This window comes from Streptomyces sp. NPDC029466 (assembly GCF_055574515.1).
In genome coordinates, this window is record NZ_JBVHZH010000036.1 from 56,019 (window position 1) to 99,142 (window position 43,124).

General features: G+C 69.1%; 42 protein-coding genes and 1 pseudogene (1 of these 43 only partly in view). 20 read left to right on the forward strand and 23 right to left on the reverse strand.

Annotated features, from left to right (window positions below; all coding sequences use genetic code 11):
* The 6 genes from ACZ4XD_RS25540 to ACZ4XD_RS25565 all read right to left on the reverse strand — a co-directional run.
* Positions 1-1,214, reverse strand: the 5' portion of a protein-coding gene (locus tag ACZ4XD_RS25540) for a PP2C family protein-serine/threonine phosphatase (protein WP_468045712.1). It extends 106 nt beyond the left edge of the window; 1,214 of the gene's 1,320 nt are visible here — the first part of the coding sequence; the start codon lies at positions 1,212-1,214; the stop codon falls past the left edge of the window.
* Positions 1,211-2,224, reverse strand: coding sequence for a SpoIIE family protein phosphatase (locus tag ACZ4XD_RS25545; protein WP_468045714.1), 1,014 nt, complete (start codon positions 2,222-2,224; stop codon positions 1,211-1,213). The genes ACZ4XD_RS25540 and ACZ4XD_RS25545 overlap by 4 nt, the downstream gene beginning before the upstream one ends.
* Positions 2,221-2,670, reverse strand: coding sequence for an anti-sigma regulatory factor (locus ACZ4XD_RS25550; protein ID WP_468045716.1), 450 nt, complete (start codon positions 2,668-2,670; stop codon positions 2,221-2,223). Before ACZ4XD_RS25550 ends, ACZ4XD_RS25545 begins: the two co-directional genes overlap by 4 nt.
* A gap of 7 nt (positions 2,671-2,677) precedes the next feature.
* On the reverse strand, positions 2,678-3,094 hold the full coding sequence (locus ACZ4XD_RS25555) for an STAS domain-containing protein (RefSeq protein ID WP_468045718.1): 417 nt from the start codon (positions 3,092-3,094) through the stop codon (positions 2,678-2,680).
* Positions 3,091-3,969, reverse strand: coding sequence for an STAS domain-containing protein (locus ACZ4XD_RS25560; protein ID WP_468045720.1), 879 nt, complete (start codon positions 3,967-3,969; stop codon positions 3,091-3,093). Before ACZ4XD_RS25560 ends, ACZ4XD_RS25555 begins: the two co-directional genes overlap by 4 nt.
* 451 nt (positions 3,970-4,420) lie before the next feature.
* A complete protein-coding gene (locus tag ACZ4XD_RS25565; protein WP_468045722.1) occupies positions 4,421-5,590 on the reverse strand; it encodes a PP2C family protein-serine/threonine phosphatase in 1,170 nt (389 codons plus the stop codon).
* Positions 5,591-5,670: 80 nt separating this feature from the next.
* Here ACZ4XD_RS25565 and ACZ4XD_RS25570 point away from each other — a divergent pair, with 80 nt between their 5' ends.
* Positions 5,671-6,180 (forward strand): MarR family winged helix-turn-helix transcriptional regulator, encoded by a 510-nt coding sequence (locus ACZ4XD_RS25570; protein WP_468045724.1) that lies wholly within the window; start codon positions 5,671-5,673, stop codon positions 6,178-6,180.
* A gap of 453 nt (positions 6,181-6,633) precedes the next feature.
* Here ACZ4XD_RS25570 and ACZ4XD_RS25575 read toward each other — a convergent pair whose 3' ends face one another.
* Complete coding sequence (locus tag ACZ4XD_RS25575) at positions 6,634-7,587, reverse strand: hypothetical protein (protein ID WP_468045725.1); 954 nt, start codon at positions 7,585-7,587, stop codon at positions 6,634-6,636.
* Positions 7,588-8,082: 495 nt separating this feature from the next.
* Here ACZ4XD_RS25575 and ACZ4XD_RS25580 point away from each other — a divergent pair, with 495 nt between their 5' ends.
* From ACZ4XD_RS25580 to ACZ4XD_RS25595, 4 genes and pseudogenes are all read left to right on the forward strand, one after another.
* Complete coding sequence (locus tag ACZ4XD_RS25580) at positions 8,083-8,832, forward strand: YqjF family protein (RefSeq protein ID WP_468045727.1); 750 nt, start codon at positions 8,083-8,085, stop codon at positions 8,830-8,832.
* Positions 8,833-8,896: 64 nt separating this feature from the next.
* Positions 8,897-9,817: a hypothetical protein gene (locus tag ACZ4XD_RS25585; protein ID WP_468045729.1), complete on the forward strand. Its 921-nt coding sequence runs from the start codon at positions 8,897-8,899 to the stop codon at positions 9,815-9,817.
* A 209-nt stretch (positions 9,818-10,026) separates the two neighbouring features.
* A pseudogene (locus ACZ4XD_RS25590) lies at positions 10,027-10,705 on the forward strand (glutamate synthase-related protein); the annotation flags it as partial.
* Positions 10,706-10,813: 108 nt separating this feature from the next.
* On the forward strand, positions 10,814-11,518 hold the full coding sequence (locus tag ACZ4XD_RS25595) for a Clp protease N-terminal domain-containing protein (protein WP_468045731.1): 705 nt from the start codon (positions 10,814-10,816) through the stop codon (positions 11,516-11,518).
* 164 nt (positions 11,519-11,682) lie between these two features.
* Here ACZ4XD_RS25595 and ACZ4XD_RS25600 read toward each other — a convergent pair whose 3' ends face one another.
* Entirely contained in the window at positions 11,683-13,533 is a 1,851-nt protein-coding gene (locus ACZ4XD_RS25600; RefSeq protein ID WP_468045733.1) for a glycoside hydrolase family 35 protein, read from the reverse strand.
* Positions 13,534-13,833: 300 nt separating this feature from the next.
* On the opposite strand from ACZ4XD_RS25600, the gene ACZ4XD_RS25605 reads away from it, so the two are divergent.
* A complete protein-coding gene (locus tag ACZ4XD_RS25605; RefSeq protein WP_468045735.1) occupies positions 13,834-15,276 on the forward strand; it encodes a hypothetical protein in 1,443 nt (480 codons plus the stop codon).
* Between the two features lie 72 nt (positions 15,277-15,348).
* Here ACZ4XD_RS25605 and ACZ4XD_RS25610 read toward each other — a convergent pair whose 3' ends face one another.
* The 10 genes from ACZ4XD_RS25610 to ACZ4XD_RS25655 all read right to left on the reverse strand — a co-directional run bounded on the left by ACZ4XD_RS25610 (position 15,349) and on the right by ACZ4XD_RS25655 (position 26,042).
* Positions 15,349-17,433: a protein kinase domain-containing protein gene (locus ACZ4XD_RS25610; protein WP_468045737.1), complete on the reverse strand. Its 2,085-nt coding sequence runs from the start codon at positions 17,431-17,433 to the stop codon at positions 15,349-15,351.
* A 75-nt stretch (positions 17,434-17,508) separates the two neighbouring features.
* Positions 17,509-19,689, reverse strand: coding sequence for a protein kinase domain-containing protein (locus ACZ4XD_RS25615; RefSeq protein WP_468045739.1), 2,181 nt, complete (start codon positions 19,687-19,689; stop codon positions 17,509-17,511).
* Between the two features lie 4 nt (positions 19,690-19,693).
* A complete protein-coding gene (locus ACZ4XD_RS25620; RefSeq protein WP_468045797.1) occupies positions 19,694-20,521 on the reverse strand; it encodes a protein kinase family protein in 828 nt (275 codons plus the stop codon).
* A 200-nt stretch (positions 20,522-20,721) separates the two neighbouring features.
* Positions 20,722-21,540 (reverse strand): ABC transporter permease, encoded by an 819-nt coding sequence (locus ACZ4XD_RS25625; RefSeq protein ID WP_468045741.1) that lies wholly within the window; start codon positions 21,538-21,540, stop codon positions 20,722-20,724.
* Positions 21,537-22,550 carry an ATP-binding cassette domain-containing protein gene (locus ACZ4XD_RS25630; RefSeq protein ID WP_468045743.1) on the reverse strand — a complete coding sequence of 338 codons (1,014 nt, stop codon included), beginning with the start codon at positions 22,548-22,550 and terminating at the stop codon, positions 21,537-21,539. Before ACZ4XD_RS25630 ends, ACZ4XD_RS25625 begins: the two co-directional genes overlap by 4 nt.
* A gap of 291 nt (positions 22,551-22,841) precedes the next feature.
* On the reverse strand, positions 22,842-23,234 hold the full coding sequence (locus ACZ4XD_RS25635; protein ID WP_158894376.1) for a hypothetical protein: 393 nt from the start codon (positions 23,232-23,234) through the stop codon (positions 22,842-22,844).
* A gap of 43 nt (positions 23,235-23,277) precedes the next feature.
* Entirely contained in the window at positions 23,278-23,640 is a 363-nt protein-coding gene (locus tag ACZ4XD_RS25640) for a hypothetical protein (RefSeq protein WP_468045745.1), read from the reverse strand.
* 49 nt (positions 23,641-23,689) lie between these two features.
* On the reverse strand, positions 23,690-24,382 hold the full coding sequence (locus tag ACZ4XD_RS25645; protein ID WP_468045747.1) for a hypothetical protein: 693 nt from the start codon (positions 24,380-24,382) through the stop codon (positions 23,690-23,692).
* 74 nt (positions 24,383-24,456) lie between these two features.
* Positions 24,457-24,831 carry a hypothetical protein gene (locus ACZ4XD_RS25650; RefSeq protein WP_468045749.1) on the reverse strand — a complete coding sequence of 125 codons (375 nt, stop codon included), beginning with the start codon at positions 24,829-24,831 and terminating at the stop codon, positions 24,457-24,459.
* A gap of 320 nt (positions 24,832-25,151) precedes the next feature.
* The gene (locus ACZ4XD_RS25655; protein ID WP_468045751.1) at positions 25,152-26,042 is read right to left on the reverse strand and encodes a LysR family transcriptional regulator; all 891 of its coding nucleotides are present in this window, start codon (positions 26,040-26,042) and stop codon (positions 25,152-25,154) included.
* Positions 26,043-26,987: 945 nt separating this feature from the next.
* On the opposite strand from ACZ4XD_RS25655, the gene ACZ4XD_RS25660 reads away from it, so the two are divergent.
* The 4 genes from ACZ4XD_RS25660 (at position 26,988) to ACZ4XD_RS25675 (ending at position 30,278) form a co-directional block, all read left to right on the forward strand.
* Complete coding sequence (locus tag ACZ4XD_RS25660) at positions 26,988-28,895, forward strand: ABC transporter ATP-binding protein (RefSeq protein ID WP_468045753.1); 1,908 nt, start codon at positions 26,988-26,990, stop codon at positions 28,893-28,895.
* A gap of 205 nt (positions 28,896-29,100) precedes the next feature.
* Entirely contained in the window at positions 29,101-29,469 is a 369-nt protein-coding gene (locus ACZ4XD_RS25665) for a MazG-like family protein (protein WP_468045755.1), read from the forward strand.
* An 87-nt stretch (positions 29,470-29,556) separates the two neighbouring features.
* Entirely contained in the window at positions 29,557-30,054 is a 498-nt protein-coding gene (locus ACZ4XD_RS25670; protein ID WP_468045757.1) for a DUF2975 domain-containing protein, read from the forward strand.
* Positions 30,054-30,278, forward strand: coding sequence for a helix-turn-helix domain-containing protein (locus ACZ4XD_RS25675; RefSeq protein WP_468045759.1), 225 nt, complete (start codon positions 30,054-30,056; stop codon positions 30,276-30,278). Before ACZ4XD_RS25670 ends, ACZ4XD_RS25675 begins: the two co-directional genes overlap by 1 nt.
* Positions 30,279-30,398: 120 nt before the next feature.
* Here ACZ4XD_RS25675 and ACZ4XD_RS25680 read toward each other — a convergent pair whose 3' ends face one another.
* A complete protein-coding gene (locus ACZ4XD_RS25680; RefSeq protein ID WP_468045761.1) occupies positions 30,399-30,884 on the reverse strand; it encodes a DUF1877 family protein in 486 nt (161 codons plus the stop codon).
* Positions 30,885-31,116: 232 nt separating this feature from the next.
* On the opposite strand from ACZ4XD_RS25680, the gene ACZ4XD_RS25685 reads away from it, so the two are divergent.
* The 3 genes from ACZ4XD_RS25685 to ACZ4XD_RS25695 all read left to right on the forward strand — a co-directional run bounded on the left by ACZ4XD_RS25685 (position 31,117) and on the right by ACZ4XD_RS25695 (position 33,047).
* Positions 31,117-31,965, forward strand: coding sequence for a YwqG family protein (locus ACZ4XD_RS25685; protein WP_468045763.1), 849 nt, complete (start codon positions 31,117-31,119; stop codon positions 31,963-31,965).
* 273 nt (positions 31,966-32,238) lie between these two features.
* Positions 32,239-32,631: an erythromycin esterase family protein gene (locus ACZ4XD_RS25690; RefSeq protein WP_468045765.1), complete on the forward strand. Its 393-nt coding sequence runs from the start codon at positions 32,239-32,241 to the stop codon at positions 32,629-32,631.
* A 35-nt stretch (positions 32,632-32,666) separates the two neighbouring features.
* Positions 32,667-33,047 (forward strand): erythromycin esterase family protein, encoded by a 381-nt coding sequence (locus tag ACZ4XD_RS25695; RefSeq protein WP_468045767.1) that lies wholly within the window; start codon positions 32,667-32,669, stop codon positions 33,045-33,047.
* A gap of 130 nt (positions 33,048-33,177) precedes the next feature.
* On the opposite strand, the gene ACZ4XD_RS25700 is transcribed toward ACZ4XD_RS25695, so the two are convergent.
* Complete coding sequence (locus ACZ4XD_RS25700) at positions 33,178-33,852, reverse strand: hypothetical protein (protein WP_468045769.1); 675 nt, start codon at positions 33,850-33,852, stop codon at positions 33,178-33,180.
* 169 nt (positions 33,853-34,021) lie between these two features.
* Here ACZ4XD_RS25700 and ACZ4XD_RS25705 point away from each other — a divergent pair, with 169 nt between their 5' ends.
* Together ACZ4XD_RS25705 and ACZ4XD_RS25710 are read left to right on the forward strand one after the other, a co-directional pair.
* Positions 34,022-35,368, forward strand: coding sequence for a diacylglycerol/lipid kinase family protein (locus ACZ4XD_RS25705; RefSeq protein ID WP_468045771.1), 1,347 nt, complete (start codon positions 34,022-34,024; stop codon positions 35,366-35,368).
* Between the two features lie 202 nt (positions 35,369-35,570).
* Positions 35,571-36,776 carry a polysaccharide deacetylase family protein gene (locus tag ACZ4XD_RS25710; protein ID WP_468045773.1) on the forward strand — a complete coding sequence of 402 codons (1,206 nt, stop codon included), beginning with the start codon at positions 35,571-35,573 and terminating at the stop codon, positions 36,774-36,776.
* A gap of 63 nt (positions 36,777-36,839) precedes the next feature.
* Here ACZ4XD_RS25710 and ACZ4XD_RS25715 read toward each other — a convergent pair whose 3' ends face one another.
* Entirely contained in the window at positions 36,840-37,133 is a 294-nt protein-coding gene (locus tag ACZ4XD_RS25715; RefSeq protein WP_468045775.1) for a hypothetical protein, read from the reverse strand.
* 577 nt (positions 37,134-37,710) lie between these two features.
* Here ACZ4XD_RS25715 and ACZ4XD_RS25720 point away from each other — a divergent pair.
* Both ACZ4XD_RS25720 and ACZ4XD_RS25725 read left to right on the forward strand, forming a co-directional pair.
* Positions 37,711-37,953: a hypothetical protein gene (locus tag ACZ4XD_RS25720; protein ID WP_468045777.1), complete on the forward strand. Its 243-nt coding sequence runs from the start codon at positions 37,711-37,713 to the stop codon at positions 37,951-37,953.
* Positions 37,954-38,674: 721 nt separating this feature from the next.
* Positions 38,675-38,968 (forward strand): hypothetical protein, encoded by a 294-nt coding sequence (locus ACZ4XD_RS25725; RefSeq protein WP_468045779.1) that lies wholly within the window; start codon positions 38,675-38,677, stop codon positions 38,966-38,968.
* A gap of 130 nt (positions 38,969-39,098) precedes the next feature.
* Here ACZ4XD_RS25725 and ACZ4XD_RS25730 read toward each other — a convergent pair whose 3' ends face one another.
* Positions 39,099-39,716: a TetR/AcrR family transcriptional regulator gene (locus tag ACZ4XD_RS25730; protein WP_468045781.1), complete on the reverse strand. Its 618-nt coding sequence runs from the start codon at positions 39,714-39,716 to the stop codon at positions 39,099-39,101.
* Positions 39,717-39,788: 72 nt separating this feature from the next.
* Here ACZ4XD_RS25730 and ACZ4XD_RS25735 point away from each other — a divergent pair, with 72 nt between their 5' ends.
* The 3 genes from ACZ4XD_RS25735 (at position 39,789) to ACZ4XD_RS25745 (ending at position 41,817) form a co-directional block, all read left to right on the forward strand.
* The gene (locus tag ACZ4XD_RS25735) at positions 39,789-40,265 is read left to right on the forward strand and encodes a DUF1453 domain-containing protein (RefSeq protein ID WP_468045783.1); all 477 of its coding nucleotides are present in this window, start codon (positions 39,789-39,791) and stop codon (positions 40,263-40,265) included.
* A 724-nt stretch (positions 40,266-40,989) separates the two neighbouring features.
* Complete coding sequence (locus ACZ4XD_RS25740) at positions 40,990-41,157, forward strand: hypothetical protein (protein WP_468045785.1); 168 nt, start codon at positions 40,990-40,992, stop codon at positions 41,155-41,157.
* Positions 41,158-41,433: 276 nt separating this feature from the next.
* Positions 41,434-41,817, forward strand: a complete 384-nt coding sequence (locus ACZ4XD_RS25745; RefSeq protein ID WP_468045787.1) for a hypothetical protein — start codon at positions 41,434-41,436, stop codon at positions 41,815-41,817.
* Positions 41,818-41,974: 157 nt separating this feature from the next.
* Here ACZ4XD_RS25745 and ACZ4XD_RS25750 read toward each other — a convergent pair whose 3' ends face one another.
* Positions 41,975-42,943: an alpha/beta hydrolase gene (locus ACZ4XD_RS25750; protein WP_468045789.1), complete on the reverse strand. Its 969-nt coding sequence runs from the start codon at positions 42,941-42,943 to the stop codon at positions 41,975-41,977.
* Positions 42,944-43,124 lie beyond the last annotated feature (181 nt).

The window sequence follows — 43,124 nt, forward strand, 5'->3', positions numbered from 1 at the left end:
GCGACGGCGCCGGGGATCTCCGGAACCGGGCGTCGGGCATGGGCCTGAGCGGCCTTGACGAGGCGCGCCTCACCCTCGATGGGGTCCCGCCGGCTCTCGGTCAGGCCGTCGGTGTAGAGCATGAGGACGTCGCCCTCGTGCAGGGTGTCCTCCAGTACGGACTCACTGCCGGGAAGCGGGAATCCGATGCCCCGGCCGCGGACCTCCAGGTAGTCGGCGCTCCCGTCGGCACGGACGACCAGGGCCGGCGGGTGGCTGCCGTTGGCCAGACTCAGCGCTCCGGTCTCCGGGTTGATCCGGGCAAGCAGGACAGTGGCCATGATTTCGGGGTCGAACGGCACGAGGATGTCGTGGGTGCGGGCGACGATGGATTCCAGCGGATGGCCTTCGAGGGCCAGGGTGCGCACGGCGTGCGTGACATTGAGCGCGCTGCGGGTACTGCGCACGCCGTGGCCCAGCGCGTCCACGACCGTGATGTGCACCGTGCCGTCGGGTAGCAGGAGCCAGTCGTAGAAGTCGCCTCCCGTGGGTGCGTCCGTATCGGCCGGCGCGTAGTGAACGGCGAGCTCCAGCCCGCTGACGGTGATCGGCGGGGGCCGTAGCGCGTCCTCCAGCTCGCGCAGGATCTGGCCATGCGCCCGGCGCAACTGCTCGTCCCGTTCCTCCAGTTGGACATAGAGGGCGAGCACGCCGCTGTTGGTTTCGGCGAGTTCGTCCTTGAGCCGGTGCAGTTCCGTGCTGAGGGCGTCGACGCGGGAGAGTGCGACAGCGAGATCGCTTTCGAGCGCCGCGATCTCCGCCTCGTACGCCTCGGTGGCCGCCCCCTCGCGGGTACGGGCCGGGGCCGCGGCGGTTCCCTGGGGCGCGGGCAGCACGGCGGAGAGCGGCGGGGGCTCCCCTTCACTGAGAGGGAGGTGCCAGGCCACGGTGCCCTCGGGCATGGACCGGCCGGGCAGCGGCAAGTCGGCCGGGCTCGGTGCCGCCGCTGCCGGTCCGGCGTGCAGTGTCACGGCCAGCAGGGTTTTTCCGCCGGGCGCGGTGCGCTCAACGGCCTCCAGGCGAACCGGGCCGCCGGCGTCGAGGGCGGCCGTGGCCATCCGGGAAACGGAGAGCAGCAGCCGCGCTCCGTTCTGGGAGGGCAGGCCGTGCGCCTCGCAGATTCCCCGGACGGCGCGGCGCAGGCTCGGCAGGGTGTGGAAGGTGTGGGGGCTCACGGAAGTCTCTGGCTGGGTCGGGCGGCGATCACGGTCGCATCGTCGCGGCTGAGGCGATGGCTGTGGGCGAGGGACGCGGCGAGCAGGAGCGGCGGCAGCCGGTGCACGAAGGCCGAGGGCGACCGGGCCCATCGCTGGTCGATGCCGTCGGAGTGGAGCACCGCGGTGGCACCGGGCGGTACGGGAAAGGAGCGCACCTGAGGCGTCGCCATGTTCAGACCGGCTATACCGGGCTGACCGGTCAGACGGTGGCCCACGTCGAGCGGAGTCAGCGTCATGACCCGTACGTTGCCGATACCGCTGTACTCCGCCCGGCCGGGGTGCAGGCGCAGCAGCCCGACCGCCGCGCCCCGGGTGCGGCGCAGCGCTCGATGCAGGGCCGTGAGGAGTTCGGGCAGCGGCAGGTCCGGGGACCGGTGAAAGGAACGTATGGCCGTCTGCGCGGCCTCGGCCGCTTGCGGGCCGTGCCCGAGGCCGTCGACCACGATCGCGGTGCGGGCGGTGCCCTGGTCGACGACGGCGCAGGCGTCGCCGCTGAGCTGCTCGCGGTCCGCGGGCAGGCAGATGGCGCCCACCTCCTGGTCGGCCGGGTGGGTGGCGTCGGGCGCGGTGAGGCGGGCGCAGACGAGGGTGCCGGCGCCGGGCTGCGTACGGATGGTGAGGGCGGTTGCTATCCGCTTCACGGCGCCCAGCCCGGCCCCGAGGGTGTTGCTGGTGGTGTAGCCGTCGGCGAGGCACTGCTGGAGTGCGCCGATGCCGGGGCCACGGTCCGCGGCGATGATCTCCATCCCGCCGCCCAGCGGCAGGGGCTGGATGAACAGCGAGCCGCTGCTCGCGTGTTTGGCCAGGTTGCTGGCCAGTTCCGAGGCGATGACGGCGGCCTGGTCGGGCAGGGCGCCCGGCAAGTGGCAGCGCCCGGCCACCGTACGGGCGGTCTCGGCGGCAAGATGGACGGCGCTGTAGTGGTCGACGGCGATATGTGCCGTCGGCGAGGTCTCGGGGGAAGTCACCGCCCCGCCCATCGCGTGGCGATCACGGTCGTGCCCTGTCCTGGCACGGTGTGCAGTTCGAAGTCGTTCATCAGGCGTCGGGCACCCCCCAGTCCGTGGCCCAGTCCCGCGCCGGTGGTGAAACCGTCGGACAGCGCCGCGTCGGTGTCCACGATGCCGGGGCCCTCGTCCTTGACCGTCAGACGCAGCCCGGCGTTTCCCCCCAGTGTCAGCTGGTCGATCGTCACTATTCCCCCTCCGCCGTGGATGTAGGCGTTGCGGGCCAGCTCGCTGGCGGCGGTGACCACCCGGGTCTGGTCGACGATGCTGAATCCGGCCCGCAGGGTGGCCGCCCGCACGGCGTGGCGGACGGTCAACAGGTCCTCTTCGGTGCGCACGTGGTGGACCGTCCGCTCCGTGTGCGCCGCAGGCCCGGCGGCGTCGGACGCCGTGGGGGCGAATGTCACCGTGTGGTCAGTGTTCCGGGCGGAACTCACCCAGGCCCCCTCCGGACGGTTGCAGGCTCTGATGCCAGCCCATCGCCGCCATCGCCTGCTCGGCGTTGAGTGCTGTCTCCACCCCGGTGAGCTGGATGCCCAGCTCGACGAGGGTGATGGCGACCGGCGGCCGCATGCCGGCGACGATGACCCGGGCGCCCAGCAGCCGCGCCATGGTGGTCAGCTCCATCAACGTACGGGCCACGAAGGAATCGACGAGCTCCAGCCGGGAGATGTCGATGAGCACACCACGGGCTCCGTCGCTGCTGATCCGGCTGGTGAGCTCCTCGGTGAACGCCACGGCGGTCTTGTCGTCGAGTTCGTTGAGGAGACCGGTGACCAGCACGTCCCCCAGCCGCAGGATCGGGACTCCGCCCGAGGCCGGCGTGCTCATCGCTTGTCCAGCGGCGCGTGGTCCGATCCAGCGGCGTCGGTCAGCTTCACGGCCTCTCCGAGGGCGTCGGCGAGAGTGGCGCGCGTCAGGATCGTCGACAAATCGATCCCGAGCTGCGCGATGGTCTGGGCGATGGGCGGCCGGATGCCACTGATGACGCAGTCCGCGCCCATCAGGCGCACGGCGTTGACGGTGTGCATCAGATGCTGGGCGACAGCGGTGTCGACGGTGGGCACACCGGTGATGTCGATGATGGCGACCAGCGCCTCGTGCTCCTGGATGGCCTGGAGGAGGTTCTCCATCACCACCTGAGTGCGTGCGGTGTCGAGGGTGCCGATCAGCGGGACGGCCAGGACCTGGCGCCACAGCCTGACGACCGGCGTGGACACCTCCAGCAGCTGCTGGCTCTGCCGGCGGATGATCTCCTCGCGGCCCTCGACGAAGGTCTCGAACGAGAGCGCACCGGCGCTGTCCAGCAGGCGGTTGATCAGCACCGCGCTGGGGAAGAGGTCGTCCCCCTCGCGGGTCCGCCGCTGGACGGCCTCCAGCAGGGCTTCCTTGAGCGACAGCACCGCCAGGGAGGTCGCGGTGGGCGAGACGCCCCTGCGGGCACGGCGCATGGAGATCTCGGACACCGTCCGGTGCATCTCCTCGTGCGAGGTGACCACGCGCTCGACCGGGAGCCCGAGATCCAGACCGGACAGCAGGGCGCCGACCAGGGCGTCGGCCTCCTCGCCGAGCTCGGCCTCGCTCACCTCCCCGTCCAGCGACGGCTGCGCCAGCTGCAACTGCACCCAACGGTCCGAGATCTCATCGGCCTCTTCGCGCAGCACGCTCGTGACACGCTCGCGTGCGGCAGCTTCAGCGGAAACCAACTCTTCGTCCTTTCGGTCCGGCCGACCCGTGGTGACCGTCGGACTGTTCGCCCGACGGGGCGGCCGGGCCGAGCCGCGCTCGTCAATAGTTGCCTTCCGGCAAATGTTATCGAGCGCGATCAAGCCCGGTAACCCACGGGCCCCCTCTTCACCCGCCGAGGCGGGGAATGGCCGGACGGCCGAATCAGTGCGGTGGTTTTGCGGCCGGAGAGCGGATATGAGACCCCTGCGCTTTCCGGGATCCGGCGCTACGGCGCCCCTGTGGGCGAGCAGCGGGCCGCACCTCGTGGGTGATCTCACAGCGGCGACCGGCGACAAGAGCCGTAGCAGGTCGGCGGCTACGGACCCGGGACACGGCGCGGAGTCCGCCGCCCGCGCAGGGTCCCGGCGGCGGACCTCAAAGGGACGGTGAACTCAAGGACGCCGACCAGTGCCGCACAACGATCCGCGCTCAGTCCAGACCGTCGCCGAACCAGTCAAAACACAGCACCAAGGCGTCATCCAGCGTCTCCGCCGCACGGTATTCGGCCACATCGCGCAGCAGCGCACCCGGCACCAGCGCGGCCGGCAGCAGCCGCGTGGCGTGCAGCCCCCGCGCGAGCGCCGCCTCGACGTAGTTTCCGCCGCGTGGCGAGGGCGCCTGGTACACCCCGTCGCTCACGAAAACCAGCCGGTCCCCCGGCTCGACCGCGAAACTCTCGGCCGTGTAGTGGGACTCCTCGAACATGCCCAGGGGCAGTTGTCTGTCCAGCTCGATGCGCTCGACGGTCCTGCCCCGCAGCCGCCACATCTGCGGCGACCCCGCGTCGATGACCTCCATCCGCCCCGTCGCGAGTTCCACCCGCACGAGCAGCGTCGAGACATGGGACGCGCCCCGGTAGTGGTCGTACACCGCCTGGTCGGCCAACGCCGCCTGGTCCGCGAGGCCGACGCCGGCCCGCCGGGCGTTGCGCAGCGCGCTGACGGCGAGGTGGGTGAGGAGCGAGGCGTCGATGCCCTGCCCCATGCCGTTGGTGACGGCGAGGGTCAGTTCCTCGCCGTCCGAGGCCCAGTCGAAATTGTCGCCGTGCACGGCGTAGGCGGGCTCCAGCTGGGCACCGAGGGCGTACTGCGCGGCGGTGCACGCCCGGGCCGGCAGCAGCTGCCACTGCATCTCCGCCGCCAGGGTGAGGCGACTGATACGGCGTACCCGCTGATAGACGTCGGTGTCCCGCTCGGCGACCAGGATCTCGTGCCCCAGCTGGTCGACGACTTGCCTCAGCTCATCCAGGACCGCGGGGGTGGAACGGTCCCCGGGAAGCCGGACCGTCAGAATGCCGATCCGGTCGCCACGCACCGTCACCGGGAGATGGTGGTCGACGGCGTCACCGTGCGGCACCTGCTGCGCGCGGCGCTCCTGGCTCCCCAGCGCACGCCCTTCCGGACTGCTGGCGATGCGCAGCGGTCCGTCCCCGTCCCCCGCGGAGTCGCACGGGCTGAGAACCGTGCCGCCGTAGTCCGTCAGATACAGGCGCACCGAAGTGGCCCCGTAGGCCGTGGCGAGGTGATCACGCACGGTGTCGAGCAGGGCGTGGGGGGCCGATGCACGCAGTGCCCGGCCCACATCAATGCCTTCCGTCATGCCTTCGCTGACCCCCTTCGTGCCGCGCCAAGGGCAGGGTCGGTCTGACAACAGGACGCACAGGGTGACAGAGTGTTCGTGTGTCCCGTTTCACCAGTCGGTCCCCTTCCCGCGAGCAGGCGAGCGCGGCGGCCCTTGCCGCCTCCGAGCTGCTCGAGGTTCTGTGGGGACGTGGACAGGAGGCGGCGCGCTCGGCGGAGGTCTCCCCTTCCCAGCTCCGCGCACTCCTCGTGCTCGAAAAGCGGGAAGGCACGAACCTGCGCACCCTCGCCGAAGCGCTCGCCTCGCGGCCGCCGGCGGTCAGCAGACTCTGCGACCGCCTGGAGGCGATGGGCCTGGCCGAACGGAGCCCCAGCGCGACGAGCCGACGCGAGGTCGAGCTGCGGCTGAGCCTGCGCGGCAGAGTGCTGCTGGAGGAGTACCGCGCGGCACGGAGCCGCGACGTCACCGCCACCCTGGAGCAGATGAAACCCGCCGATGTCGCCAAGCTCGCGGCCGGCCTGGAGGCCTTTCACGCGGCATTCGCCCGGCGCGCGGCCGACGAGGGCGGCGCTTCCGTCCGGGACGACAGCGTCGCGGACAGTGCCTAGCCTCACCTGAACTCCGCCTCCCGAGCCGACATCCCACCGGAAACGCTCTGCGCGGACGGAGCAAACGGATCTTCGCCGCACGAGGGACGCTATCAAACCGGCCTTGCGCCACCGGCCGTTCGGACGAACGGGGCGTGGATGCACTGGAAGACCTGGTGAGGTGGTGGTGGACCTCGTCACGGCTCCACGAAATCCCCGCCGCGGTGAGCCGGGCTCATGACTCCGTCACGAGCTGGATCTTGGGCCACTCGCCGCCTGTGACGCGGCCGTAGCCCCCGCGGGGTCCGTTCTCGCCGTGGCCAACCCGGGCGCCGAGCCGGCGCAGATGTGGGTCACCACCTGCACCGGCCTCAGCGCCAAGCTGGCCCACGGCAGCACCCTGACGCCGCCGTGGGCCACTTGAGGCGGGGAGGGTGAAGGGACCGGGCCTCGCCCGACGCCTTGCCCAGCGCCCTACATCACGCGCTTGAACCAGGTGATCGGACTGGTCGTGTCGCGGGCCTGGACATAGACGCGGGCCGGCACGGCCACCATCCTCTGCTCGGTGTCATTGTTCTGCCGATAGACGATGTAGCCGGTGTAGTACGCCCCGTTCCCCCGGGGTTCCAGCCAGCCCTTCTTCTTGCCGTCGGGCACATTGATCTCGACGTCGGTTTCCAGGGTGCTCTGGAGCTTCTTGGTGGAGGTGGCCGCGTAGCTGTAGGCGAAACTTGCCTCTACCGGAATCTCACTCTTTCCGTCGCCGATCTTTGGCGTGATCTTTCCACCTATTGACCAGCCCTCCGTCTCGCTCTTTTCGTCAGCCACAGAGCTGGAGATCTTGTAGGTCAGCTTCCCGCCGCCGGCCAGACCATCACCGGCCGACCCCCTGACCGGATATTTCTCGGTGACCTTGCCGACGAACGCGCACGGCGGCTTCTGCCCCACACGCGCCGAGTCGTGGTTCTGCCGATTGCAGAGCTGATCGAGGTTTTCCTGGGTCCACTCGTCCTTGTAGGCGCCCTTGCCGGTGAAAACGGGTGCCGTGTAGTTCGCCGACTCCTTGAGCCCCGAGATGGGCTCGTAGAGCCGCTTGGCGCTCTCGCGGGCAGGTTCCTTGGTGTTGGGGTCCTCGGCGAATGTCTTGGCCGCCGCCTGGGCGTCCTGGATGGCCTGACCAGGGTCGTAGTTGACCTGTCCGCCCTGCACGTCCGAGAGGTTGACCTGCTTGTCGTCGAGCCCGGTGGGCAGGCCCATCACGCTTTCGGAGTCCTTGACCGGAGTCCACTTGGCCAGGTCCGCCATGACCTGGTCATCCGTGTCATACATGTGGTCGGGCACTGCGGGCTTTTCGTCCGCGAAGGCCGGCGACTGCGAACCGAGTACGGACGCCCCGGCGAGAAGTGCGGTCGTGGCAGCGATTGCCATTCTTCTGCTTCTGCTTCTGCGCTGACGCCGGGCGGCAGCGGAGCTGGGTATGGACATGCGACTCTCTCTTTCACCTGGAACCGACCCCCTCGGTCGCGCACGTGCGCATGACGGAGGCGCGACGGAAAAGGAGGAAGAAGAGGAAGAAGACGGCGCTGTGTACGCCTGGAGCTTTCACCAAGGGCACGGACTTCGAGCGTGTGAAATCCTGGTGCCCTGGCCGGCTTCAGAGCCCTGTAGGTCTCTGTCGATGAAAGAGACGGAAGTCCTTTGCACACGGTTGCGTTGAACCGACCGGTAGCTTCTGAACGTTTACCGGCACGCATTGCAGGCGCACAATCAATGGCGATGAGCTCGGGAGCCACTGCCGCCTTCGCCGCGGCCGGCGATCAGACCCGGCAGGGCGCCCCGCGCCGACTCGGAGCGATGGGCCGGTCGGACCTCGGTGCGTAGTCCGAGGGCGGTCCGCGCCGGACGGTCTGCCAGGATGACGCGGTGCTGTCCGAACTCGCTGCGCCGGAGCCCGTCACCGTCGAGCCGCCCCACGCCCTCGCGCCGGTCGTGCTCACGCAGAGCTGGCTCGATCTGGCGTTCCTCCACTGGGCCGTTGATCCGGCGGAGGTGGCTCCCCTGCTGCCGGCCGGGACGGTCCCGGACACCTTCGACGGAGCCACCTACGTCGGGCTGGTGGCGTTCCGGATGCATCGGGTCGGATGGTTCAGGCTTCCGGGCATCCCCTACCTCGGCACCTTTCCGGAGACGAATGTACGTCTCTACTCGGTGGACGGCAGCGGACGACGCGGGGTGGTCTTCCGGTCCCTGGACGCCTCCCGGCTGATACCGGTGGCCTTCGCGCGAGCCGTGGTCCGGCTGCCGTACTTGTGGTCCCGGATGTCCGTCCGGCACGACGGCGACACCGTCAGCTACGCCAGCACCCGGCGCTGGCCAGGTCCGCGCGGGGCACACTGCCGGATCACCCTGCGCAAGGGGGCTCCCGTGACCGCGCCCACCGCACTCGAACACTTCCTGACCGCGCGCTGGGGCCTGCACCACACGTTTCACGGGCGGCCGTCCTATCTGCACAACGCCCATCCGCGCTGGCCACTGCACCGGGCGGAACTACTGCACCTCGACGAGAACCTGATCGCGGCGGCGGGCCTGTCCACGCCGATGGGGCAGCCGCTCAGTGTGCTGTACTCCCCCGGTGTTCCGGTGACGTTCGGCCGCCCCACCCAGGGCGGCTGAGCCCGCCCGCCCGATGCAGGGCGGGCCTGCCCTGCTGTCAGTGATGCCTGCAACGATGATCGGCATGACCAGCACAAGTAGCCCTGCGACTCAGGCCGCGGACGTAGCCGAAGCCCTGTTCATCTCTGCTGGGGGCGTCGGCTCAGCGCCTGTCCCCGTTCTGGCCTACGCCGCGGGAGCGGACCGTCTTGCCCGACGCGAGGCGCTGCGTCCGGTGTACGAGGCGATCGTGGCGCGTATCGGTGCCCCTACCCTGCTCGGCGGTGCCGCCGGCGGGCCGAGCGTGCGCTGGTGCACCCGGGAGAAGATCCTGCTGCTGTCCGGCGATCACACGCGCGCCCAGCTTTCGGTGCACGCGGCCGATGAGTTCGAGCGGGACGAGTGGTGGACCTTTGACCGGACTCACCTCGGGTCGGCCGGGGAGCCGCCTCGCTTTGATGCGCTGCCGTACATATGGCAGCTCGACCGCAAAGGCCCTGGAGCCGCTCCGTCGTGGACGTACAACGGGGTGTTCGTCGCAGGCAGTTGGGACCATGCGACCACTGGTCTGGAGCTGATGCTTGCCGCGTGGGTGGAGCAGTATCCCGTCCAGGCCCCCGGGGACTGGATCGGCTTCACGCTGTGGACCGCCCGCGACTGGCGCCGGGACATGATCGTGTCGTACACCCCCGCCGACCACGGGCGCGAACTGGCGGTTTGCATCGACGACCGGGGCGTCGAACAGACCGAGGAGCGTCGGGTGCGGATGCACGAGCGCGGCTGGCAGACCCTGGACGAACACCAGTGGTGGCGTACGAAGTTGCCGGAGACCGATCCTGCCGCGCCCCGGCTGATCGCTGAGCTGGTCATCGCCGAGTGCCGGGCCCGCAAAGCCACCTGTCCGAACGAGCTGCGGGCTCACGACATCAGCGCGGGTGATGACGGCGCTCTGTGGCTCACCGGGCTGGGTCTTCCGACGCATCCCTCGCGTGGCGAGCACTACTGAGTCCCTCGCCCCCGCGTGCCGGTGGGCGAGCGTGCAGCGATGCCGGGGTGCAACCGTGCGCGGTCAGGATGTGCGGTGGGGCGCAGGGTAGGCGAGGAGCGAGTCGGCGGGGCGGCGAGCACCAGGAGCGCCATGGCGACGCCGGCAGCGACGGAGCACACGCGGGGCCCAGCCGGTCGGCGCGGAAGAAGCATGCACGGGACGGTTAGGAGTACCACCTGCGCCATGGCGGGGACCTGATCTGGGAGATCGGGACCGGGTACTTCGGCTGCCGGACCGCCGACGGCGCTTTCGACGAGCGGGAGTTTGCCGCCAAGGCAGCTCACGAGCAGGTGAAGTGTGTGTCCCTGAAGCTTTCGCAAGGGGCCAAACCCGGCATCGGAGGAGTGCTGCCGGGAGGCAAGGTCAATGCCGAGATAGCCCGTGTGCGGGAGGTACCGGAGGGCCAGACCGTCATCTCGCCGCCCTACCATCGGCAATTCAGCACTCCGCGCGAGCTGGTCGGTTTCATCGCCGGAATGAGGGACCTGGCCGGTGGTAAGCCGACGGGATTCAAGCTGTGCGTCGGCTCGCGGCAGCAATTCCTCTCGGTGTGCAAGGCGATGCTGGAAGAGGGCACCACGCCGGCCTTCATCGTCGTCGACGGCGCCGAGGGTGGCACCGGTGCCGCCCCGCTGGAATTCGCGGACAACCTGGGCGCCCCGCTCACGCATCCAGGACGCCGGCGAACTGACTCCGCACCAGCTGCGTCGACGGCTGGACCCACGCACCGTCTGCTCGTACGCGGAACTGTACGACTGACTCGCTCCCGGTCAGCTCCTGGCAGACCCGCCGCGGGACTGGAGGCAGGACTGGGAGGCAGCCGACCCCGAGCGCTTCACGGTCTGACGAGGGCGGGCGAGGACGGGCGAGGACGGAGGAGCACTCGGAGTGGGGGTTCGAAACGAGCGTCAATTACAGGTTGACGGCCCTCGATCGTCAACTTAAAGTTGACGCATGAGTCCACTCGACATCAGCCTCGCCGACCTGATCGCCCGTCTCGACGAGGAACTCCCCGGCGCCAGCGAACTGGCCCGGATCAGCGAGGCGCGACTGCGCGCCCAGACCCTGTCCGACCTCGGTGACCAGCTCATCGACCACTACGTCAGCAAGGCCAAGCAGACCGGCGCGTCGTGGACCGAGATCGGCGACGCCATCGGGGTGTCCAAGCAGGCCGCCCAGCAACGCCACGCACCCGGTCCCTTCGAGCGGTACACCAACCTGAACCGGCACAGCATCGTGCTGGCGCAGGAGGCCGCCCGAACGCACAAGCACGACTCCATCGGCACCGAACACCTCCTGCTCGGCCTGCTCGGTGAACCGCGGGGCCTGGCATACGAGGTGCTGATGGCGAAAGCCGAGTCGGAGCAGCGCATCCGCGACGCGATCGAGGAAGCGTTGCCGCCGGCCGGGGAGAAGGCACTGCGGGGTCACATCGCGTTCCGGCCGGAGAGCAAGGAGGCCATCGAGCAGGCCCGCCGCGCGGCGGCCGACCTCGGCCACGACTGGGTCGGCACGGAGCACACCCTGCTGGGCCTGATCCGCGCCGAGGAGAGCCCGGCCGCGCAGATCCTGCGCAGCCTCGGCTTCACGCCGGACGAGCTGCGCGAGACGGTCAAGACCGAGATCACCAAGCGGTCCGCCGCGCGCGATCAGCAGTAACGAAACGGTCAGTCACCTCGGTGGACCGGGCCGGCACAGCCGTCCCGGTCCATACGGGATGGCGGCGCGCTCGGGCCGCCGCCCGCCCCACCCGACGTCGTCAAAAACCTTGTAGTGCACGGCGGTTGAGAGTCGCCGTGCACGACGACTCATGCGGGCAGCACCTAACCGATATCGGGCTCGGACCGTACCTCGATCCGGTCCCCGGTCCGCTCCATCTCCAGCACGACGAGCTCGTTCCGTCCCCGCCGCCACAGATGGCTCGGCGCGTACAGGGTGACCTGCGGCCCGAGGGACCAGTACCGGCCGAGCGCGAAGCCGTTGAGCCACACCATGCCCTTGTCCCAGCCCGGGAAGGCGAGGAAGCCGTCCGCGGGGGTGTCGACATGGATCCGGGCCCGGTGGAACGCGGGGCCGGTCGGCACGTCTCCGCTACCGAACCTCACCGACGAGAGGTCGTCGAGAGGCAGCCGCCGGATCTCCCAGTTGCTCAGTTCGTCCTCGCCGAGGAGGACCTTGCCGCTGATTCCCTTCGGGTCATTCAGTCCCTCCCCGAAGTTGATCCGCCCGGTGGGATCGACCAGGAGGTCGAGGGTGCCGGACGCGCCGACCACGGTGAAGTCGACGGTGTGGTCCGGCTGGTTACGGTCGAAGGTGCCGATCCGCTGACCGTCGCCGAACACCAGCGCACGGTCGCCCAGGCCCGTGAGCCTCAGAGCCTTGGTCCCTTGCGGCCCCCGCACCCGAGTGCGGTAGTGGATCAGTCCGTAAGACTGCCCGACCCCCTCCATATGAGCGGGAGCGGTACGCCGCACCGGAGTGCTCAGCGCGTCCAGGGTGTCCATCAACGGCACCGACCCGCGCACGGCGACCCGCTGGGCCGGCATACGGCGCGGCGTGGCCGGCAGGGGCGTGCTGGGCAGGGTGGTGTACTTGGCCAGTACCTCACGCACCTGGTGGAATTTCTCGGTGAGTTCGCCGGATTCGCTGATCGGGGAGTCGTAGTCGTAGCTGGTGACGGTGGGCTGATAGTGGCTGCCGCTCAGGTTGGCACCCGCGTACCAGCCGAAGTTCGTTCCGCCCACCGCCATATAGAAGTTGATCGACGCTCCCGCTTCGAGGAGCTTCGCCACGTCGGCAGCGGTCCGCCCGGGATCCGTGGTGTGGTGCGGTTCTCCCCAGTGGTCGAACCAGCCATCCCAGAACTCCGTACAGAACAGGGGCTTGTCCGGCTGGAACTTGCGCAGCTCGGCGAAGGGTCCGGTCGGATCCCCGGCGAAGTTGACGGTGGAGAGGAGGTCGGGGAGGCTGCCGTTCTTGAGCATTTCCTGACTGGCCCCGTTGGAGCAGAACAGCAGGCTGTCCACGCCCTGCGCCCGCATGGTGTCCCGCAGATGTGCCAGGTGCGCATGGTCGTCGCCATAACTGCCGTACTCGTTCTCGACCTGCATGGCGATGACGGGCCCGCCACGCGTGGCCTGCAGATCGACGAACCGGGGCAGCAGTTCCGCGAACCAGGCGTCCACCGCCCGTTCGTAGGCGGGGTCGGAGCGGCGCAGCGGCGCGTCCTTGTCCTTGAGGAGCCAGGCCGGCAGGCCGCCGAAGTCCCATTCCGCGCAGATATACGGTCCCGGTCGCACGATCACCTTGAGCCCGACCTCGTCCGCGATCCGTACGAAGGACACCACATCGCGCCAGCCGGTGAAGTCGGCCTTTCCCTCGTGCGGTTGGTGGAAGTTCCAGGCCACGTAGGTCTCCACCGTGTTGAGGCCCATGGCCCGCATCCGCAGCAACCGGTCACGCCAGTCCTTGGGATGCGTCCGGAAGTAGTGGAAGGCCCCCGAGAGGATCCGGAACGGCTCACCGTCCAGCAGAAATTCGTTCCCGCGCACGGTCAGCCCCCGCGGACTGTCGGCCTGCGCCAGGGTCGTACGGCCACCGCCCAGGGCCACGCCCACGGACGCGGCCCCCACCGCGGCCGCACTCACAAATCTCCGCCGGCTGAACTGCGTCATCTCTGCTCTCCTCGACTCGACCGACCGTCATTCAAGGTGTGAACATGTTCAGTGGTGCGCGGTTCTGTGCCTTGAGAGTGTCATGTGGAACAGAATCGAGCACAAGGGTTCGTGACGGGGTACGCCGGTATGGCCAGACCGGCCGGGACAGCGGCCCAAGCCGGTATGACCGTGGCGGCCCTTCTCATGCCATCGACCTCACCGGCCGAGCACCAGCCGAGCGCCAGATGAACACCAGCTGAGAGGAGCGTCACAGGGCAACGGGTCATTGCCCACGGGCAGTTCGAGGAGACTTCCTGAATGCTCGAAACGTTGTGGACCGTCATCGTGCTCGCTGTGGTGCTGACGGGAGGCGCCTTGGTGCTGACGGGACTCGTCTGGATGCTCATTACGCTGCGGAGGATGGATCCCGAGGACCGATGGCGGGACCCAGCCCCCGTGCGCTCCCGGGTACGCGCCCTCGCGGACCGGACGTTCCACTTGGTGTTGTGGGTGCATGCCCACACGGTGCGCCCGGCAGCGCGCTGGTATGTGCGGTGGGGTGCCCGGGTGACCACGCGTCATCTGCGGTGGGCCCGGCATGGGTTCGGTCAGGACGCGGAGCGGCTGGTCCCTCGTTCCCATGCGGTGCGCAGTGCGGTGTTCGACTGGTACTGCACCATGCCGCTGGCGGGCATCGCCTACGTCATCAAGGCCTGCGTACTTCTTCTGGTAACGGTCAACACAGGCGTCATCGTGACCAAAGTGGTGACCGGCGTGACACACCTGTGGGAGAAGAGCAAGCAGGCGAACGCGCCGTGGTGGGCCCCCGGTGGCTCGCCTTCGGACCATGTCGTCGAGGGTGGTGGGAGCGACCGGCCGGACCCGCTCCTCGCGCTGATGGCGGCAGTGCGCAGGGCGGGCGCGGTGATCGCGGAGAAGGTGGGCGCCTCGCTCTCGGCCCTCACCGATCCAATGAGCAGGCCCATGGAGGCGCTCATCGCGGCCGCTTCGCTCGTTCTGGTCGCGATGATGCTGCTGGCGTTGCGCGTCGCCTGGCTCGCGCTCCGGCAGGTGGCGAGACCTTCCTACCAGGAGCACGGTCCGCATTACGCCGAGCCCCGCACCCGGTTCACGTGGGCCCGGCGGCTGCTGAGTCTGCGGGTGGGGCCGAACAGGGAGAACCGGCCGGTAGTGGTGTGGGTGAACTGTCTGGCCAGGGTGGGAGCCGCCCAGTCGCGGCACCGCTGGTCACTCCGCATCCGTAGCCCGCTGACGGCACCACGGGTACATCTGGCGGACGCGGAACGGGTGGTGTGGTCGGCGTGGCGGACCCGGCACACGACGGTCCGCGGTGTGCTGCGGGCCCAGCACAAAGAGCACGCGGCAGAGGTGGTGGGGGCGTTGCGCATGATGGAGACCCGGCAGGACACGGATGCCGATAGAGGGCGCGTATTCGAGGACATGGCGCGGATGCTGGCGAAGATCGCCGAGCGTTACGCACAGGGCCGCACCCTTGCGCTGTTGGACCCCGACGACCTCGCCGGCGCCTCCCGGGCGGTCAATCGCGAATGGGTGCGCATGGTCATCCTCGGCGTCGTCGTCATCGGGTCGGCGGTGGGAGCCGCCGCACTCGGCGTGTCGGATGCCGCGATCGCCCAGGTCGTGGGCATCGTCAGCCTCGTCATGGTCGGTCTGCTGTACGGCGCCCGGCTCACACCGACGGACCTCCTCGACGTGGTCCGTGGGCAGAGCCGTAAGTGAGCGGGAGATCGGGCTACGGGCCGGGCTACGGGTCCGGTCCACGGCGCGGCCCACGCCAGTGGCGGACACCCTCTAATACACCGGCAGCGCCAGCAGTGTCGCGCGGTTGAGGACGAAGAGGCGGTTGGCGGCGGCGGCGAGGGAGCGGGCCTGGCCGCCGGTGAGGGCGTAGGTCTGGGGCCGTCCCTCGCCGGCCCGGGGCAGGCCGCTCACACCCGTGTCGCCGCTCTCCACGATCCAGACGCTGTTCCCCTGGACGACCGGTGGCCGCCAGGGCGGGGCGACGCCGGCAACCATCATCGGGTCGGCGGCCTGGCTGCCGTCGGCATGCAGGGAACGCAGTGCCTCGCAGTCCAGCGCATGGATCACTCCCCCGGCCACGGTGGGCGGGCCCCACCCACCGGTGCCCCGTCTGGGCGGTCGCATCGGGTTCTGGGCCCACAGCTCACGGCCGTCGGTGGCCTTCACCGCTGCCAGGCTGTTGCCGCCGAGGTAGACGGTTCCGCCGTCGATGGCGGGCCGCAGCGCTGCCGCGGCCTGCCCCTTGCGGACCCATGCGCGGGAACCGTCGCGGGCCCGGACCGCGGCCACGTCCCCCGTATCCGTGCAGAGCACCAGGTGGCCGGCGCCGAGGGCCGCGGCGGGGTGGCCACCCGACAGCGTCAGCGGTGGCCGCCGTGTCCAGCGCACCTTCCCTTCGGTCCCCACACAGCGCAGCCGGCCGTCGGATGTCAGCAGGTAGACCGCGTCGGCGTCCGCGGCCAGCAGGGCGCCGACCCGCGCGTCCACCGTCCACCGGGGGGATCCGGTGGCGGCCACCCAGGTGCGCAGCGTCCCCTCGCTGTCGGCGGTGGCCACCAGCCGGTCGCCGATCGACAGGTAGCCGGCCTCCGCTTTCGCCTCGTCGATCCGCCACCGCTCCCGGCCGTCGGTGACCCGGCGGGCCGCGATGCCGCCACCGGAAGCCGCGAACACCACCACGTCGCGCACCGGCAGCGGAGCCGGCGACGCGGCGTCGGCCACGTCCTGGACCGGGCCCCACAGCGGTTCCGGGGAGCCTTCGGCGGAGCCGAGCGGTGCGGCCCGCACCTTTGCGGCGGGTGGAATGTCGAAAGGGTCGGACGGGGTGTCGCCCCGGCCGAGCCACCAGGCGGTGCCGCCGCCCGCCGCGGCCAGGAGCGCCCCACCACCGGCCGCCACCAGCAGCCGCCGCCGGGTGAGGTGGAGTGCCCCACCGGCCGCGCTGTCGGGGGCGGTCGAGGGACCGGCCGGGCGGGCCGTCAGGCGGCGGGCGGTCGCTTCCCGTTGCCGGATCTCCTGCCCCAACGGGCCGGACTTCCATAGCCGTTCGGGCTGCCGTGGGGCCGCTGCGGCATCGGCGACCTGGGTGGGCAGCGGGCGGGCCGCCGGGTCCTTGGCGAAGCACGGTGTGACGAGGTACCGCAGGGCCTCCGGAACGGCCGACAGGTCGGGGCTGCCGTGCACGACCTCGTACAGGACGGCCGTGACCTCGGCGCCGGTGTATGCCGGCCGGCCGCCCGCGGCGAAGGCGAGGACCGCGCCGAGGGAGAAGACATCGGCGGCCGGTCCGACGCGCTGCCCGAGGACCTGTTCCGGCGCACCGTAGCCCGGTGTGACCGGGATCTGTCCGGTACGGGTGAGGGTCAGGCCGTGCTCCGGGCGGGCGATACCGAAGTCGATCAGGCGGGGGCCGCGCGAGGTGAGGACGACGTTGGGCGGCTTCACATCGCGGTGGACCAGCCCGGTGGCGTGCACATCCTGGAGCGTGCGGGCCAGGGACCGCGCCAGGTCCCGTACGGCGGCGTCGTCGAGCGGCCCGAAGCGCGCGACGGCGTCGTCCAGCGTCGGGCCGGCCAGGAACTCCGTGGCGATCCACGGCCTGCCGCCCTCCAGTTCGGCGGCCAGGACGCGCGCCACGCCCTCGCTGGTGACCGCCTGCGCGGTCCGCGCCTCCCGGAGGAAACGCTCGGCCAGGTGCCCGTCATGGGCGAGTTCCGGCAGCAGGACCTTCACCGCGGCGGGGCTTCCGGAGGCGTCCGCGCCGAAGTACACCTTGCCCATGCCGCCCTCTCCGAGGACGCCGTGGAGGCGGTAGGGGCCCAGGCGCAGCGGATCTCCCTGGCCGAGGGGTTTCACAGTGGGTCGTCTCCTGGATCGTGGAAAGGGGGAAATGGCCGGGCCGGGCTCGGCCGGGTTGGGCCGGGCCGGGCGTCAGGCGAGCGGGAGGGCGATGCTCCGCTGTTCCTGGCGGACGTACAGCCGGCCGCCCTCGGGGTCGGCGGTCAGGACGAGCGGGTCGGTCTCGTACGTCCAGACGGCCTTGTGGGCGCGCAGGTCGATGGCGCGCAGGCCCCTGTCGTCGGCACAGTAGGCGTACCGCTTGCCGACCGCCGGGGCCACGTCCCGCTTGTTCTTCCGGCCGGACAGCCCCTTCTCCTGCCAGTTGAGCGTGCCGGAGGTGGCGTCGACGGCGATCAGCCCGCGGTCGGCCTCGGTGCAGTAGACGACTCCGTCGTGGACGAGGGGCGCGCCGTAGCGCCGTTCCTCGCCCGCGCTGTCACCGACATCGCGCCCGGTCCCGAAGAGCCACTCCAGCTCGCCGTCGGACAGCCGGCGGGCGGTGAGGTGCTCGGCGCCCATGTAGAGGTTCCGGTCGTCGAGGACCAACCGGGACGGCGCGGTGCCCGCGAACGTCTCGGAGAGCCTCCACAGTTCGCGGCCGTGGCGCTTGTCGTGCACGGAGAGGCGGATGAACTTCGAGTCGACCCCCGGGCTCCCGCACAGCACCACCCGGGAGCCCGCCACGGCGCCACTCAGCGCGGGCGGAGCGCCCTCGGCCCGCGGTGCTTCCACCGGGCTGCGCCAGCGCTCCTTGCCCGACTTCAGGTCGGCCGCGACCAGGAACCAGCGGGCGCCGGAAGCGAGCCGGGCCACCAGGTACGCGATCCCGTCGGCCACGCACAGCAGCTGGTTGTACTGCTCCTTGCCGGTGAACGCGGAGAGTTGCACCAGGGGCTTGCCCAGTTGGCCGTCGCTCTGCCCGACCTCGCACACCGCCAGCGCCGCGCCCGCCTCCTGGTATCCCCGCAGGGCGTAGATACGGCTGCCTTCGGTGGCCGAGCGCCAGGGCTCGGCGACGTTCGCCTGCCAGGTCGACGCGCCCGACTCGGCGTTGATGCCGCACAGCACGATCCCCGCACGCATGGCCAGGTTGCGGCCCACCCGCATCACCTCGCCCCCGGAGTCCGGGCAGCGCAGACCGGCGCTCCACAGCGGTGCCGGCGGTTTCGGCCGGTCGACGGCGTCCTTCTTCGTGGTGCCGCCGCCCCCGCCGGAGCCCGCGAGCAGGGCCCAGCCCCCGCCACCGAGAAGGCCGCCCCCCAGGAGGGCGCCCCCGGCCACGGACAGCAGCCGCCGCCGCGAGAGGCCCGGTACGGGGGCGGCCGCGGCCGGCGGTGCCTCGGCGGGCACCGGTGGCGGCAAGCGGTGCGGCGGCTCACGCCACACCTCGTCGCTACGCCGGGCGATCTCCCGCAGCACCGCGTCGGGCAGCAGCTCCGCGAAGCCGCCGCGGTCGGCGGGGAGGACCCCGGTGCCGCCCAGCGCGGTTCCCAGCTCGGTGGTGGACGGGCGGTGCGCGGGGTCCTTGGCCAAGCAGCGCATGAGCAGGGGGCGCAGCGGCTCGGGCACCCCGCCGAGGTCCGGCTCACCGAACCGGACGCGGTACAGCAGGTCGGTGGGGGCTCCGCCGCCGAACGGTCCGCGGCCGGTGGCGGCGAAGACCAGCACCCCGGCCAGGGCGAACACATCGCCCGCCACCGCGTGTTCCTGGCCCGCCGCCTGCTCCGGCGACATGAACGCCGGCGTCCCCACGGCACCGCCCACGCTCGTCAGATGCTCGTCGCCGAAGGCCCGGGCGATACCGAAGTCGATGATCCGCGGGCCCTGCGCGGTCACCAGGACATTGGACGGCTTCAGGTCGCGGTGGACCACCTCCGACCGGTGAAGCTGCTCCAGCCCGGCGGCGAGTGACGCGCCGAGGGCACGTACGGCCGCCTCCGGCAGCGGCCCGCCCGCTTCGACGGCCGTGTCCAGCGGCGGCCCGAGGACGTACTCCGTCGCCAGCCACGGGGTCGGGGCCTGGGCGTCGGCATCGACGACCGCCGCGCCATACGCGGAGCCGATGACGCGGGCCGCGTCCGCCTCCAGCCGGAAGCGGGTCCGCAGGGTGGTGTCCGCGGCGAGACGGGTGTGCAGCGTCTTCACCGCGACCGTGTGCCCACCCGCCGAACGGGCCAGGTAAACGGTGCCCATACCGCCTCCACCCAGGCGGGCGAGAATCCGGAACGGCCCGACGGTGTGCGGGTCGTCGTGCAGAAGTGGGGAGATCATGGCCTCAGCGCCCTTGGGTGGGGAGTGCCGCGGCCAGGACCTCCGCCGACTGACGGGACAACGCCTCGACGACGCGGCCGGGAAGCGACACCGGCTCCGTGGCGCCGGCCAGCGCGCCGTATGCCGCGCCCGGCAGCAACTCCCCCAATACTCCTGCCGGTTCGGGCCGGTCCTCCGGGGCACGCGAGCGGCACGCCGTGACGAGGTCCCGCAGTCCGGCCGGGATCTCCTGCCGCTCGGGCACGGTGTGCCCGGTCGCCGCGTACGCCAGCACGGCGCCCAGGGCGTACACGTCCGCGGCCCGGTCCGGCGCACCGCCCGCCGCGGTTTCGGGAGCGAGGCAGCCGGTCTCCAGCCCGGTCGCGTGCGCGGGGGAAGCCGCTGCCACCGGGTTCGCGCGGGTCGCACCGAAGCAGCCCAGCAGCGGCCCGCAGGCGGTCAGCAACACGCCCGCCGGGCAGACGCCACCGTGCACGATGCCCAGGACATGGGCCGAGGCCAGGGCCTCGGCGAGCGTGCCGCCGAGCGTACGGACCAACGGTTCGGGCAGCGGGCCGCCGTACGCGGCCAGGGCGGCGGGCAGCGGCAGCACAGGCCGGTAGGGCGAGGCGTACCAGGGGAAGGCCGGCGTCCCCCCGGTCTGCCCCACCGGCCAGAACCCCGGTTGGGTCAGTCGGGCCGCCTGCTGCACCTCGCCCGCCCACCGCGCCGGGTCACCGCCGGGCGGCGGCAGGCACGCCAGAACGGTGTGCCCGCCGTCGGCACCGCGGGCCAGATAACGGCGCTCGGGAACGCCTCGACTGCCCTCGGCGTCAAGACGCGCCAACGCCACGAAATCCCCGATCCGCGCAGGATCGTCCTGCCGCAGCCTCTCCACTCGGCTTCTCCCCCGTCAGGCTCGCTAGGGACGTGAGCCTATATACGGCGGGGCAGCGGCCCGGCAGGGGGGCGGCGTGCGGATGGCGGCTGCCCCGGAGGGAAACGGAAGAGGCCGGCCCGCCACTCCTCCGTCTCCTCCGTCTCCTACATCTCCTAGGCGGACTTGCGATAGGCGCGGAATGCCCGGGTGGCAAGGAAGCCCATGACCAGGACCGCCGCCGCGAGCAGTCCCAGTCGTGCCCAGACCGTGCTCCAGTCGGCGGGTACCAGCATCGCCCGCCGCGCCGCCACGACCGCCCATTCCACGGGGTTGTACGCGGCGACCCGCCCGACCCAGCTCGGAGCCACCTGCAGATCCATCACCGCAGAGCTCAGGAACATCAGCGGCAGCGTGGTGAACTGGGAAATCGCGATCAGTGTGGCCTGCTGACGGGAGAGCAGCGCGACGGCATTGGAGAGCGCCGAGAAGATCAGCACCAGCAGCACCGCGGCCAGAACGGTGACGCCGATACCGACGACGCCCCCCGGGAAGCGGGCGCCGGCGATCAGCGCGATGACCACGATGACCAGACTCTGGATGACTGTCTGGACCGCCTGGTAGGCCATGGTCGCGCACATCATGGCGCCCCGGCTCGCAGGAGAGGTCAGCAGCCGGTCCATCACGCCGCGGTCGATGTCCTGCAAATAGGTCGTCCCTGCCCACGCGCTCGCGAACAGCGCGGTCATCATCACCACACCTGGCGTCAGGAACTGGAGAAAACCGCCGCTGCCGCGCGCGAATCCGGGCAGCTCGACGACCGAGTGGAAGAGCTGCCCGAACAACAGCAGCCAGATCACCGGCTGCACGAGCCCGACGACAAGAAAGGTGGGCATCCGCCACAGGGTGCGCAGCAGACGGCCGGTGAGGAGGGCGGAGTGTGTGAGCACGGTCAGCGGTCGCGTACCGGCGAACTCCCTCTGCACTGTGCTCACTTCGCCGCCTCCAGAGCCTTGCGGTCCTCGTCGGCCGCGGCCGCGAGACTCCGTCCGGTGTGCCGGAGGTAGACGTCATCGAGCGAAGGGCGGGACAGCGTCGCGGACGTCACGCCGATCCCTGCCTCTTCGAGTGCCGCCAGCACCGGCGGCAACGCCCGCGCACCGTCATCGGTACGGCCCCGGACCGTGCACCCGTCCACGGTGATCTCACGTAGCTCAGGCACCCGTTCCAGCACCGCTCGTGCCCTGCTGTCGCCCTCGGCCAGCCCGACCTGCACCGCGTCACCGCGCAGCGCGCTCTTGAGCTCCTCCGGGGTGCCCGCCGCGACCACCCTGCCGTGGTCGACGATCGCGAGCCGATCGGCGAGGCGGTCGGCCTCGTCGAGGTAGTGCGTGGTGAGCAGGACCGTCATCTGCTCGTCATCGGCCATCCTGGCGATCTCGTGCCACATCTCGCTGCGGGCCTGGGGATCGAGCCCCGTCGTCGGCTCATCGAGGAAGAGCACCTGCGGGCGGTGCATCAGCCCGAGTGCGACATCCAGCTTGCGCGCCATGCCACCGGAGTACGTGCCCACCCGCCGGTTCGCGGCGTCGGTCAGGCCGAACCTGTCGATGAGCTCACCGGCCCGCGCCTTGGCGTCAACGCGGGACATCCCGTGGAGACGGCCCGCGAGCAGCAGGTTTTCGCTCGCGGTCGCCATCGGATCCGTCCCGGGCTTCTGCGCCACGAACCCGATCGCCTGGCGCACCTGATCCGGCTTCGCCGCAACGTCGATACCTGCGACGCGCGCTGATCCCGAGTCAGCAGCCGAGAGCGTGGAGAGAATCTTCACCGTGGTGGATTTGCCTGCCCCGTTCGGGCCGAGCAGCCCGAAAACGGTCCCCTTCGCGGCAGCGAAACTCAGCCCCTGCAACGCGGTGACCGGGGGTTTGTTCCTGCCGGTCGAGTAGGTCTTGACCAGATCAACGGCTTCCAGAGCCGTTTTTGCTCGCCGAACCGCAGCCATCGCCGCACACCCTTGTCAGAATCTGGTGTGACTCCCACCTTCCTGGTGTCACCGGACACAAGGAGGCTGAATGGCGAGGGCGGAACCCTACGGTGAGATGTCGCGAGCGACGTTAACAAGGGCGCACGAGCAGCTGCAAGCGAATCTTCGCCGGAGATCCGGTGGCGCGGAGGCCGGGGCGTCCGGGCAGGTCACGGTGACGGTGACGGCGCGGTGGTGACATCGCCCTGCGGTCCGGCCGCAGCGAATGGGGCCTGCTGACAGGGTGTCGGCAGGCCCCGGGCGCGGTACTCAGCAGTTGGTGCCGAGCACCTCACCGCCGTTCGGCCAGAGGCCGGTGGTCTGGTAGCAGTGGTTCTTGTCGGAGCTGAGGTCGTACAGGTACTCCTTGGCGCCCCCGTTGCCCATGGCGAAGGTCACGGTGGCCGTGGCTCCCGTTGCCTCTTCGGGGAAGTACGCCTTCCACGTCTGTCCGACCGGCTTGGACGTGTGGCAGTAGTTCTTGCTCTCGATGCCGTCCGGGCCCTTCCACTGGTAGCAGGTGTCGACCAGGAAGCCCGAATTGTTCGAGAACTGGATGTAGTTGCCGGAGCTGGCGGAGGCGGTGGGTGCCGCGGCGACCGTTCCCATGAGGGTCAGGCATGCCATGGCAGCAAATGTCATCGACTTCTTGACAGCGCGCACGCTGGAATTCCTTTCCTTATCCCTTCCTCGTCGCCGAGAAGGGTCAGCAGCTCTTCTCGGTGATGGACGGGCCCCACGTGTAACCGCTGAGCTCGTAGCAGTGGTTGCGCTTCAAGTCGGTGATCTGCGGCGCTTCGAGATCGCCGATCTGCTGACCGTGGACAAGCACCGTGACCTCGACGCCGGTGGCATCGGCGGGAATGTCCACGCCCCAGTCCGTGCCGATGGCCTTGTTGTCGTCGCAGCTGTCCGGAGTCGCCGAACCCTGCCACTTGTAGCAGGTCTTGGCGAGGAACCAGCCCTTGTTGGAGAACGCGATATGACCCGAGTCCTGGGCAGCGGCGGGCGAAGCCGTTACGGCCGTGCCGCCGAGGGCGAGCAGCAGCGTGGCGACACCGTAGGCCATGGATCGCTTTGTCTTTGGCACAGGATTACCTTTCTGAAAGGGAGAGAACTCAGCGACCGTTCAGCAGCTTCTGGTCGCACGTGACAATGTCCTGGCCTACCCGCTTCCCTCCCGCGAGGGGGGTCTCGGTACGGAGGCCGGTGATCTGTGCGCCGCCAAACTTTCCGCCCTGGATCGACACGTTGGTGACCTTGCGGTCCATGTCGTAACCCATCTTGAGCATGCCCTTTTGGCCGGGCTTCACAGTGATGCCCACAGCACCCGAGCTGGTCTCGGTGTGGGACTGGGTGAATCCCGCACTGGCACCAATTCCCAGTCGGTCCTTGACCAGGGTGACGTCGACACTGGCGCCGATGTTCCACCCCCAGGAGAAGGTGTGGAGTGCGGTGATCGTCTGGGTGATGTCATTTCCGTTCGGCGCACAGTTGTCGATCGGTCCGGTACCCAGGTCCTGGTTCTCCGCGTCATACCATTTGGTGACCTGGCCGGCGTCCTCAGTCGTCGTGGAGGCACACGAAACGGAGAGGCTGCCGCACTGCTGGAGTGCTTCCAGAACGTCGGCCTGCCGGGTCAGCGTGGTGCCGTTGTCGTACTTGACGGTCGCGCTTCCCTCGTTCAGCCAGTTGTCGGTGTGGCCGTTGATCTCTTGCAGGGACGACGCCGCGGATGCCGTCGGCGCAGCCACGGCAAGTGCCATCACGGACGCAGCGGCGGCGATTCCTGCCCGGTATCGAAAGGTCATGGGACGTGCTCGCTTTCTCGGCAACGGGAGCCTTACGGCTCAAGGGTTGTGTGAGGTACCGACACCAGGCGTTTTCAGCAACCGACTTCCAGGAGCTTCGCGTTGAAGGCGGTTCCGCTCACCTCGACACAGCGGTTCTTGTTCGGGTCCACAGCGATGCTGTCCGCGGGGCGTTCCCAGGGGAAGGTCTTGAGATCGATCACCACTTGGGTGGTGTTCGCCGGGACCCCCACCGTGACCGAATCGCCCATCGGGCGGGAGATGTTGCAGTAGTTCTTGTCCTCCGCACCCACGAACGTGTAGCAGGTGGTGGCGGCTATCGCGGCGTTCTGCTTGATCTGGATGTGAGTGCCCTCCGCCGCGGACGCAGTGGTGGCGAACGCCCCCAGCGGGAGACATGCACCAGCTACTGTGGCCAGGCCGAACAGGACCTTGCTACGCCTCTTCATACGACTCGATCCTTTCTGAAGAATTCACGAGGGCGACACCATCCGCTGCACAACCCGTTTCCGGACGCCCATCGTGTTCGCGTCATCAGTGATGGTGTGACAGGTCCCATTGTCGGCAGCCGGTCCCCTGCCCGAGAACCCCTGTTTTGGCTATGAGCTCATAGCCAAAGCAAGGGGCCATGGACGATGAGCCATTAGCCATGAGCCAGCGACGGCATTCCCCTGCCCCCTGCCCCCTGCCCCTCGCCAATGTGGTGCCACATAAGCACTTCCACATCAGGCCCTCGGCGAGACAGCGAGACAGCGAGACAGCGAGTCAGCTATTCCTTGAGGTCGAAGAGAAGCTGCGTGAAAGCCTCTTCCACGCAGGAGAATTTCCGGCCGAGGAGGTGCGCCATCACGATCGGGTGGCTAGGGGGCGGGGGGACGAGGTCGACCAGCGCGAGTCGTCCATCACCCACTTCTTGCGCCACGCAGTGCCAGGACATGAGAGTGGCGCCCAGCCCGGCGGACACCGCGAGCTTGAGTGCTTCGTTCCCCCACGCCTCCCCCTTGTCGACGGGCTGAATGTTCCAGCGGCGTAGGGCGGCGTTCTGTAGGTGACGGGTTACGGAGCCGCTTTCCCGCAGCAGCAACCGCTCCGTTGTCAGGTCCTCCGCCGTGGCCTGACGGTCAGCCAGCGGATGTCCGCTGCCCACGACGAGGACGAGCCGTTCGGACAGAATGGGCTCGATGACAAGTCCCGGTGTATTCGGCTCGCCATCGAGCAGTGCCATGCCGACCACCCCGTCGATGAGCTGCTGCGTCACCTGCTCCATTCCGCCCGTGTGGATGTCCCACCGCAGTCCGGGAATCCGGGCGGTGAGGCGGGCGAGTACGGCCGGAACCAGAAAGGAGGCCGCGTCGTTGGTGGTGGCCACCCGCAGCCGGGGCTCAGACGAAGACACCGTCATCCGTACGGCGGTCAGCGCTTCTTCGGCCAGGGGTATGAGGCGTTGGGCATACGACATAAAGGTCTCGCCCTTGGCGGTCAGCCGGATACGCGCCCCCGACCGGTCGATGAGGGTGGTTTGAAGAGAGGCTTCCAATCGCCGCACCTGGTTGGAGACCGACGGCTGACTCATGTACAGCTTCCGTGCGGCAGCGGAGAATCCCCCGCACTCCACCACCGCAACGAAGATCTCTAGACGACGCAGGCACAGTGTGGTCACGTGTCGGCCTTTCTTCGGCCCTTGTTCACCATGGGTATGGATCTGATCCGTCGTTCATCCGTCTCTGTTAACCGGTGGCTGCGGCGGAGTTCATCGCGTGTTGCGCCCAAGTCGCCCTGGTGTGCGGCCGCCTGGCCCTTGGACCGGCCGGAGCTGGGGGCGTGGGAGATAAGCGCCGGCACACAGACGTCGGCTAACGACGCGAGAGGAACGTGGAGCGCAGCGGTGGGGGGATTTGGGCCACGGAGGGGGTTTTGCGTGGTCATGAGGTCATGCTTGAAACCCCATGTCATGGTTTTTCTGCCGCCACATGATGAGAACGTAACAATGCTTCGGAAAAGCGCGCCGCGTTGGCGGGGAGAAGTCGACGATGCTCTCGCCGCGCGATTCGACGCCATGAAGCCGCATCAACGAGTGAGCGGCGCACAGTTGACGCCCCACCACCTTCATGACTCGCCCCGCGTCGCCCCGCCCCGGAGGCCGACGCAATCCCACGAACGGGTGGCACCCACCGTTCGAGTCGCTGCCTGACCCCATCATCAGGGCCACGACCGGCCTCCACCACCCAATAGAACATGCATCCACGATCTGCCCCCTCGTCACCCGTTACGGGGAGCCAAATCGACCGTTCTTTAGAGCACCTGTGCCCACGACTCGCCCTCCTGGAGACGTCATGGATCCTGTGCCCGTCCTCGTGCATGGCCCCGCCGGGTTCGAACGGCGGCAGCCTGGGCTCTTACCGGCCCTCCGTCGCAGGCGCGCGCTTGACGCTGCCGCATGGCTCGTTGAGCGCTCGTCCCGTATGGCCATGAGGTGGTCTTCATGAGCGCGGCGCAAGGGGCCGCGTCCCCGTCACCGAATGAGCGAGCCGGCGTGCCGGGCCCCCGCCGTGCACCACTGGGACTGCCACCGACGGCGGTGCCCACCGGGCCGGGGGACGGAGATATGGCCGATGAGTTGGAAGAGGCGTACTGGTCGGTCTACGACGGCGCCGCGGCCCAGTCGACGGTCCGCGAAGTCCTGGTGCGGCTGCCGCGCATCGTCCGGCAGATCGGCCGGCTGGCATGGCAGGCCGACCGTTCGGCCACGCTGGCCGTCGTGGTGCTTCAGCTGGTCTCCGCGGCGATGGCGGCCTTCGGCCTGGTGGCCTCGGTTGGCGTGCTGCGCGAGCTGTTCGGTCACGGACCGACGCCCGACAAGGTCCGCAACGCGGTGCCGCAGATCCTGCTCGTGGTGGGCTTCCTGTCCGCGCGGGCACTCCTTGAGGCCGGGGTCGCCGTCGCGCAGGCGCGGGTGACACCGAAGATCCGCACCGCGCTGGAATGTGACTTCCTGCGGCTGACCGCGCACGTCCGGCTGGAGATCGTCGATGACGCCGACTGGCACGACGACGCCTACCGCGCTTCCGACCGCGGCCTGTTCTACGCCCGGCAGATCGTCGGCCAGGTCGTCTCGCTGGCCTCCACTCTCCTCGGACTCATCGGCACGGCCGGCGTCCTCACCTCTCTGCACCCCGTCCTCCTCCCCCTGCTCCTGCTGTCCGTCCTGCCCGTGGGTGCCGCGGCCGTCCGCACGGCACGGGCCCGGTTCCACAGCTTCAAGCGGTGGAACGCGCTCCAGCGCCGGGTACGGGTCTTCTCCTGGCTGCTGCTGGAGCGGGACGCCGCCGCCGAACTGCGCTCCGACACCGCCCAGAACGCCATCCTGGACGAGCACCGCCGGCTGACCGCCCGGATCGCCGAGGAGGACACCCACCTCGGGGTGAGTTCCGCGCTGCTGACACTGGCCGGCCGGGCCGTGGGAGGCGTCGGGACCGGCGTCACGTACGTCGCGCTGGGAGCCATGCTGATCGCCGGTTGGCTTCCCCTGGCGGCCGGTGCCGGCGCGGTGCTGGCGATCCAGACCGGACAGACCGCGTTGACGCGTTTCGTGGATGTGGCGCATCTGGTCTATGAGCACGCCATGTGGGTCGATGACCTCCTGGCGTTCCAGGAACGCTGCCGTGGGCTACAACCCCGTCGGCGTGCGGTGACCGCGCCCGCGACCGTCGCCACCCTCACGCTCGACGATGTCAGCTTCACCTACCCCGGCAAGGAGACTCCCGCGCTGAGCAGCATCTCGATGACGCTGCGGGCCGGGGAGACCGTCGCCTTCGTGGGCGTCAACGGCTCGGGAAAGAGCACCTGTTCACGGCTGATCGCCGGGCTGTACGAGGTGGATGAGGGTGCGGTCCGCTGGGACGGCGTGGATGTGCGGGACATGGACTCCGAGTCGCTGCAGGCGCGCGTCGCCACCGTGTTGCAGGACCCGGTGCACTTTCCCTTCAGCGCGCTGGCGAACCTCACGGTCTCGCGCGGCACGCTGACGGAGGCCGATCCGCAACGGGCCTGGGACGCCGCACGGGCCTCCGGTGCCGAGCAGGTCATCGCTGGCCTGCCGGGCACCTGGCAGGCGGTGCTGTCCAAACGGTTCCGGGGCGGCCAGGAGCTGTCGGCCGGCCAATGGGCCAAGATCGCCGTCGCGCGGGGGCTGTACAAGAACGCTCCCGTGCTGCTGCTCGACGAACCGACCGCGAGCATGGATCCCAAGGCCGAACACGCGGTATATCAGGCGGTGTTGCGGAACAAGAACCGGGCGGATCAGATCACCGTGCTGATCTCGCACCGGCTGGCGAGCGTCGTGGAGTGCGACCGGATCTTCGTCTTCGACGGCGGCCGGATCACCGAAGCCGGCTCGCACCAGCAGCTCATGGCCCTCGGTGGCGACTACGCCCAGATGTTCACCCTCCAGGCAGCCGGCTACCAGGCCGTGTCCACGGCCGCCGACCCCGAGCCGAGAACAGCACACCCGTGAACGACCAGACTTCCCAGACCGGGTCGGCCCCGTCGCCACCACAAAACGACCAGACTTCCCAGACCGAGTCGCGCCCGTCGCCACCACAAACGGCTCCGCCCGCGCACCGTCCATCCCGCCGACGCTCCCACCGCAGCTCGCACCCTCAGCACCCCTCCCACTGAACCCCGCCCACTCAACCCCGCCCACCAGAGGAGACGCCACCATGCACAGCGACACCTGGGACACCGTCGCCCGCCTGGCCCGACGGTTCAACGCCCATGACGACGCACGCGGTCTGGACGCCGCTCAGCAGTGGACCCTCCAGGTGCTGAAAATCGCCGAGGAGACCGGCGAAGCCTCCCAGGCCGTCATCGGCGTCCGCGGCACCAACCCCCGCAAGGGCGACAGCCACACCTGGCAGGACGTGCACGCCGAGGTCGCCGACGTCATCATCACCGGCCTGGTCGCTCTCGCCCGCATGCGCCCCGACGACGCCGCGCCCTACCTCCACCGGCAACTCGCCGCCAAGTCAGCCAAGTTTCTTCCGCCCGAGCCCGGCGCAGGTGCCACCTCTTGCGTGCGGACGCAATGAGCAGCATCCGGCCGGGCGGGCGCACAGCACGCACCTCGGGGCGCGCCATCGATTGATTTTCGATCGAAACCAATCGATAATCGATACATGCATCGTTTCTACATCGCCGCGCTCCGGGTCGGCATCGCCGCAGTGATCTTGTTCGGCCTCTTCGGCCAGATCGTGGTCATCCCGACGACGGCAGCCGATGAGGTCGACCGCTTTCCTCCCTACGCCCCGTTCGCCGCGCCCTACGTGACGGTGGCGATCGCCGGTATCGCCTGCGTCCAAGTTGCGCTCGTCGCGGTGTGGATGCTGCTCACCATGGTCGAACGCGACGCGATCTTCACGCCGCGGGCCTTCCGATGGGTCGACACCATCATCGGGTGCTCGCTCGTCGCGACACTGCTGGCAATCGGTGTCACCGGACACCTGGCCCTCACGGACATCCCCTCCCCCACCGACGGCATGGAGGTCCTCGGCGCACTGGCGGCAGCGACCGCGAGCGTGGGCGTGGGGGCAGCGTTCGCGATGCTCATCGTCATCATGCGCAGCCTCTTGCACAAGGCGACGGAGCTACAGACCGAGATCGCCGAGGTGGTCTGATGGCGATCATCGTCGATCTCGACCTCCAACTCGCCAAACGCGGCCTGTCGGTGGGCGAGTTCGCCGAGGCCGTCGGCATCACCCCCGCCAACATCGCCGTACTGAAGAACGGCCGCGCGAAGGCCGTGCGCTTCACCACGCTCGACGCGATCTGCCGCACACTCGACTGCCAGCCCGGCGATGTACTGCGCTGGGTACCTGACGAGGGCACGGATGACGCCTAGCGTCTGTCGGGAACGGCTGGTCACAGCCCCTCCCCTTAGGGGCTGTGACCAGCACCGTTATCGACAGGCGCACCGGGGCCGGTGGCGGTCGACAACCGTGCCCTGTCCACCCCACTCGCCTTAAAAGCTGAAGCTCATGAATGCTCCATACCCGCGGTCGGCCGCCTCCGAGAAGAAGCCGACGAGTTCCTCATAGGCGCACTCAAGCCAGGCCAGTTCACCCTCGGGGTCGAACCTCCAGGTGTTGGGGTACACGTTCTCCTTCGTCATCTGCGCCGGGTCATAGTGGACCGCCAATTGCTCCCACGGAGTCGCCCGCAGTTGTCGGGCCACACTCTCGATCTGCTCAGCGGTCCAGCCGAACAGGGTGCCGTCCTCCAGGATCGGGAACCCGTCCATCAGGAAATCGAGCAGCACGTCCGTCTCGTCGAGCAGGAACTGAAGACCGGCAAACGCCTTGTCCGGGCCGCCGTAGGGTCGATCCGACTGCGGGAAGGTGTCGCTGGCGTACAGCTCGTAGTGGAAATCGTCGGCCCAACTCGGCTCCTTCTCTGCCCTGTTCAGCTCCTCCGTGGTCACGCTGATGAATCCGATGCTCACACCCATGAAACCCAAATCCCCCTTGGTCTACCGCTTGATCGAGCCTGGCTCGGACAGCGGTCTCGAACAGCGACGGCGAGTGTTCCACGCGGGTCTGACAACGGGCTGCGACGCGGCCGCGCGGTTCGACGAGCGCGCGCGTAGATGACTGTTCGTCCAAGCCTCGCTGGGCAGGAGCGGGACAGCCCATTGTCAGTGGCTCCCGGCGTTGTCAGTGGCTCCCGGCATCATGGTTCGCATGACACAGAGCACTGCCGATGCGCTGCACGCACTCGCGCGCGAGCACTTGCCCCAGGAGATCGCCGAGCGGTGGATCGGGCTGTTGCGGCCCGGGCTGCGCCTGGAGAAGGCTGAGGGGGCGGGCTCAGTCGTCGGCCGGCTCGGCGGGTTGCCGGGGCTGCCGGAGGGCGAGGAGTGGCCTGTCTGGGAGGGGCACGGTCCGCTTGCCTTTGTTGCTTCCCTCGACTGTGCCGTGCTCCCCTCGGCCGCCCTCGACATCGCCCTGCCGACGGACGGCACGCTGGCCTTCTTCTACTTCGACGGGCAACTGGACGACGGCTGTGCCGTTGTCGCTCCCGATGAGCCCGACAGTTGGGCGGGAGCGCGCGTCCTGTACATACCTGCGGGTGTGCCCGTTGCCGAGCGGACGGCGCCGGAGGGCATTGAGCCATATCCCGAGGTACCGCTGACGGCACGCGTGGAGACGACGGCACCACACCTCTGGCACCCGGTGGTCTACCGGGAGTTCGCGCCGATGCCCGATGACCATCCGGTGTGGGACGAGGACTTCCAGGACGCCCTGGGGGAGCACTTCGAGGGCACGGAACACCGCATCGGTGGCCATGCGCACCCGGTGCAGGGCGAGGTGGAGACCGAGGTCGCCCACGGCGCGCTGGGGAGCCCGCCGTGGAATGACCCCCGCATCAAGGAGGAGGCCCTCCGGTGGGTGCTGCTCGCGCAGTTCGACTCGGATGACGACGCGGACATGATGTGGGGTGACTGCGGTGCCCTCTACTGGCTCATACGCCCCGAAGACCTGGCCGAATGCCACTTCGACCGCGCGATGTTCACCTGGCAGTGTTGCTGAGGAGCCTCCTCCGACCCCCGATCAGTGTGACGCCGACCGGCGCTTCCCCCATATTGCTCATGAACGTGATCGTTGCATGTGTCCGTATCGGAGACGAACCGTATGCAGCGGCGGGCAGCTGAGCTGACGGGGCCGGTGCGGTGGGTGGGCCGCGCGGCATGCCTGGTCGGTGGGGACAGCCCCACCCATGATGCGGGGGTGGGGCGCATGGCCACCGGCCCGGCCGGCAGCAAGTCTTGAGGGATGAGACAACACAGGTCAGCCTTCCTCGCATTGCTTCTTTCGTTCGGTGTGGTGGCCGCCGCCGCGGCCCCCTCTCCGGCGCAGTCGCCGGTACCCGCGCTGGAACGTGACGCGCACCCGCTGCGCACCACCGAGCCCCACGGGAGCCTGGACGATCTGCGCCCGGTCGGCCGTATGGTGAAGGACGCACGGGTGGTGGGTCTGGGCGAGGCCACCCACGGTTCGCATGAGTTCTTCGCCATGAAGCACCGGGTGTTCCGCTACCTCGTCGAGGCAAAGGGCTTTCGCAGCTTCGCCCTGGAGGGGAGCTGGAGCACCGGACTACGGCTCAACGACTATGTGCTGCATGGCAAGGGTGATCCTCGGCAGATCATGTGCGAGGAGTTCCAGAGCAACTACCTCTGGTGGAACAACACCGACTAGCCCTGCGGACCCACGACCCGAAGCACTATCCCAAAGTGCAAGGGAGCTTTCTGCGCGACAGGTTGGGCACCCGGTATGTGAGCATCGGCATGACCTTCGACCGGGGTTCGTTCAACGCCACCGGAGCCGATGGGAAGGTCCGGGCCTTCGCTGTGGGTCCGGCGAAACCGGGCAGCAATGAGTACACCCTGGACCGGGTGCGCCACCGCGACTACGTCCTGGACCTGCGCACCGCCCCGTCCGCTGCGCGTACCTGGCTGGCCACGGCCCGTACGACCAAGTGCATCGGCACGGAGTATCCCGGGCCCGGGACGGAGTACCGGATCGCGCTCGCGCGGTCGCACGACATCGTCGTGCATCTGCACCGCGTCCGGGCCGCCCGACTGCTGGCCACCCCCGCGCCTGCCGGGAAGTGAGCTGTCGGCGTCCTCCGCTGCGGGCCTGTCGCCCTGGTCGCCAAGCCGGTGACCAGGGCGGGCCGGACAGGTGACCGGGGCCAGGTCACCCCGGTGTCCGGCCGCTGGTGCGCGCGAGGGCCGGCCCGGCTCAGTCCACCGTTTGGTCGCCGTCGGGCAGATCCTCGACCGTCACCTTGCCCCGCGGCTCCCCGAGCCCGTCCGCCACCGCCCTGGCCAGGCCCTCCGGGTCGGGCCCGGTGGGTACGGGCACCGGCTCACCCGCTGCGTAACTCTCGATCGCCCTGGTGAAGTAGCTCGGATTCCAGGCACCGACCGCGCCCCTGACCTCCACCGTGCGTACTCCCCGCGCCCCGGTGCGCTGCTTGACGGCGGCGAGGATCCGGTCCGACCGGTACTCCCCCGGCACCTGGAACAAGCTGGCGTGCGCGCCGACTTTCCCACCGTTCCTGAGGCGGACGGTCACCGTCAGACAACTGGTCACGCTCGGGTAGCGGATCGTCCCACCGGGCCCGACCTCGCCGACCTGCCCCTCGGTGATGCTGAGGGGCGCGGCCGTGGGTGTGACGGGCTCCGTCATACGGGCCGCCGGCGTCACCGCTCCCGAGCGCACCTCGTTCGCGACCGCGGGCTGAGCCTGGGCCACGACCACGCCACCGCCACCGCCACCGGCACCGGCACCGGCACCGGCACCCAGGGAAAGCGCCAGCAGCGTGGTGACGGGTAAGCCTGCCGGGCCGTTCGCTCGTAGCCACCGCGCCTGCCGTATCTGCCGCATCCGCGCCACACATCCTTTCGTCGCCATGGTGAAGTCCTTCTTCACGTCCTGCGTCCATGAGCAGTCGCCTCCCGCCCGGCCGGCCGTTGAGCGCCGCGCGCGCTTTCGGGAGGGTCCCGCCCGCCCCAGATGATGCGCTTCGCCGCCTGTGACCGTGCAATGGAAGGGGGAAGGCTGCGGAGGCGGCGGGAGGCGTATGCGGGTGGACAGGCGTTGGGCCGCACGTCTGGCGCTGGTGGCGGGGGCGGCGGCGCTGCTGGTCCTGCTGGTGTTTGCCGGGCTCCGGAGCATCGCGCTGGTGGGCGTGGGAGCGGCCGGGCTGGCGGCCACGGCGGCCGGGCTGTGGTGGGTGCTCGCGCACACCGGGGTGATCAGGATGCTCGCGCTCATCCTGGCGACGGCCACACCGGTCGTCGTCCTGGTGCTCTACGCGATCGCCGGGCTGCTGTGGGTGGTGCTGGTCTCGCTCGCCCTGTGGACGCTCGCCGTCTTCACGGGCAGAACAGCGCTGGCACCGCACATCGAGCCGGCGCGCACACCGGAACGCCGGGTCGCCCCTCCGAGACGCCCGTTCCTCATCATGAATCCGCGCTCGGGCGGCGGTAAGGTCGGCAGGTTCCGGCTGGCCGAGCAGGCCAGGGCTCTCGGCGCCGAGGTCGTCGAGCTGGATCCCGCGCAGCCGCAGGACGTGGCCGAGCTGGCGAGGCGGGCCGTCGATGAGGGCGCCGATCTGCTCGGTGTCGCGGGCGGCGACGGGACACAGGCGCTGGTCGCGGGTGTGGCGGCGGCTCGCGACGTGCCGTTCGTCGTCATCTGCGCGGGCACCCGCAATCATTTCGCCATGGACCTCGGTCTCGACCGCGAGGATCCCGCTGCCTGCCTTCAGGCGCTCACCGACGGTGTCGAGCTGCGCCTCGACCTGGGCTTCATAGATGTCGGGCAGCCCACGGCAGAGGGCCGGGGGCGCGTCTTCGTCAACAACGCCTCCTTCGGCGCGTACGCGAGTGTGGTGCAGAGCCCGGCCTATCGCGACGACAAGGCCAGGACGATCCTCCAGATGCTGCCGGACCTGCTGACCCACCACAGCGGCCCGTTCCTGAAGGTGCGTACGGACGCCGTGTCCGTCGACGGTCCCCAAGCAGTCCTGGTGAGCAACAACCCCTACCGGATGGGCGATCCGGCGGGGCTGGGGCGGCGGGAACGGCTGGACTCCGGCGTCCTCGGCGTGCTCGGTGTCACGGTCGACAATGCGGTGCAGGCGGCCGCGATGCTTCGCGGCCGTCGTGGGCCCGGCCTGACCTCGACCACCGCCCGCGAGGTGGTCATCGACGCCGATGCCCCCGCCATCCCGGCCGGTGTCGACGGCGAGGCCCTCACCGTGCCCACCCCCGTACGCTGCTGGATCGAACCCGGCGCCTTGCGCGTACGGCTGCCCCGCCGCCGCCCCGGCACGCCGCGCGGCAAGCCGCCGATGGATTGGCGCAGGGTACGCAGGCTGGCCCTGACGGTGGGACGGACCGCGGCGGGGCGGGAATCCGGCTGATCAGCACCGGCCGCTCCGCAGCGCAGCGGAGTCCCGGCATTGTGCCGAATCTCGCCCATCGGTGACTGGATCGCGACCCTCCGTGGCATCGTGGTCCACTTTTTGAGTTTCGCCGCCGTAACGGAACCCCGGCATCCATCAGCCCCTCTCTCTGGGCGCCCACTGGGGCACTTCAGGGCGAATAAATGCGATGAGGACCGTTATGCGTGATTACAGTCGGCGAGGCATGCTCGGACTCGGGGTGGGAGCGGCGGCTGCTCTGTCCGTAGCGGGCTGTTCCCCCTCCGAGTCGTCGGAATCCGGCAAGGTGGCGGCCAAGCCCGGGCAGCAGAAGCCCCGGTCGAAGCCGATCGGTGACGGCTCCACCGCGTACACCGGCAAGCAGCCGCATCAGCCGCCCAAGCCGGAGCGGCTGGCGCCCGGCCAGAAGCCGCCGCAGTTCGTGGTCTTCTCCTGGGACGGGGCGGGCGAGGTGGGCAACGGACTCTTCCCCCGGTTCCGCAAGCTCGCCCGCGATCACAACGCCTCGATGACCTTCTTCCTCTCAGGGCTGTATCTCCTGCCCGAGTCGAAGAAGCGCCTGTACCGGCCGCCGAACAACCCCGTCGGCGCCTCCGACATCCCCTATCTCACCGACGACCACATCAAGTTGACGCTGAAGAACCTGCGCGCGGCGTGGCTGGAGGGCCACGAGATAGGCACCCACTTCAACGGCCACTTCTGCGGCACCGGCAGCGGCTCGGTCGCCCACTGGACCCCCACCCAGTGGGACTCCGAAATACAGCAGGCCATGGACTTCGTCACCAAGTGGCGCACGAACACCGGCTTCACCGACCTCGACCCGCTGCCCTTCGACTACACCAAGGAACTCGTCGGCGCCCGCACCCCCTGCCTGCTCGGCCAGGAGAACCTGCTGCCGACGGCGAAGCGGCGCGGCTGGCGCTACGACGCCAGCTCACCCGGCGGCCTGCAGGTCTGGCCCACCAAGAAGCAGGGCCTGTGGGACTTCCCGCTCCAGTCCATACCCTTCGGCAACCTCCCCGCCGGGGTCCTCTCAATGGACTACAACATGCTCTACAACCAGTCCCAGAACTCCACCAAGGGCCCACCGGCCAACTACCCGCGCTGGCGCAAGCAGGCCGCCGACGCCTACATCGCCGGCTTCCAGCGCGCCTACGAGACCAACCGAGCCCCCCTCTTCATCGGCAACCACTTCGAGCAGTGGAACGGCGGCATCTACATGGACGCCGTCGAAGAAGCGATCAAGCACATCGCCGACGAAAAGCACAAGGACGTCCGACTGGTCTCCTTCCGCCAACTCTGCGACTGGCTCGACGCCCAAGACCCCAAGGTCCTCACCGACCTGCGCCAACTCGGCGTCGGACAGAAGTTCACCGGCCGCGGCTGACAGCCCCGGAAGGGGGCGAAGAGTCGCGCCCCCCGGCGAACAAAGTCCGTGCGGGCCTCCCGGTCACCGGTGGCGGATCTCGCAATCACGCAGCACCGCGCAGAGGCAGGTGGTGAAGCCCTCCATGCCTGGGTCGGCATCGGAGATGTGCGGGAACGCTCCCGGCATATGGTGGGTTGGCCGCGGCCGCCGCCGTGGGGCGCGGCCGGCCGCGCCGGTCAGCTCGGCGACCTCCAGCAGCAGCTCGGGGAAGTCGACCTTCGGCAGCATGCTGTTGACCAGCTGACGGAAGGGAGGCGTGAGCGCGAGTTCGTCGGACTTGCCGAGCTTGGCCGGCTTCAGCTTTCCGCTCACCATCTCTCTCAGTGAACGCGGCTGCCTCTTACACCTGCTGATGAATCGTCATAGCGGTCCGGCAGATTGCCGGCGGCGGCGTGCTCCAACAGCGCAGCCTGCGACAGGGGCCAGGCGCGCCGCCCGCGCAATGCCAAGCTGCTCCAAGAAGTCGTTCTTCTCCCGGGAACACCGCGACCATGGGGGAGCGGTGGTCCAGTGGCTCCCCAGGCACCACGCCTGAGTGGTCTGAACTAGCAGATCCAGGGTCGGGACCGTGACGAGGACACGGCCCACGGAAAGCACTCCAGCGCGGACGTAGCAGCCGGGATCGTCTTCCCCGACCCGGTCGCAGACACGATCGTGCCCGGAGCCCCCTGAACGGGCACCAGTGATCTTGCAGAGAATCCCACCCATTTTCGGAAATTTGCTTTCTGGTCCACCTGGTGCTCGCGACGCTGAATAGCGGACATTTCTTACCCCCCTGCCTTTTCGCTCCAACCGCGTAATGGTTGTTGGGAGAAGTGGGTTGCCCTGCGTGCTGTGTTGGGGAGTCAGCCGCCTAGACTGCCCTGGTCCCACAGTTTGATCGGAGCACGACATGCGTCGCCTCACTCTCGTCCCCGTCCTCGTGGCAGTCGCCGCCCTCGCACTCGCCGGGTGCGCGCAGGACTTCGGCCACGGCCCTGACGGCCGGGTCACCGAAAAGACCAAGGACGGGAAGAAGTTCTACTTGGTCGTCGATCCCGCGAAGGGGGGCAAGGAGACGAAGTTCCGGGTCAGCAAGTACGACTACCACGACTGCAACCGGGGCTCGAAGTACCCCAAGTGCATTGACGATTAGCCCCTCGCAGGACCTCCCTGCTTGGCCACCTTGCTCCAGGGGTCGAGTCGGGCGCAGTCCCTGTTGCCAGTCAGATGAGGGTGGTCTTCCACGTCCCCATCACTCAGCGCCGAAGCCTCGATGGTTTCCTGTCGCGGCGCACTGCGCTGTCTGGCAACGCCCTGGTGGGGTGGGCGACATGCTGGTTCGGTCGCCGCGCGGTGGCCGGCACCGCAAACTCCCCGCCAGTGGGCCCTGGTCACACTCGTGTGTCTCCTAAGGCACGACCCCCGAGCCCCTGACGCCGTAGGCAACGCACCCTCGGCAGTGTGCCACCGCGCATTGCCGAGGGTGCGTTGCTTGCTCTGCCGTGACCTGTACGGGGAAGTACGCATTGGCATCCTGGGCGATCGTCCCGCACTCGCGGCAGATCATGGGGAGTGGAGACTTGATCAGCGTGAGGCCGTCCGAGGACTGCTGTGCCTCTGGTCCGAGAGCACGCAGTTTCCCGAGGTTGTCGGTGTAGCGGACGAGGAGGTCCCGGCCGTCCAAGGCGTACCAGGCTTCTGCCTGCGCTGACGCTTCCTGGGCTACGAACTGTGGAGGTGTGGCGGGTCTCGCGGTCGAGGCTGCGGTGCTGTTGGCAGCAGGGTGTGGGCCTGGTGGGGCCCGTGAGCCTTGAGCCCCTCATCTGCGGAGATCCTTAGCTACCGCCAACCTCATCCCATACAGTGCCGAAGACATGACGGCTCTTGCATCCTTCGACTTCGTGCGTCACATCGATGGGCTTCGCTACCACTTCGAGCGCGACGGGGAGCAGCACGGTCGACCCGCCTACCGGCGAACGGACGGGCAGGTGTGGTGCGTCTGGTCGCCGGCCGATGGGTGGCACTGCGAGATCGCCGACGGTCTCGTCACCGCCCACCCCCTGACCGGCCTGGGCGACGAACCCGAACCCCCTGCCACCGTCTGGCGTAGCTTCAAGAACGAACGCTCCTACCTCTACGATCTCCGTCCACTCCGACCTCAAGCGTGATCCGCGGGACAGGAGCGGGAGCGCGCTGAGGGCGCCGCCCATCCTTGGTGAGGAGAGTGGAGGGCCGGCGCGCTGGCGAGCCATCGCACCGCGATCCTGCGGCGTGCGGGCCGAACAGGTCGGCCGGACGTCAGCTGTCGGCTTTGAGGGCGTCCAGGTGCCGTCGCAGTACCTGTCGGAGCAGCTTGGGCGGATAGCGGTCCGGCAGCAGAGTTGCCTGGAGATTGAGTCCGTCGAGGAGGGCGGCCAGCCGCGTGCTTTCCAGCTCGATGTCGATGTGGTCTGGAAGTCCGCCGGCCTGCCGGGCTTCGTGCAGCACGCGCGACATCAGGGTGTGCAGGTTGGCCTGCATTTCGGCTGCGCAGGGCCGCAGTTCGGGGCGGGTGTGCGCTGCGGCGGTGAAGGCGAGCCAGAGCGCGGACTCCTGGCGGCGGACGTCGTCCAGAGGGAGGAACTCGGCCAGGAGCTCTTCTGTTGCGGCCCGGCGGTCGGTGCGGCCGTCGGGAGCCAGGAGCCGCTCGGCGTGGGTGCGGATGCGGTCGCCGATGCGCCGGCTCAGCTCCCTCATCGTGAAGGTCATCAATTCGTCGTGGTCGGCGAAGTAGTGGCGGACCGAGCCGATGGCGAGTCCGGCTTCATCGGCGACGTTGCGCAGTGACGCATGCTCCAGCCCTTGCCGGGCGGCGACGGACAGGACGGCTTGCGCCACCGCTCTGCGGCGGGCCACGGGATCGACGATCTTTGGCACATTGCTGTTATAGCACGGCTGGGCTAACATCGATTTAGCTCAGTCGTGCCATAAAGAATGGTGGTTATCTGCGTGAACCCCTGGCTACTCGCTGCGATCATCGCGGTGGTCGTGATCGCGGTGGTGATCAAACGGATGATCGGTGAACCGGTCAATGCAAGGGACCTCTTCGCGGCCCCGGTGATTCTGACCGGGATCGGCGTCCTGTCCCTCGTCAAGAAGGCGGATCTGACCGGCACCGACCTCGCCTGGGTCATCACGGGCGCCGCCCTGGGCGTGGTACTCGGCGCACTCCGCGGTGCCACCGTTCAGCTCGTCGACAAGGGTGGTGTCCTGTGGCAGCGGTACACCGGCCGCACCTTCCTCGCCGTGATCGGCACCCTGGCGGTCACGGCCGGCTTCAGTGTCCTGGCGGTGAAGATGGGCATGCACGAGAACGCACGCCCGGTCCAGCTCTCCATCGGCGTGAGCTTCCTCGGCGAGTCCCTCATGGTCGGCCGCCGCGGCATGGCTTCGGGAATCCCTTTCGCCCCGGCACGTACTCGCTGACTCACTGCCGTACACCGTGCCCGCACATGTCGGACCCGCTCGGCCGGCCCGTCCGGCAGGCCATGAGCGGAGTCAGAGGCGAATGGCAGTAACGGTCACGGTGCCATGGAAGATGTACGCCCGCTTGTCGAAGCCGGGGGGGGGGGGGGGGGGGGGGGGGGGAGGGGGGGGGGGGGGGGGGGGGGGGGGGGGTGTCTTTTGGAGAGCTGGGGGGTTCCCCCCCCCCTCTGCCCCGGGGGGGGGGCTCCTGGCACGCTGATCCTTGCGCTCGGGAATCGTGTGCTTGATCTGCCGACGCCGCAGATGGCGGCGATTCCGCCCAACACCCGCCTCGTCCCGCGGCAGGTGCGGCGCCAGCCGCCGAGTGAGTTGGTTGGGCGAGCGTGATCACTTGCTCCGGCGGGTACGGCGGCGAGCGGGCCAGGCGGACCCTCGCGTATTTGTCCATGACGCGGCACTTCCGCCCGGCGCGGGCGGTGGTGGACGAGCGAGCGGACACGGCCTCGGGCTCGCGGCGCGGTTCGAACGGGGCCGTTCGGCGGGCTGACCGTGGCCAGGCTGTGTCGTTCGGGTCATTTCGGGGCCGTTCCGCCGGCTGTGTCCCCTCGCCGCCTGCTCGGCGGAAACAACCCTTCCGGGAATGCGGCGGTCTTACCAGACGTCGTGCTCAGAGGGGCAAGTTCTGTCGACTCGTACCGGTATATCGACCGGAAAGGATGTACTCATGGCGCTCGATCCGCACTTCTGCCTGGACGTTCCGGAGGGTTTCGATGATTCGGATGCTGAGACCGGGGTGCATCCCATCGCCAGGAAGCTGTTCCTCGGTGCAACTGCCGCGGAGCTTTCAGAAAAGCCCATGAGTGGCTGCGGGAACAAAGCGTCCGCCTGGTAGACGTGTCGTGGACTGTCTTGCACGGTGAGGACGAGCCCTACACGCTGAGCATCTATTTCACGTTCGAGCTGGATCCCGAAGACACCTGACGAACGACGGTGCGGTTCGTTTGAATCAGCCGCCATTGCTCTGAGAAGCCATCCGCACAGCCGGCTGGCAGCGCCGGGATTGAGGCGGCGGCTGATTCGGCGGCCTGGGCCGGAAAAAAGACCGTCCGCAGCCTTCAGGGATGGTGGAGACTGTGGGGCAGTTCTCCGCGATGTGATCAGGAGCCCAGTGGACGACGTGGACGACATGGAATTCGCCGAAGCTCTGGAGGCAGTCCTGCGGGACCTCCAGGCGCAGTGCGCGGTGCAGCCGCAGATACGCGCGGACGACGAGTTTGGGATCACGCTCTGGGCCCCGGACGGGTCAGGTCAGGGCCTGACCCCACATTCGGATGGCACCGCCGCAGAGTTGCTCGTGCACCTGGCAGATCAGGTCCAGGACTGGGCGGTGGAGGCACTGTGGTCCGAAGGCGCCTCGGCGGTCTGGCCACAGTGCCCGACGCACCCGGACACGCATCCGTTGACGGCGAGAGTCCGCACGGACACAGCGGTGTGGGTATGTCCGAAGAAGGAAACGGCAGTGGCACGGATCGGGGAGCTGGAGACCCAGTAGAAGCGGGCGGGGTCTGCTGCCAGCGACAACTGGGGCCAGCTGTGCAGCAGCGGCTGTGGCCCTGGTTGCCGTATGTGGGTGGCTTCTCAGCTCGAACCAGGCGCCGGCATCTGCTTGAGGCCACTGCGCACCGCATCCGCATTCTGACAACGGTCAGTTAGGCCTGGTCGGTTCCAAGGGCGTTGCGCAGGAACGTCGTTGCCTGGTCGATGGCTCCGCGGGCGGCTTTGGAGTGACTCAGCGAGTTGAGCATCATGAAGTCGTGCACCGTGCCGTCGTAGCGCACCGTGGTCACCGGAACGTCGGCTGCTCGGAGCTTGGCGGCGTACTCCTCGCCCTCGTCGCGCAGCACGTCGGCCTCGTCGACGATCAGCAGGGCGGGCGGCAGGCCGGCGAGCTGTTCGATGGTGGCGTGGTTGGGGGACGCGGTGATTTCGGCGCGTTGGTTCGGGTCGGTCGTGTAGGCGTCCCAGAACCATTCCATCAGCTTGCGGCTCAGGTAGTAGCCGGTGGCGAATTGGTCGTAGGAACCGGTGTCCATGGCCGCATCCGTGACCGGGTAGTACATCGACTGCTGCACGAACGTGACGTCACCGCGCTCCTTGGCCATGAGGGCGAGTGCGGCGGTCATGTTCCCGCCGACCGATTCCCCGGCCACTGCCATGCGTTGTGCGTCCAGCCCCTTGGACGCTCCCTCGCGGACGATCCACTGCGCAGTGGCGTAGCCCTGCTCGATGGCCACCGGATAGTGCGCCTCGGGCGACGGTGTGTACTCCACGAAGGCCACTGCCGTACGGGCGCCGACCGCCAACTCGCGCACCAGGCGGTCGTGAGTACCGGCATTGCCCAGCACCCAGCCACCGCCGTGCATATACAACACGACGGGCAGCGTTCCGGTGGCGCCCTGCGGCTTGACGATGCGTACCCGTACATCGCCCACCGCTGCCGGCACCGAAACCCACTCCTCGTCGACCGGCAGTTTGTCGACCGGCGCGGCCTGGAGGTCATCGAGCACCTTGCGCGCTGCGGTCGGCTCCAGCTCGTACAGGAAAGGATGCTGTGAGGTTGCGTCGGCGAGCGCCTGTGCCTCGGGCTCAAGGACGATTGAGGCGGTTTGACCAGCCATGGGAATGCTCCCTGGAGCGCATCGTGACGAGCGCAGGGCGCTGGAGAGCGCCGCGCTGCGCTCGGGCTGCCGGGCGGTCAGCGGAGCCTCCGCCCTTGTTCAAGCCCTGATGGGTATATATGCCCATTGTAATTGCCCATCCTCCGCAGATGCATTCCAAGGACCCGCCTGATCCGTCCCG

Excerpts from the sequence above, each read along its gene's own strand:
- ACZ4XD_RS25555 (WP_468045718.1), bottom strand. The coding sequence starts at position 3,094 with ATGAGCACGCCGGCCTCGGGCGGAGTCCCGATCCTGCGGCTGGGGGAC.
- ACZ4XD_RS25565 (WP_468045722.1), bottom strand. The coding sequence starts at position 5,590 with ATGACGGAAGGCATTGATGTGGGCCGGGCACTGCGTGCATCGGCCCCC.
- ACZ4XD_RS25575 (WP_468045725.1), bottom strand. The coding sequence starts at position 7,587 with ATGGCAATCGCTGCCACGACCGCACTTCTCGCCGGGGCGTCCGTACTC.
- ACZ4XD_RS25585 (WP_468045729.1), top strand. The coding sequence starts at position 8,897 with ATGACCAGCACAAGTAGCCCTGCGACTCAGGCCGCGGACGTAGCCGAA.
- ACZ4XD_RS25595 (WP_468045731.1), top strand. The coding sequence starts at position 10,814 with ATGAGTCCACTCGACATCAGCCTCGCCGACCTGATCGCCCGTCTCGAC.
- ACZ4XD_RS25600 (WP_468045733.1), bottom strand. The coding sequence starts at position 13,533 with ATGACGCAGTTCAGCCGGCGGAGATTTGTGAGTGCGGCCGCGGTGGGG.
- ACZ4XD_RS25605 (WP_468045735.1), top strand. The coding sequence starts at position 13,834 with ATGCTCGAAACGTTGTGGACCGTCATCGTGCTCGCTGTGGTGCTGACG.
- ACZ4XD_RS25615 (WP_468045739.1), bottom strand. The coding sequence starts at position 19,689 with ATGATCTCCCCACTTCTGCACGACGACCCGCACACCGTCGGGCCGTTC.
- ACZ4XD_RS25630 (WP_468045743.1), bottom strand. The coding sequence starts at position 22,550 with ATGGCTGCGGTTCGGCGAGCAAAAACGGCTCTGGAAGCCGTTGATCTG.
- ACZ4XD_RS25640 (WP_468045745.1), bottom strand. The coding sequence starts at position 23,640 with ATGGCCTACGGTGTCGCCACGCTGCTGCTCGCCCTCGGCGGCACGGCC.
- ACZ4XD_RS25645 (WP_468045747.1), bottom strand. The coding sequence starts at position 24,382 with ATGACCTTTCGATACCGGGCAGGAATCGCCGCCGCTGCGTCCGTGATG.
- ACZ4XD_RS25650 (WP_468045749.1), bottom strand. The coding sequence starts at position 24,831 with ATGAAGAGGCGTAGCAAGGTCCTGTTCGGCCTGGCCACAGTAGCTGGT.
- ACZ4XD_RS25660 (WP_468045753.1), top strand. The coding sequence starts at position 26,988 with ATGGCCGATGAGTTGGAAGAGGCGTACTGGTCGGTCTACGACGGCGCC.
- ACZ4XD_RS25665 (WP_468045755.1), top strand. The coding sequence starts at position 29,101 with ATGCACAGCGACACCTGGGACACCGTCGCCCGCCTGGCCCGACGGTTC.
- ACZ4XD_RS25670 (WP_468045757.1), top strand. The coding sequence starts at position 29,557 with ATGCATCGTTTCTACATCGCCGCGCTCCGGGTCGGCATCGCCGCAGTG.
- ACZ4XD_RS25675 (WP_468045759.1), top strand. The coding sequence starts at position 30,054 with ATGGCGATCATCGTCGATCTCGACCTCCAACTCGCCAAACGCGGCCTG.
- ACZ4XD_RS25680 (WP_468045761.1), bottom strand. The coding sequence starts at position 30,884 with ATGGGTGTGAGCATCGGATTCATCAGCGTGACCACGGAGGAGCTGAAC.
- ACZ4XD_RS25685 (WP_468045763.1), top strand. The coding sequence starts at position 31,117 with ATGACACAGAGCACTGCCGATGCGCTGCACGCACTCGCGCGCGAGCAC.
- ACZ4XD_RS25700 (WP_468045769.1), bottom strand. The coding sequence starts at position 33,852 with ATGGCGACGAAAGGATGTGTGGCGCGGATGCGGCAGATACGGCAGGCG.
- ACZ4XD_RS25705 (WP_468045771.1), top strand. The coding sequence starts at position 34,022 with ATGCGGGTGGACAGGCGTTGGGCCGCACGTCTGGCGCTGGTGGCGGGG.
- ACZ4XD_RS25710 (WP_468045773.1), top strand. The coding sequence starts at position 35,571 with ATGCGTGATTACAGTCGGCGAGGCATGCTCGGACTCGGGGTGGGAGCG.
- ACZ4XD_RS25715 (WP_468045775.1), bottom strand. The coding sequence starts at position 37,133 with ATGGTGAGCGGAAAGCTGAAGCCGGCCAAGCTCGGCAAGTCCGACGAA.
- ACZ4XD_RS25720 (WP_468045777.1), top strand. The coding sequence starts at position 37,711 with ATGCGTCGCCTCACTCTCGTCCCCGTCCTCGTGGCAGTCGCCGCCCTC.
- ACZ4XD_RS25725 (WP_468045779.1), top strand. The coding sequence starts at position 38,675 with ATGACGGCTCTTGCATCCTTCGACTTCGTGCGTCACATCGATGGGCTT.
- ACZ4XD_RS25740 (WP_468045785.1), top strand. The coding sequence starts at position 40,990 with ATGGCGCTCGATCCGCACTTCTGCCTGGACGTTCCGGAGGGTTTCGAT.
- ACZ4XD_RS25750 (WP_468045789.1), bottom strand. The coding sequence starts at position 42,943 with ATGGCTGGTCAAACCGCCTCAATCGTCCTTGAGCCCGAGGCACAGGCG.